The following is a 56,022-nucleotide window of genomic DNA, read 5'->3' on the forward strand; positions in this document are numbered from 1 at the left end:
GGCGCTGAGGCGGTCGTCGAAGAGTTCGCTCTTGATCCCCACTTCATAACCGACGCCTTCCTCGGGCTTGAAGGATTTATCGTTGGCGTCCAGGCCGTTGTTGGGCTTGAACGAGGTCGAGGCGTTGGCAAACACGCCGACTTGCGGGGTCAACTGATACAACAGACCCGCGCGCTGGGTCAGGGCATCATGGGTCTGGCGGCTAGGCAAGGCGGTGCCGGTGAAGTTGTCGATGTGTTGCTCGAAGTGCTCGAAACGCGCGCCAATCATGCCGCGCAGACGGTCCGTGAACACGATCTGGTCCTGCAGGTTCAGCGCCTGGCTTTTCACCTGTTCGAAGAAGTCGGTGCCGGAGCGCTTGCCGTTGGGCTTGGGCTGGCCGTAGATCGGGTCATAGATGTCGATGGGGTAATTGCCGGCAATCGCGGTGACCCGCTCCTTCTTGCGATAGTCCTCGTACTCGGTGCCGATCAGCAGTTCATGCTGCCAACTGCCGATATCGAACAACCCGCGCAATTCCAATTGAGTGATGCTGTCGTGCCAGCCCATGGAACGTTCGCGATAGCGGCGCTCGATGCTGCGCTCGCCGGGGATCAGCGCACGGTTTTCCGAGGCATCACCCCACAGGCTGCCTTGCTTGTAATGGCTGGCGAGACGCAGTTTCCAGGCATCGTTCAGGTGATGCTCAAGGGTCGCTTGCACGCGGTTGTTGTGGTTGCGGATGTCGCCGTCGTTGGGTTCGCCGAGGAACGTCGAGCGCGACATGCCGCCCCAGCCATTGCCGGGGGCCACCAGGCCGCGGTCGAAGGTCGAGCTGTGGCGCACGAATTCGCTTTCCACCAACAGACTGGTATCCGGGTCCAGCTGCCAACTGATGGAAGGGGCGACGAATACCCGTTTGCTCTGCACGTGGTCGCGGAAACTGTGATTGTCCTCCACCGCCAGGTTGACCCGCGTCAGCACCCGGCCTTCGCTGTCCAGCGGAGTGTTGACGTCAAGCGCGGTGCGGTAGCGATCCCAACTGCCGGCGCTGGTCTGCAGCCTGGTGAAGGCTTCGGGCTGCGGTTTCTTGGTGACGATATTGACGGTGCCGCCGGGATCGCCACGCCCATACAGGCTGGCGGCCGGGCCCTTGAGCACTTCGATGCGTTCGAGATTGGCTGCGTCCGGGGTGCTGGGGTAACCACGGTTGGCGCTGAAACCGTCCTGGTAGAACTCCGAAGTGGTGAAGCCGCGCACGCTGTATTCATACAACGTCAGGCCGCCGAAATTATTCTGCTTGGACACGCCGCCGGCGAACTCGAGGGCGCGTTCGACATTGGTACTGCCCAGATCCTTGAGCACCGTGGCGGGAATCACACTGATCGATTGTGGGATATCCCGCAGGGCGGTGTCGGTCTTGGTCGCGCTGGCCGAACGGGTCGCGCGATAACCGGTGACCGGTCCGGTGGCCGACTCATAAGCATCGGCGGTGACGCTGATGGTATCCAGTTCAAGGGCGCCGGTATCCTCGGCGAATACCGGATCCCCCAACAATCCGAGGGCGATACCGGCCAGGGGAGCAAATTTTCGAGACGTCATGGTCTAGCGTTCCAATGTCAATATTGAAACAATATAACATGACCAATGAGAATTTATCTCTTCAGTGCGCTGGGTTTATTCTTCTTCCTTCACCGGGGCCGTGGCGGGTGGTGGGCGCAGGCCGACTTCAGCCAAGAGTTTGATTTCCTTGCCATTGCGCATCACCTGGATGGCAACCTTGTCGGTCGGTTTGATCCGCGCCACCTGATTCATCGAGCGACGACCATCACCCGCGGGCTCCCCGTCGATGCTGAGGATCACATCGCCAACCTGCATCCCGGCTTTTTCCGCCGGGCCGTCGCGCAGGATGCCGGCGATGACGATGCCCGGACGCCCGGTCAGTCCAAAGGATTCGGACAGTTCCTTGGTCAGCGGCTGAACTTCGATGCCCAGCCAGCCACGTATTACCTGGCCGTGTTCGATGATCGACTTCATCACGTCCATCGCCAGTTTCACCGGGATCGCGAAACCGATGCCTTGGGAACCGCCGGATTTCGAGAAAATCGCGGTGTTGATCCCGGTCAGGTTGCCATTCGCGTCCACCAGCGCTCCGCCCGAGTTGCCGGGGTTGATCGCGGCATCGGTCTGGATAAAGTCTTCGTAACTGTTGAGGCCCAATTGATTGCGCCCGGTGGCGCTGATGATGCCCATGGTCACGGTCTGGCCGACTCCGAACGGGTTGCCGATGGCCAGCGCGACGTCACCGACGCGCAGGCTCTCGGAGCGACCGATGGTGATCGCCGGCAGGTTTTTCAGATCGATTTTCAGCACCGCGAGGTCGGTTTCCGGATCGCTGCCGACCACGCGAGCCAGGGTTTCGCGGCCATCACGCAGGGCCACGACAATCTGGTCGGCCCCGGTGCTCACGTGGTTATTGGTCAGGATGTAGCCTTCCGGGCTCATGATCACGCCGGAACCCAGGCTCGACTCCATCCGCCGCTGCTTGGGCGAGTTGTCGCCGAAAAAGCGTCGGAACTGCGGGTCTTCGAACAACGGATGCGCTGGCTTGTTGACGACCTTGGTGGTGTACAGGTTGACCACGGCCGGCGCCGCGACGATCACGGCATCGGCATAGGTGACCGGGCCTTGTTGCACCGCCGTGGTTCGCGGTGCCTGTTGCAGATTGACGTCCAGGCTCGGCAGGCCGACCCATTCGGGGTAACGCTGAATAATCAGCATCGCGATCAGTACGCCGGCCAGTAATGGCCATCCAAAAAAACGCAGCGCCTTGAGCATCAAGTAAATCCTGACAGGTTGCAGGGGGCGGGAGAGCGCCCATAATGTCGCGCATTATACGAGGCCGCGAGCGCCTCTGAACGGGATATTTAGGAGTCTTTTATGGCCGTTGCCCTCAACACCCTCGTCGAAGAGGCTGACCGTTACCTCGCCAGCGCGAAAATCGCCGATTACTGCCCCAATGGGCTGCAGGTCGAAGGCCGGCCGCAGGTGTTGCGTATCGTCAGTGGCGTGACCGCCAGTCAGGCCTTGCTGGACGCGGCGGTGGAGGCCCAGGCCGATCTGGTGCTGGTGCATCACGGGTATTTCTGGAAAGGCGAAAGCCCGTGCATCACCGGGATGAAGCAGCGTCGCCTGAAGACGCTGCTCAAGCACGATATCAGTCTGCTGGCTTATCACTTGCCGCTGGACCTGCATCCGGACGTGGGGAATAACGTGCAGCTTGCGCGCCAACTGGAGATCACCGTCGAAGGCCCGCTGGATCCGCAAAACCTCAAGGTCGTCGGTCTGGTGGGGTCTCTGGCCGAGCCCGTGTCGGCCCGGGATTTTGCCCGCCGCGTCCAGGAATCCATGGGCCGCGAACCCTTGTTGATCGAAGGCAGCGGGATGATCCGCCGTGTGGGCTGGTGCACGGGCGGCGGCCAAGGGTATATCGATCAGGCCGTGGCGGCCGGCGTCGACCTGTACCTCAGCGGTGAGGCTTCGGAGCAGACTTTCCACAGCGCCCGGGAAAACGACATCAGTTTTATCGCTGCCGGTCATCACGCCACCGAACGTTATGGCGTACAGGCGTTGGGGGATTACCTGGCGCGACGTTTCGCCCTCGAACACCTGTTTATCGACTGCCCCAACCCGATCTAAGCCTCACCACGAGACGACTGTGGGAGCTGTCGCGCCCCAGCGAGGTGGCGCTAGAAGCACCGCGGTGTAGCTGCGGGACCGAGGTGCCTGCATCGCAGCCTCGCCGGGGCTCGACAGCTCCCACATTTGATCAGGTCGAGCGGCCTGCACAGCCAAACCTCGGGGCATATTCATATACCGTTTCGATCTAGTTGGGTCCCTGATTAGAAGCAGGTGCTGTGCTAGCATGCCTCGCTCGAACACGGCCCGCTGGCCGTCCATAAGATCGTTTTTCCGTGAGTAGCCATGGTCGACAAACTGACGCATCTGAAACAGCTGGAGGCGGAAAGCATCCACATCATCCGCGAGGTCGCCGCCGAGTTCGACAACCCGGTGATGCTCTACTCGATCGGTAAAGACTCCGCCGTGATGCTGCACTTGGCGCGCAAGGCATTTTTCCCGGGAAAACTGCCATTCCCGGTGATGCACGTCGACACCCGGTGGAAATTCCAGGAAATGTACACGTTCCGCGACCGCATGGTTGAAGAACTGGGTCTGGACTTGATCACTCACATCAACCCGGACGGCGTGGCGCAAGGCATCAACCCGTTTACCCACGGCAGCGCCAAGCACACCGATATCATGAAGACCGAAGGCCTCAAGCAGGCCTTGGACAAACATGGTTTCGATGCCGCTTTCGGCGGCGCCCGTCGCGATGAAGAGAAATCCCGCGCCAAGGAGCGCGTGTACTCGTTCCGCGACAGTAAGCACCGCTGGGACCCGAAGAACCAGCGCCCGGAACTGTGGAATGTGTACAACGGCAACGTCAACAAAGGCGAGTCGATCCGCGTGTTCCCGCTGTCCAACTGGACCGAGCTGGACATCTGGCAGTACATCTATCTGGAAGGCATCCCGATCGTCCCGCTGTACTTCGCCGCCGAGCGCGACGTGATCGAGAAGAACGGCACGTTGATCATGATCGACGACGAGCGGATTCTCGAGCACCTGTCCGAAGAAGACAAAGCCCGAATCGTCAAAAAGAAAGTACGTTTCCGTACCCTTGGTTGCTACCCGTTGACGGGCGCGGTGGAGTCCGAGGCCGAAAGCCTGACGGACATCATTCAGGAAATGCTCCTGACGCGAACTTCCGAGCGCCAGGGCCGGGTCATCGACCACGATGGCGCAGGCTCGATGGAAGATAAAAAACGTCAAGGCTATTTCTAAGGGGCTGTCATGTCGCATCAATCTGATTTGATCAGCGAGGACATCCTCGCCTACCTGGGCCAGCACGAACGCAAGGAAATGCTGCGCTTTCTGACCTGTGGCAATGTCGACGACGGCAAGAGCACGTTGATCGGACGTCTGCTGCACGACTCCAAGATGATCTACGAAGACCATCTGGAAGCTATCACCCGTGACTCGAAGAAAGTCGGCACCACGGGCGACGACATCGACCTGGCGTTGCTGGTCGACGGCCTGCAGGCCGAGCGTGAGCAAGGCATCACCATTGATGTGGCCTACCGCTATTTCTCCACCGCCAAGCGCAAATTCATCATTGCCGACACCCCCGGCCATGAGCAGTACACCCGCAACATGGCCACCGGTGCGTCCACCTGTGACCTGGCGATCATTCTGGTGGACGCCCGCTACGGCGTGCAGACCCAGACCCGTCGCCACAGCTTTATCGCTTCGCTGCTGGGCATCAAGCACATCGTCATCGCGATCAACAAGATGGACCTCAACGGCTTCGACGAAAGCGTGTTCGAGTCGATCAAGGCCGATTACCTGAAGTTTGCCGAAGGCATTGCCTTCAAGCCGAGCACCATGGCCTTTGTGCCGATGTCGGCGCTCAAGGGCGATAACGTGGTGAACAAGAGCGAGCGTTCGCCCTGGTACACCGGGCAGTCGCTGATGGAGATTCTCGAAACCGTCGAGATCGCCAACGACCGCAACTACACCGACCTGCGTTTCCCGGTGCAGTACGTCAACCGTCCGAACCTGAACTTCCGTGGTTTCGCGGGCACGCTGGCCAGTGGCGTCGTGCACAAAGGCGATGAAGTGGTGGTATTGCCGTCGGGCAAGAGCAGCCGCGTCAAATCCATCGTCACCTTTGAAGGTGAGCTGGAGCACGCCGGCCCGGGCCAGGCCGTGACCCTGACCATGGAAGACGAGATTGATATCTCCCGTGGCGACTTGCTGGTACACGCCGACAACGTGCCGCAAGTGAGCGACGCCTTCGACGCCATGCTGGTGTGGATGGCTGAAGAACCGATGCTGCCGGGCAAGAAATACGACATCAAGCGCGCCACCAGCTACGTGCCGGGTTCCATCACCAGCATCGTCCATCGCGTGGACGTCAATACGCTGGAAGAAGGTCCGGCGAGCGCCTTGCAACTGAACGAGATTGGTCGGGTCAAGGTCAGCCTCGACGCGGCTATCGCGCTGGACGGCTATGCCAGCAACCGCACCACCGGCGCGTTCATCGTGATTGATCGCTTGACCAACGGCACCGTGGCGGCGGGTATGATCATCGCTGCGCCGGTCAACCATGGCAGCGCGGCGCAGCACGGCAAACTGGCCCACGTCGCCACCGAAGAACGCGCCCAGCGTTTCGGCCAGCAGCCTGCCACCGTGTTGTTCAGCGGCCTGTCGGGCGCTGGCAAAAGCACGCTGGCCTATGCCGTCGAGCGCAAGCTGTTCGATATGGGCCGTGCGGTGTTTGTGCTGGATGGCCAGAACCTGCGTCACGACTTGAATAAAGGGTTGCCACAGGATCGTGCCGGACGGACCGAGAACTGGCGTCGTGCGGCCCACGTTGCACGTCAGTTCAACGAGGCCGGCCTGCTGACCCTGGCGGCGTTCGTGGCTCCGGATGCCGAAGGCCGTGAACAGGCCAAGGCGCTGATCGGCAGCGAGCGTCTGCTCACGGTCTACGTGCAGGCTTCGCCGCTGGTCTGTGCCGAGCGCGACCCGCAAGGGCTGTATGCGGCGGGAGGGGATAACATCCCTGGCGATTCCTTCCCGTATGACGTGCCGTTGGATGCCGACCTGGTGATCGACACCCAGGCCCTGTCGCTGGACGACAGCGTCAAGCAAGTGCTGGAGCTGTTGCGTCAGCGCGGCGCTATATAGCAATAAAAAGCCCGTCACCGAGTGATCGATGGCGGGCTCGGTCAAAAATGTGGGAGCGGGCTTGCTCGCGAATGCGGTGGATCAGTCAATACATTTGGTGACTGACACTCAGCATTCGCGAGCAAGCCCGCTCCCACATTTTAATCAGCGATTGCCTGGAAAAGTTGTGTGCAGCTTATCCAGAAGGGCGTCCTTTTCTGTCCACAGGCCATTGATCCAGCCCTGAAATGCCACCCGGTACTCACCATCCTGCTCGTAATTCTTGCCGATGAATTCGATCGGGATCTGCACCTCTTCAAAGTGCACCACCACCTCCTTCACATTCCCGCACAGCAAATCCCAATACCCAGGGCGCCCGCCAGGGTAGTGAATGGTCACGTTGACCAGTGATTTCAACTGCTCGCCCATGGCGTCCAGCACGAAGGCAATCCCACCCGCCTTGGGTTTGAGCAGGTGGCGGAACGGTGAATGCTGCTGGGCATGTTTGCCAGGCGTAAACCGTGTGCCCTCGGCAAAGTTGAAAATACCCACCGGATTGGCGCGAAATTTCGCGCAGGTCTTGCGGGTGGTCTCCAGGTCCTTGCCTTTCTTTTCCGGATGCTTTTCCAGGTAGGCCTTGCTGTAGCGCTTCATGAATGGAAAGCCCAGGGCCCACCACGCCAGGCCAATCACCGGGACCCAGATCAGTTCCTGCTTGAGGAAGAACTTCAGCGGGCGGATACGGCGGTTCAGCACGTACTGCAACACCATGATGTCGACCCAGCTCTGGTGGTTGCTGGTCACCAGATACGAGTGCTGGTAGTCCAGGCCTTCCAGGCCGCTCAAGTGCCAGCGAGTGCGCTGTACCAGGTTCATCCAGGCCTTGTTGTTACTGATCCAGGCCTCATGGGTGTGGTTCATCAGTCCTTCGCTCAGCCGCTTGGCAAACGGCAGCGCCTTGAACAGCGCGACGATAAACAAGAACGAACACAGCAGGATCGTGTTCAACGCCAACAGCAGCGAGGCGATTACCCCGCGCAGGGCGGCAGGCAGAAAATCCAGCATTTAGGCGTCCATAGGTCGGTTGGCGGCTTGAATCGCGGTCAGGGCGATGGTGTAGACGATGTCGTCCACCTGCGCCCCTCGCGGCAGATCGTTAACGGGTTTGCGCAGGCCCTGGAGCATCGGCCCCAGGCTGACGCAATCGGCACTGCGTTGCACCGCTTTGTGGGTGGTGTTGCCGGTATTGAGGTCGGGGAATACGAACACGGTGGCCTTGCCCGCCACCAAGCTGTTGGGCGCCAGTTGCCGGGCGACATTTTCGTTGGCGGCGGCGTCGTACTGCAGCGGACCATCGATCAACAGTGAATGCTGTTGTTCGTGGGCAAGCAGCGTGGCCTCGCGGACTTTTTCCACTTCTTCGCCGCTGGCCGAGTCTCCGCTGGAGTAGCTGATCATCGCCACTCGCGGCGTGATGCCGAACGCGGCGGCCGAGTCGGCGCTTTGCAAGGCGATTTCCGCCAGTTCGCTGGCGCTCGGGTGCGGATTCATCACGCAGTCGCCGTACACCAGCACCTGTTCGGGGAACAGCATGAAAAACACCGACGACACCAAGGTGCAGCCCGGCGCGGTCTTAATCAGTTGCAGGGCCGGGCGGATGGTATTGGCGGTGGAGTGGATAACCCCGGACACCAGGCCGTCGACCTCGTCCAGGGCGAGCATCATGGTGGCGATCACCACGGTGTCTTCCAGTTGTTGCTCGGCCATCGGCGCATTCAGGCTTTTGCTCTTGCGCAGCGCCACCATCGGTTCGACATAGCGCTCGCGAATCAGGTCCGGATCGAGAATCTCCAGGCCTTCGGGCAGTTCGATGCCATGGGCGCGGGCCACGGCCTCGACATCGGCAGGCTTGGCCAGCAGCACGCAGCGGGCGATACCGCGCGCCTGGCAGATGGCGGCGGCTTGCACGGTCAACGGCTCGCTGCCTTCGGGCAGGACGATACGCTTGTTGGCGGCCTGGGCGCGCTGGATCAACTGATAACGGAACACCGCCGGCGACAGGCGCATTTCCCGGGGTGTACCGCAACGCTGGTGCAGCCAGCGCGCATCCAGGTGGCTGGCGACGAAATCAGTGATGATCTCCGCGCGTTCGCGGTCATCGATCGGAATTTCCTTGTTCAGGCTGTTGAGCTGGTTGGCGGTGTCGTAGGAGCCGGTGCTCACCGACAGCACCGGCAACCCGGCCTGGAAGGCCCCACGGCACAGCTCCATGATCCGGGGATCGGGCAGGGTGTCGCTGGTCAGCAGCAAGCCGGCCAGGGGCACGCCATTGATGGCAGCGAGGCTGACGGCGAGGATGATGTCGTCGCGATCACCGGGCGTCACCACCAGGACACCCGGCTTGAGCAGCTCCACGGTGTTACGCATGGTGCGCGCGCAAATGATGATTTTGCTCATGCGCCGGGTTTCATAGTCGCCGGCGTTGAGGATCTGTGCACCCATCAGGTCGGCCACGTCGCGGGTGCGTGGGGCGTTGAGTTCGGGCTGGAACGGAATGCACCCCAATAGCCGGAAATCGCCGCTGCGCAACAGCGGAGAATGTTCCTTGAGGCGTGTGGCGAAGGCTTCCATGCTTTCGTCGGTCTGTACCTTGTTGAGAATCACCCCGAGCACTTTCGGGTCTTTCGGACCGCCGAACAATTGCGCCTGTAATTCGACCCGGCCCGAGAGTTCGGTCAATACTTCGTTTTCCGGCGCCGAGACCAGGATCACTTCGGCATCCAGGCTTTTTGCCAGGTGCAGATTGACCCGCGCCGCATAGCTGGCGCTGCGCGTCGGGACCATGCCTTCGACGATCAGCACGTCCTTGCCCACGGCGGCCTGCTGGTAAAGGGTGATGATTTCTTCGAGCAGTTCATCCAGTTGGCCATCGCCGAGCATGCGCTCGACATGGGCCAGGCCCAGGGGACGGGGAGGCTTCAGGCCGTGGGTGCGCGCCACCAGTTCGGTGGAGCGCTCCGGCCCGGTATCGCCGGGATGCGGCTGGGCAATCGGTTTGAAAAAGCCGACTTTCAGTCCGGCCTGTTCCAGGGTACGCACCAGCCCGAGGCTGATGGAGGTCAGGCCCACACCAAAATCGGTGGGCGCGATAAAAAAAGTCTGCATGCGAATTCTCTGGCGTTGCATGGCTTCGGTGGCGTTCCATAAATCAGCGCCTACCGGGAATCAGGTGCCAAGGTTATCGTTATCCGGGCTCTGCGCACACCAGCCACAGGCAAAGGGCTGACCTATTTTTTCAAGGCGCTGCGCAGGATCGGTGACCCACGCCCGGGATTGCCATGGCGGCTGGTGGCGCAGGTGTTGCGTATGCCCGCACGAAAGCTCGACGACCCAATGTTGCTCTTCGTCGCGGTGAAAACCGACGACCGTCGAGTCACTGGATAGACTCCGTCTGTCCGGGTTGTGTTCGCTTTCGGGCAAATCCTTGTTTAGACTTGTCCGTTCTTCATTCTTCTGCAAAAGGTCTCGCCCCATGACGATCGCCGCTAACAAGGCTGTCTCCATCGACTATACCCTGACCAACGACGCTGGTGAGGTCATCGACAGCTCAGCCGGCGGCGCGCCGCTGGTCTACCTGCAAGGCGCAGGTAACATTATCCCGGGCCTGGAAAAGGCGCTGGAAGGCAAAAGCGTTGGTGATGAGCTGACCGTTGCCGTAGAACCTGAAGATGCCTACGGCGAATACTCCGCTGAACTGGTCAGCACCCTGAGCCGCAGCATGTTCGAAGGCGTCGACGAACTGGAAGTGGGGATGCAGTTCCACGCTTCCGCTCCGGACGGCCAGATGCAGATCGTGACCATCCGTGATCTGGACGGCGATGACGTCACCGTTGACGGCAACCATCCGCTGGCTGGCCAGCGCCTGAACTTCCAGGTCAAGATCGTCGCGGTCCGCGACGCTTCCGAGGAAGAAATGGCTCACGGCCACGTGCATGGCGAAGGCGGTCACCAGCATTAATTGATGAGCCAGGCTCGTCAGTTGCAAATAAAGGCGCCTTCGGGCGCCTTTATTGATTGGCGGCTATTCTTGCCGACTTGGCGGTTGTAATCTCGCACGACCGTTACGAAGAACATGGGAAATCTGGAGTTCGTCATGAGTGCTTTCCACGACCTTAAACTCAAAGCCCTGGATGGTCAGGAGCTGCCTTTGGCGCCCTTCAAGGGGCAAGTCGTGCTGGTGGTCAATGTCGCCTCCAAATGTGGCTTGACACCGCAGTACGCGGCGCTGGAAAACCTCTACCAGAAATACAAGGACCAGGGTTTCACCGTGCTCGGGCTGCCATGCAACCAGTTCGCCGGGCAAGAGCCAGGCACCGAGCAGGAAATCCAGGCGTTTTGCAGCCTCAATTACGGCGTGACCTTTCCCTTGGGCAGCAAGCTCGAGGTGAATGGCCCCGAGCGCCATCAGTTGTATCGTTTGCTGGCGGGTGAGGGCGCCGAGTTTCCTGGCGACATCACCTGGAATTTCGAGAAGTTTCTGCTGGGCAAGGACGGCCGGGTACTGGCGCGATTCTCTCCGCGCACACCACCTGAGGATCCTTCTATCGCTCAGGCCATCGAGAAAGCCCTGGCCTGATTTCGGACATTGGCGGAGCGGCCCAGGCTCTCTCCGCACTTTTACCCCTTAATCACGCTGATCAATAGTGCTGTCGCTCGCGTGCGCCGTCCCATATTATCCGCGTCATAAAATCTTTATGCGCGGAGTGCTCGCATGTCTGTCCAAGCGTTGTTCAAACCTTTCCAGCTCGGCGCATTGCAGTTGCCGACCCGTGTCGTCATGGCGCCGATGACCCGCTCGTTTTCCCCGGGGGGCGTGCCCAATTCCAAGGTCATCGAGTACTACCGTCGCCGCGCCGCCGCCGGCGTGGGGCTGATCATCACCGAAGGCACGGTGGTCGATCACCAGGCTTCCAACGGCTATCCGAACGTTCCGCATTTCTACGGTGAGGCCGCGCTGGCGGGCTGGAAGAAAGTCGTTGAGGCGGTGCATGCCGAAGGCGGCAAGATTGTCCCGCAGTTGTGGCACGTCGGCAGTGTGCGGCGTATCGGCACCGAGCCGGACGCCAGTGTGCCGGGCTATGGCCCGATGGAAAAACTCAAGGACGGCAACGTCGTGGTCCATGGCATGACTGCCCAGGACATCAAGGACGTGATCGGTGCCTTTGCCCAGGCTGCCAAAGACGCCCAGAGTATTGGCATGGACGGCGTGGAAATCCACGGCGCGCACGGTTATCTGGTTGACCAGTTCTTCTGGGAAGGCAGTAACCAGCGCACGGATGAATATGGCGGCAGCCTGGCCAAGCGTTCGCGGTTCGCCATTGAGCTGATTCAAGCCGTGCGTGCGGCGGTAGGTCCCGAGTTTCCGATCATTTTGCGCTTCTCTCAATGGAAGCAGCAGGATTACACCGCGCGGCTGGTGCAAACTCCCGAGGCGCTGGCAGAGTTCCTCAAGCCACTGGCTGACGCGGGTGTGGATATTTTCCACTGCTCTACCCGCAGGTTCTGGGAGCCGGAGTTCGACGGTTCCGAGCTGAACCTGGCGGGTTGGACTCGCAAGCTCACGGGTAAACCGACCATCACCGTGGGCAGTGTCGGTCTGGACGGCGAGTTCCTGCAATTTATGGTCAACACCGACAAAGTGGCGCAGCCGGCGAGTCTGGAAAAACTCCTCGAGCGTCTGAACAATGATGAATTCGACCTGGTGGCCGTGGGCCGTGCGCTGTTGGTCGACCCGGACTGGGCGGTGAAGGTCCGTGAAGGGCGCGAAGGCGACATCTTGCCGTTCAGTCGCGAGGCGTTGACCACGCTGGTTTAAATCCGCCGACAGGCATCGCGGGCTCGCCCCGCGATGCTCAGACCAGTCTTGAGCCGTCCGTCACCCCCAATGTCTCACCGCACGCACCGCGCAATTGGTGTTCAAACTGCTCGATAATCGCGGGCCAGCCTTGACGGCTGGCATGCTGCCGGGCATTGAGCCGTACCCGACGCAGACTCTCGCGCCCCTCCAGCAACCAATTGGCCGCATCGCAAAATGCCTCCTCGTCCCCAGGCATCGCCAATACGCCGTTGTAGCCATGACGGATATGCTGGGTCGCGGCGGCCTGGTCGTACGCCACCACGCCGAGGCCCGAAGCCATGGCTTCAAGGACCACGTTGCCAAAGGTTTCGGTAAGACTGGGGAACAGAAACAGATCCCCGGACGCATAATGCCGGGCCAGTTCTTCGCCGCGCTGGGGGCCGCAAAAAATTGCCTCCGGCAGCTCTCTCTCCAGTATTGCCCGTTGCGGGCCGTTGCCGACAATGATCAGCTTCAGAAGCCGCTGTGGATAAGTGGCCTGCAGTGAATCGAAGCAGCGTTTGAGCAGGCCGAGGTTCTTCTCCGGGGCCAGGCGTCCGACATGCAGCACTGCAACGTCGTCAACGCCCAGGCCCCAGCTTTCGCGCAAGGCATTGTCGTGCTTGGCCGGGTGAAACAGCAGGCTGTCGACACCGCGCGCCAGCATGTCCAGGCGCTCGAAGTTACGCCGCTCAAGCTCCATGCGCTGGCTGACGCTGGGCACCAGGGTCAAGGTCGAACGGTTATGAAACCAGCGCAAGTAATGAGTCAGTAACCGGCTCAACATGCCCAGGCCGTACTGGCTGGAATACTGCTGGAAGTTGGTATGAAAACCGCTGACCACGCTGATCCCCAGGCGTCGTGCCGCCCGCAGTGCCGACAGGCCCAGCGGGCCTTCGGTGGCGATGTACAGCACATCCGGCCGCTGGCGCTTCCAGCGTCGCAGCAGTTTGTGCATCGACGACTGGCCCCATTGCAGGCCCGGATAACCTGGCAGCGGCCAGCCCCGGCAAAGCATCAGGCCATCGTCATTGGGCCGGCGTTGATCGCTGCCCTGGCGAGGACGGATCAGTTCCACCTGGTGGCCACGGGCGCGCAGTCCATCACACAAGCGGCCAAGGGTATTGGCCACCCCGTTGATTTCTGGCGGGAAGGTTTCGGTAATCAGCGTGATATGCAGCAAGGCGTTCGTCATGGCCCTAGTGTCGACGTGGGCCATGTCGCCATTGTGTCATCGGGATGATGGATTTGTGACGGCTCAGGCCTTCTTCACGCGCATCGTCTCGGCGCCTTGCTCGCGTACCCAAAACAGCGTCGCCCCGGCCACCGCGGCCGGCATCATCAACAAATTGAGCACCGGCACCAGCAACACCAGATAAACGCTGCCGCCGAAGCTCATGCTCTGCCAGCGCTTCTGGCGCAGCCAGGCAAGCATCTCGTTCCAGCCCAGTTTATGGTTGTCGGCGGGGTAGTCGATGTATTGGATCGCCATCATCCACACGCCGAACAGCAACCACAGCGGCGCCGCCACCATGTTGACCACCGGGATGAACGACAGGATAAACAAGCCTATCGCGCGCGGCAGGAAATAGCCCAGCTTGCGCATTTCCCGCGCCAGGGTGCGCGGGACCATGGCGAACAGTTCGCCCCAACTGAATGCAGGAAAATCATCGGTGCCGCGCACCACCACTTCGACTTTTTCCGCGAGAAAGCCATTGAACGGTGCGGCAATGATGTTGGCGAGCATGGTAAAGGTGAAGAACACCATCAGCACCACCAGCACCACGAACAGTGGCCAGAGGATGTAGTTGAGGAAGCTCAGCCAGTTGGGAAGCGTCGGCATCAGGGTGTCGACCCACAGGCTGAACTGGTGGCCGGCGAAATAGATCAGGCCGACGAACAGGATCAGGTTGATTGCCAATGGCAGCAGGACAAACAGGCGCAGGCCAGGACTGAGTACCAGCTTGAGGCCTTCGCGCAGGTATTGTGGGCCTGAGAGGACAGGGGCGGGCATTGATAACTCCGGACAAAGAAACGAACGCGCCGACGTTACCGGCTTTGCCTGAAGGGCGAAAGCGCGGTCAGCATGTCGACATTAACTGTAACAAAGGTGTCGATTAATAGCGGTCACGAGATAGAGACCACCTATGAGCTGGATTGTTATTCCGTATTTCCTTAATCTTGCCCACCTCGTTACGCTGCACCCATTATTTTCAGGACCTTGCGAGTTAAAGCCTTCCCCAAGTGCTTCGCGGTCCTTTTTTATTCCAGCCGCTGTGTGGTCCAAGCGGTCGATAGGAGTGAGTCATGTCTGATACCCGTCATTCGCGAGTGATTATTCTCGGTTCCGGCCCTGCCGGTTACAGCGCTGCGGTCTACGCGGCGCGGGCCAACCTCAAGCCGCTGCTGATTACCGGCATGCAGGCGGGCGGTCAGTTGACCACCACCACTGAAGTCGACAACTGGCCGGGCGATGTTCACGGCCTGACCGGGCCGGTGCTGATGGAACGCATGAAAGAACACGCCGAGCGTTTCGAAACCGAAATCGTGTTTGATCACATCAACGCGGTCGACTTTTCGAAAAAGCCCTACAGCCTGATCGGCGACAGCGGCGTCTACACCTGTGACGCGCTGATCATCGCCACTGGCGCCAGCGCTCGTTACCTGGGCCTGCCGTCGGAAGAAGCATTCATGGGCAAAGGTGTTTCGGCCTGTGCGACCTGCGACGGTTTCTTCTACCGCAACAAGCCGGTGGCCGTGGTCGGGGGTGGCAACACCGCAGTGGAAGAAGCGCTGTACCTGGCCAATATCGCCAGCACCGTGACCCTGGTTCACCGCCGTGAAACCTTCCGCGCCGAGAAGATCCTGATCGACAAGCTGCACGCGCGGGTTGCCGAAGGCAAGATCATCCTCAAGCTCAACGCGACCCTGGATGAAGTCTTGGGTGACACTATGGGCGTGACCGGTGCCCGCCTGAAAAACAACGACGGCAGCTTCGATGAGCTGAAAGTCGACGGCGTATTCATCGCCATCGGCCACACGCCGAATACCTCGTTGTTCGAAGGCGTGCTGGAAGCCAAAGACGGTTACCTGGTGGTGCAGGGCGGTCGTGAAGGCAATGCCACGGCCACCAACCTTGAGGGTATCTTTGCCGCTGGTGACGTGGCCGACCACGTGTATCGCCAGGCCATCACTTCCGCGGGCGCTGGCTGCATGGCGGCGCTGGATGCCGAGCGTTACCTCGACGGGCTGCAGAACGCTTCGTTCTAAACCGGTTGCACAAAAAAGGCTTGTAGGAGCGAGCTTGCTCGCGAAAAACGTCAACGATAACGCGTTCATTCTGGATAAACGCGGTGCCTTTGAGTTATTCGCGAGCAAGCTCGCTCCTACAAGGGGTTGGCTTGCCCGACCGGCATCAGGCTTTGCGCGTCAGCGGCTGTGCGGCAAACTTGACCCCCGACAGCCCGTGCTCGATCAGCGCACGAATATTCCCATGATCACTGCCCTCGGGCGTGGCCAGCACCGAACGATAATGCTCGCCAAACGCCAACAGTGCTTCCTGGTCGCTCAAGCCTTCCAACAACGCGAGGCCCAGCGTCTTGCACGAGCCTTCGTTCTGCCCGGCAGGGTTTTCCACGGCGCCGTTGCTGAACGCTTGCGGCTGGTAGTGGTAACCAGCGGCGATAAACGCCAGGGTCTCGGCAAACACGTGTTCGCCGCTGTTGAGGCTGGCGCGCAGGGTATTCAGATCACTCATGGGATTTTCCTTTGGCAAACGCCGCCTGTTGTTCGGCGCTGGCTTCTTTCTGGTATTGGGCTTTCCACTCGGCGTACGGCATGCCGTACACCACCTCGCGAGCGTCATCGAGGCTGACCTCGATCTGGCGCTCATCGGCTTCGGCCTTGTACCACTTGGACAGGCAGTTGCGACAGAAACCGGCAAGGTTCATCAGGTCGATGTTCTGCACATCCTTGCGGCTGTCCAGGTGTGCAACCAACCGGCGAAAGGCGGCGGCTTCAAGTTCAAGGCGTTGTTGATCGTTCATGGGGGGCTCTTCGAGACAGCTTCAAGGGGTAGGCTTCAAGCTGCAAGTGGTATGGGCGGCGGCCGTAAGCTTGCGGCTTACAGCTTGCCGCTTGTAGCTGAGCGGCTTGCCGCAAGCGTTATCGACACTGACTCGGCAAATCGCAGCGCATGGGGCTTGTCGACTTCGACTTCGGCGTAGAGCACCGATTCATTGCTCATCACCAGGTCCAGCAGCTCCTGGGTCAAACGCTCCAGCAGGGCAAAGCGATTGCCTTCCACATGGGCGATGATGGCCTTGGTGATGGTGCGGTAGTTCAACGCGTGGTCGATGTCATTGTCGCGCACCGCTTCTTGTGCGGCATACAGGATGCTCACGTTGATCAACACATCCTGTTTGTTGAGGATTTCATCCTCGTTGATCCCGATAAAGGTACGCAGCCGCAGGTCCTTGACCCGGATGCGTGCCATGCCTGGTTGCAGTTGTGGCATTGCTACTTGCTCCGTCCGATCAGTTGCAGGAACTCCATACGGGTGGTGTTCGACTCGCGGAACGCGCCGAGCATCACCGAGGTGTTCATGGTTGAATTCTGTTTTGCCACGCCGCGCATCATCATGCACATGTGGTGGGCTTCGATGACCACCGCCACGCCGGCCGCCTGGGTCACGCCCTGGATGGCCTCGGCGATTTGCTGCGTGAGGTTTTCCTGGATCTGCAGGCGCCGCGCGAACATGTCGACCAGGCGCGCAATCTTCGACAGGCCCAGGACCTTGCCCGTTGGAATATAGGCGACATGGGCCTTGCCAATAAAGGGCAGCAGGTGATGTTCGCACAGCGAATACAGTTCTATGTTGGCGACGATCACCATTTCGTCGCTGTCCGAGGCGAACAGTGCACCATTGACGACGCCCTCGACGCTCTGGCTGTAGCCGTGACACAGGTACTGCATGGCTTTGGTCGCGCGTTTCGGCGTGTCGAGCAAGCCTTCGCGATCCGGGTCTTCACCCAGTCCCTTGAGGATCTCACGGTAATGGTGGGGCAGGGACAACGTCATACAGCATCCTCGCAAACGGCTTACTTGATATGCCGCCCGCCGTTGACGGTCAGCGTGGTACCGGTGACATAAGGGTTATCCAGCAGGTAGCGCAGGCTCTGGTAAATCACTTCTGCGCCGGGTTCGATGCCGAGTGCCGACTTGGCCAGAACCTTGGCGCGATAAGCCGCATCGTCGTCTTGATTGAACATCACCATCGCCGGCGCGATGCCGTTGACCTTGATCTGGGGAGCGTACTTGGCGGCAAACGACAGGGTCAGGTTATCGAGTCCGGCCTTGGTGGCACAGTAGGCAATGTGCTGGCGGCTGCCCTTGCGGGTGACGTCATCGCTGATATGCACAATGTCGGCGGGCGTGGACTGCTGGAGCAAGCTCGCACAATGCAGGTTGATCAGGTACGGCGCAAGCATGTGTACGCTGAACATGTCGATAAAGGCGCGGCTTTCGTCCCCCGGCGTTTCCGCGGTCCAGGTCGAAGCGTTATGAATGATCGCCCGCAGGCGCCCGGTCTGCGTCTTCAGTTCGGCAATAAAGGCCAGGATACCGGCCTCGGAGGAAAAATCGGCAAACACCGCGATTGCACCCCGGTCGCGCAAGCGCTGTACATCGGCACGTTCAGTGCGATAGCTGAAAATCACCGGCTGCTGCGCGTCCAGCAGACGCAACGCGCAGTGCAGGCCGACGCGTTGGCCGGCACCGGTGATCAGGATCGGGGCGAGGGTAGTGGTCATGGCAGGCTCGGGTCGCAGGCAGGCTAAAACTATACCAGCGACCGGCCGTCGAATGGACTCAAACGGTCGCTTCGCAAGGTTTTGCCGGTGCTGGCGCCGGATTCAACCAGCCGGCCAGCAGGGACGTCGACAGGGGAATGAAGAGATAGACCATCAAGGGCGTGAGGGCCAGGGTGCTGACCAGCACACGACTGAACATTCCAAGTTCGGCCAGCAGGGGGTCAAGTCCGAAATTGAACAGCAGCGACACCGGGAAAAACGCCAGCCAGATGGCGACCGCCTGTTTCCAGCGCGGGGGACGCTGGCCCACGCCGCCAAACCAGCCGTCCATGCCGCTGACCCGATGTTCCGAAGGGTTGGCGAACAACTCGCTGCCGCGATCGAGCCAGGCGCTGCGTGAGGCCGAGAACTCCCAGGCATGCAACGTCTGTTCGTCAGCGAAACGGAAGATAATCTGGAATTCGTCGTCATCGGCAGGGGGCGCGAGCACACCGGAGCCCAGATAGCCGGGAAAGTCGGTGGCCAGTTGCTCGCCTTCACGCAACCAGCTCATCAAGTCCTGATAACGCCCTTTAGCCACACGACGTGCAACCATCAAGGTGACGGGTAAGGTAGACATTGTGTATCTCCAGGTAGGTGGCAGCGCCGCACCGGGTAGGGGGCGCGCCTGACGCCGCCACCGGGTTGGGTGGCTGCGTAAAAACAGGCAAGGATTATTCCTGAATCGAGGAAATATGCCAGCGACACTGGTCGGTTGGCCCGGCGCTTGAAAAAGACAGCTGTAAGTGCGTTAAATAGGATTCAAGTTCACGCGTTTATAGGGATGTTTCGCCACCTGATGCCCGTTATTACTGATCCGCTTGTTGGTTCCACGCTCAGCGGTGTATCCGGCTCGGAGGAGCTGTTCCCGATCCGCGAAGTGTCAAGATTGACAGGTATCAATCCGGTCACGTTGCGCGCATGGGAGCGACGCTATGGTTTGATTCAACCCGTGCGCACCGAAAGTGGGCATCGACTGTACTCGCGGGAAGATATCGACACCGTGCACCGTATCCTCGATTGGATCGAACGCGGCGTCGCGGTCAGCAAAGTCGGCAAGATGCTCGCACGTGACCATGCCCAGGCGGCGTTACTGCGCAACGTGGGTGAGGGCGGCGCACAACACGAAAACACCGATTGGCAGCGGCACTTGCAACAGGCGATCGGCGCGTTCGACGATCGCCTGTTGGAGCGCCTGTATGGCCAGATCTTCGCCACCTACCCTGCATCGGTCGCCTTGCAAGACATCCTGATGCCTCTCTGGCTTCAGCTGCTGCGCCATCAAGGGCATTTCGGGCAGGCCAGTGAATGGCTGTTTTTCGACAGCTTTTTGCGCAATCGGATCTCGCAGCGCCTGCAACTGGCCCAGGTTTCCCGCAAACCCCGGATTTTGTTGTCGGCCATCGCCGGAGAGTGCCGTGAACTGGAACTGTTGGTGGCTGGGGTATTGATGAGCGGTGACGAGTTGGCGGTTCGCGTCCTGAGCATGGGGCAACCCTTCAATGAGTTAACGCTGATCTGCGAAAAGACCCAGCCTCAGGCGTTGGTGGTGTTTTCCAATCATTCGCCGACTGCCGAATTGCCACGCCGGTTGACGCGACTTGCGTTGACCCTGGATTGTCCAATCCTGCTGGCGGGAGATGTCTCGGACATGGTCGGCTCGCAACTGGCGGGCACGTCCATTGGCTGCCTGGGTAACGAAGGGCATTTGATGCAGCGACGTTTGCAACAGTTTATCCAGGGAACCCTCGATACCTGATATCAGGCATGCACTTCGGGGTGGGCGAGGCGATGTTGCTGCAGGATGAACTGGCGCAGGCGTTCGGTTTCGTCCACGTCCCCTTGGCTCAAGCGGTAGGCAAACATGCCTCGGGTCGTTTCGCGTTCGAGGGTGCCACGTACTGCAATTCGCTCATAACCCGAAGGACTGAACCACAGGCAAAAGGTCTTGGGCGGATTGCTTCGACCGCGAACTTCCACCAGCGCGCCCTTGAACGAAATCTCATGCACAAATAATGAGCCGGGTTGGCCCTTGATGTTTTCCAGGGCGACCGGTTCTTCAAGCACCAGGCGCCAGGGGCGGATCATAGGCCCGTCTTCGAAAATGCTCGGCACGCCCAGGCGCAGGTGTAGGGCATGGAACTCGTCTTCGACCAATTGCAATGGAAAGGTCATTTGCTGATTGTCGAATTGTGCCTGGATGGTCACGTTCTCATGCGCCGCCAAGCGGGTGAGCAGATCACGGATTTGCGCACCGCCGTTGACCGTCAGGCTCGACGAAGCGTCGCGCGCATTCAGTTGCGGGTTATGGTGCATGGTCTGGATGAAGTCCAGTTCGTCCTGCGTCAAAAGCGCGTCGCGTTGCATGGATGTGGCTCAGGGAAAGGCGGGCAGAAGGCAATTATTACTCTACAGACCCGGTATTCTAAAGTTTGTTAGAACCGCTCGTCGCCTGCAGTGTGTCCAGTTCGGCCTGGAGCTGCGCCACCTGGGCTTCCAACTGGGTGATGCGCTGCTGGGCCTTGACCTGCGCCGTGACATCTTTTTGCACACCGACAAAATAGGTCTGCTTATCGGCCGGGTTATAAACCGTCGATAATGACAGTTCATTCCAGAAGTGCGTGCCATCCTTACGGTAGTTGCGCAGGATCTCCCGGCAACTGCCACCATTGTCCAAGGCCTCGCGAATGGCGCTCAGCGCCGGCTGGTCACGGTCGCCCGACTGCAGGAAGCGGCAGTCCTGGTAAAGAATATCGTCCAGGTGGTAGCCGGTCAGGCGTTCAAAGGCCGGATTCACATAAATCAACGGCTTGTCCTTGCCTTCCCGCTCGGCGACGACAATTCCTTCGTTGGTGGCGTTGATCACCATTTGCATCAGCTTGGCGTTGATCATCGAGCAGTCCATGGCGTGTTTCTGGATCTGGCAGTGTAAGACAAGTCGGTGATCTGTCCACAGGCCAACAGGGAATGTTGCGACCGGATCCCTGAAAGCGATGGCGGCAGCTGTTAATATCCCAGGCTTTCACTCAACTACAGGATGAGATTGATGAAAGTCGCCATTCTTTCCGGCTCGGTGTACGGCACGGCTGAAGAAGTCGCCCGGCATGCCGCTGCTATCCTCAACGACGCCGGTCTTGACGCATGGCACAACCCCCGGGCAACCCTGGCCGATATTCAGGCCTTTGCCCCCGAAGCTTTTCTGGCCGTGACCTCGACCACCGGCATGGGTGAGTTGCCGGACAGCCTGATGCCGCTGTATTCGACGATTCGCGATCAGTTGCCCGCGGCCTGGCGCGGTTTGCCGGGGGCGGTTATCGGCCTGGGCGATGCCAGTTACGGTGATACTTTTTGCGCGGGCGGCGAGCAAATGCGTGAGCTGTTTGGCGAGTTGGGCGTGCGCGAAGTGCTGCCGATGCTACGCCTGGATGCCAGCGAAAGCGTGACCCCGGAAAGCGACGCAGAACCTTGGCTGGCCAAATTGGTTACCGCGTTGCGTGCCTGATCGCAGTGTCACGAGGCGGCGCCTTGATTGGCGCCGTTTGGCTGACGGCACTTAGACAAATCCGAACTATGCTCAGGGTTGACCCGCTCGGTCATAAAGCTGGCTGCCAACGCAACTCCTGCGTCCGCAAGGTCTGACTAGACTGACGCTTTAGCCGAGAAAATAATAAAAACACCACGCCATCGAGGTCATTGCCGTGAGCCTAGCCCCCGTTCAATCGCCACAGAGTGTAAAAGATCAAGTCAGCGCTGCCGAATGGCAAACCCGTATCGACCTGGCAGCCTGCTATCGCCTGGTGGCCATGCATGGCTGGGATGACCTGATTTTCACCCATATTTCGGCCAAGGTGCCGGGCACCGAAGATTTCCTGATCAATCCGTACGGGCTGATGTTTCACGAAATTACCGCCTCCAGCCTGGTCAAGGTCGATCAGGCCGGCCACAAACTGATGGACAGCCCCTACGAGATCAATCCGGCGGGCTACACCATCCACAGTGCAGTGCATGAGGTGCGGCACGACGTGGTATGCGTGTTGCACACGCATACCGCCGCCGGCGTGGCCGTTTCCGCGCAGAAACAGGGTGTGTTGCCGATCAGTCAGCAATCGCTGTTTGTGCTGTCCAGCCTGGCTTATCACGCCTACGAAGGCGTGGCGCTGAACCACGAAGAAAAAGCCCGCTTGCAAGCTGACCTGGGCGAAAAGAACTTTCTGATGCTGCACAACCACGGTCTTTTGACCTGTGGCGGGACTATCGCTGATACGTTCCTGATGATGTTCATCTTCCAGCGCGCCTGTGACATCCAAGTACTGGCACACAATGGCGGGACCGAGTTGATCGCCATCGAGCCACAGGTGCTCGCGGGTGCCAAGGCGATGCTCGCGGGTGTCACCAAGAGCGCTCAAGGCATGGGAGGTGCACTGGCCTGGCCGGCGTTGTTGCGCAAGCTCGACCAACACGACCCGGGATACCAACTTTGATGCCATTGGCCGAGATTCCCCTGAGCGCCTGGCGCAAGCGTGGACAGAGTTTTGTTTTTCGCGGGCAGACTATTCGCTATTGGGTGGCCGGGCAGGGCGAGCCATTGTTGTTGATTCACGGTTTTCCCAGCGCCAGTTGGGACTGGCACTACCTTTGGCAACCGCTGGCCCAGCGCAACCTGGTGATCGCCTGCGACATGTTGGGCTTTGGCGATTCGGCCAAACCCCTGGATCACACTTACTGCCTGCTGGAGCAGGCGGATTTACACCAGGCGCTGCTGGAACACCTGCGAGTGCACGGGGCGGTGCATGTCATGGCTCACGACTATGGCGACAGCGTCGCTCAGGAACTGCTTGCTCGACACTATGAAGGCCGGTTCAAGATGGCCAGTTGTGTGTTTCTCAACGGGGGCCTGTTTCCCGAGACCCACCGCGCAGCGCTGGTGCAGAAACTGCTGCTCAGCCCTGTGGGCTGGATGGTCGGGCGGGCCTTTGGGCGCAATACCCTGGCCGACACGTTCAGGCAGGTTTTCGGTCCCGACACCCGCCCCAGCGAAAGTGCCCTGGATGATTTCTGGAGCCTGATCGAAAACAACGACGGCCAGCGTATTCTGCACAAGCTGATTGCCTACATTCCTCAACGCCGTCAGCAGCGAGAACGCTGGGTCGCCGCCATGCAACGTGGCGAGTTGCCGTTGCGGGTGATCGATGGCGAAGTGGACCCGGTTTCCGGTGCCCACATGGTCGCGCGCTATCGTGAGCTGGTGCCGGACGCCGACACCGTACTGCTGGGCAATATTGGCCATTACCCGCAGATCGAGGCGCCGGTACAGGTGCTCAAGCATTACCTGGCGTTTCGCGAACGCATTATGCAGGCATCGACACAGCTCGCCTGTACCTGACAATCATCCCTCTGCCTTATCGCGCACCATTCAGCCTCGCCCGTATTTATTGTGACCAGAAGCGCGGTGCCTGACACTCGACTCATCGTCCACTGTTGTCGCTGGAGTTCCGTATGAGTGAGTCTGTGCAGTTCCAAGATAAGGTCGTGATCGTTACCGGTGCGGGTGGCGGATTGGGGCGTGCGCATGCGCTGCTGTTCGCCCGGCACGGGGCCAAGGTCCTGGTCAACGATCTGGGGGGGTCAACCCAGGGCGAGGGCGCGAACGCCTCGGCGGCAGACCGCGTAGTCGCCGAGATTCGCGAGGCCGGTGGGATTGCCGAGGCCAACCACGACTCAGTCACCGATGGCGAAAAGATCGTACAGCATGCCCTCGACGCTTTTGGGCGCATCGACGTGGTGGTCAACAATGCCGGGATCCTGCGGGACAAGACGTTCCACAAAATGGACGATGGCGACTGGGATCTGGTTTACCGGGTACACGTCGAGGGCGCTTATAAAGTCACCCGTGCCGCCTGGCCCCATCTGCGCGAGCAAGGTTATGGCCGCGTGATTTTCACCGCGTCCACCTCAGGCATTTACGGCAATTTCGGCCAGTCCAACTACGGCATGGCCAAGCTGGGTTTGTATGGCCTGACCCGGACGCTGGCGTTGGAAGGCCGCAAGAACAACATCCTGGTCAACGCCATCGCACCGACGGGCGGTACGCGTATGACCGAAGGCCTGATCCCGCCGCACGTTTTCGAGCGGCTCAAGCCGGAGTTGGTCAGTCCGCTGGTGGTGTACCTGGGCAGCGAAGCCTGTCAGGAAACCAGCGGCTTGTTCGAAGTGGGCGGTGGTTGGATCGGCAAAACCCGCTGGGAGCGCAGTCTGGGGGTGGGGTTCAACCCTGAAGCCGGGTTTTCGCCGGAGGATGTGGCGGCCCACTGGGAACAGATCTGTGATTTTGAAGGGGCGGCCCATCCCAAAGACAACATCGAAGCGCTGAAAGAAATGATGGACAACCTGCAGAAATACAGCCTTTGATCGTTGCATGAATATTCTTTAATCGCGACGGAGCGCCCCGGCTGATACCGCCTTTTGCGTAGGAGCGAGCGTGCTCGCGAAGAACTCCAAAGCGCCGCGTTTATCCTGAATACACGGGTTAGCGTTGACGTTCTTCACGAGCAAGCGCTAGGCGCCCCCTCGCTCCTACAACGGTAAGGCCGGGATCAGGCGCTACGGCGCCGCGTTTTGTTTCAGGCATAAAAAAGGCCGCTGCATAAGCAGCGGCCGAAGCAAGACGTTGGATCAAGGAGCTACAAATCAACGTCAGTGAACACCGGTAACGGACTGACAAGTACGGATCAATCCATTCAAAACTGGCTTTACTTCCCGAGTGGAAGCGGACGGTTTGTCCTGAAAGTCCGGCAAGAATAGTCCTCGCTACCCAAATGAAAAATACTCTTTCCTGACATTGACTGTTACTGGATCGGCAACAGTCATTGGGTTGACGCTGTTGTCTCATCCATCCTCCTGATGACCCTTTATCCATCCTGTCGATGCCGTCGGTAGAACCCCGACCAGAGCGTCCTGTAATCCTTTCGGGCGACAAAGCGAATACCTCCTTGGTGCGCTTATCGCTCCTGATCCCGGGCAGTAGGGTGGGGCCTTCTGTCACACCACCGGGGAAGACGCATGACAAAAACAACAATGCGCGCCATCTTCAGGCCACAGGCGCTGGCTGCTGCGGTTGCGTTGGGATGCTGCGCACAGGCGCAGGCTGTTTCGTTCAACATCGGCGAGATCGAAGGGCAATTCGATTCGTCACTTTCGGTAGGTGCCAGCTGGGGCACGCGTGATGCCGACAGCAAGCTGGTGGGCACCGTCAATGGTGGCAGTGGCCAGGCTTCTACCGGCGATGACGGGCGTCAGAATTTCAAGAAAGGCGAGACCTTTTCGAAGATCTTCAAGGGGCTGCATGACCTTGAACTCAAGTACGGCGACACCGGTGTCTTTGTCCGTGGCAAGTACTGGTACGACTTCGAGCTCAAGGATGAAAACCGCGAGTTCAAACAGATCAGCGATCACAACCGCAAAGAAGGCTCGAAATCCAGCGGTGCGCAGATCCTCGATGCCTTCGTTTATCACAACTACTCCCTGGGCGGCCTGCCGGGCACCGTGCGTGGCGGTAAGCAGGTGGTCAGTTGGGGCGAGAGTACCTTCATCGGCAACTCCATCAACAGCATCAACCCGGTCGATGTCTCGGCCTTTCGCCGTCCGGGCGCCGAGATCAAGGAAGGACTGATTCCGGTCAACATGCTCTTTGCTTCACAGGGATTGACCAACCAACTGACGGTGGAAGGGTTTTACCAGTTGGAGTGGGACCAGACGGTGCTGGATAACTGCGGAACCTTCTTTGGGGGGGACGTGGCCGCGGATGGCTGCACCGACAACTACACCGTCGGCAGCCCGGCGATCAGTCCTTTGCAACCGGTGGCCGCCGCGTTTGGCCAGGGTTTTGGCGTGACCGATGAAGGCGTGATCGTGCGCCGCGCCGGTGACCGCGATGCGCGGGATTCCGGGCAATTTGGCATGGCGTTGCGCTGGCTGGGCGACGATACCGAGTACGGCCTGTACTTCATGAACTACCACAGCCGTACACCGACCGTGGGCACCCTCACCGCCAACACCAACCTGGCGACGATTGGCGGCATCATCAACGCGGCCAATGGGATTGCGCCGGGTTCCGGCGCCGGGCTGGCCCAGAGCGTCATGCTTGGGCGGGGTCAGTACTACCTTGAATATCCGGAAGACATTCGCCTGTACGGCGCCAGCTTTGCCACGACCTTGCCCACCGGCACTGCCTGGACCGGAGAAATCAGCTATCGCCCCAACGCGCCCGTGCAACTCAACACCACGGACCTGACGCTGGCGCTGCTCAACCCGATTGCCGGCAACGCCGCTTCGCCGATCAGCAGCTCATTCGGCGCCGACAACACCGGCTACCGTCGCAAGGAAATCACTCAGTTCCAAACCACCATGACCCAGTTCTTCGATCAGGTCCTGGGCGCCGAACGCCTGACCCTGGTGGGTGAAGCGGCCATCGTGCGGGTCGGCGGGCTGGAGGCGAAGACCAAACTGCGCTACGGCCGCGATTCGGTCTACGGCCAATACGGTTTTGGTGGAGACACCGACGGCTTCGTGACCGCCACTTCCTGGGGGTATCGCGCCAGGGCCATCCTCGATTACAGCAACGTGATCGCCGGGATCAACCTCAAGCCCAACCTGTCCTGGTCTCATGACGTCAAGGGTTATGGCCCCAACGGTCTGTTCAACGAAGGCGCCAAGGCCCTCAGCGTCGGTGTCGATGCGGACTACCGCAACACCTACACCGCAAGCCTGAGCTACACCGACTTTTTCGGTGGGGACTACAACACCCTGACCGACCGTGACTTCCTCGCCCTCAGCTTCGGCGTGAACTTCTGATTTGGCTTAAAGAAGGACAAGAGATTATGCGTAAGATGATTTTGCAGTGCGGCGTGCTGGCCTTCAGCCTGTTGGCTGCCAACGTGATGGCCGCGGTGTCACCGGAAGAAGCCGCCAAGCTGGGTACCAGCCTCACGCCGGTGGGCGCAGAGAAAGCCGGTAACGCGGATGGCTCGATTCCGGCCTGGACCGGAGGCATCCCGAAAAACGCCGGCGCGGTGGACAGCAAGGGTTTTCTGGCCGACCCGTTTGCCAATGAAAAACCGCTGTTCGTGATCACCGCCGCCACCGTCGATCAGTACAAGGACAAGCTGTCCGACGGTCAGGTGGCAATGTTCAAGCGTTATCCCGAAACCTACAAGATTCCGGTGTACCCGAGCCACCGCACGGTCAATCTGCCGGACGACATCTATGAGTCGATCAAGCGCAGTGCGCTGAACGTCAAGTCGATCAACGATGGCAACGGCCTGGAGAACTTCACCGGCAACCGTTACTACGCTTTTCCGATTCCGAAGAACGGTGTCGAAGTGTTGTGGAACCACATCACCCGTTACCACGGCGGCAACCTGCGGCGCATCATCACCCAGGCCACCCCGCAGACCAACGGCAGCTACACGCCGATCCGCTTTGAAGAGGAAGTGGCGGTACCGCAGCTGATCCCGGACATGGACCCGGCCAAGGGCGCCAACGTGCTGACCTTCTTCAAGCAATCGGTAACGGCGCCGGCGCGCCTGGCGGGCAACGTGCTGCTGGTACATGAAACCCTCGATCAGGTGAAAGAGCCACGTCTGGCCTGGATCTACAACGCCGGCCAGCGTCGGGTACGGCGTGCGCCGCAAGTTGCCTACGACGGGCCGGGTACCGCTTCGGACGGTCTGCGCACCTCGGACAACTTCGATATGTTCTCCGGTGCGCCAGACCGTTACGATTGGAAACTGGTGGGCAAGAAGGAAATGTACATCCCCTACAACAGCTACAAGCTCGATTCGCCGTCCCTCAAATACGACGACATCATCAAGGCCGGGCACATCAATCAGGACCTGACCCGCTACGAGCTGCACCGGGTCTGGGAAGTCGTCGGCACGGTCAAGCCCAGCGAGCGGCATATCTACGCCAAGCGTCATATGTACATCGACGAAGACAGCTGGCAGGTCGCGCTGGTGGATCACTATGACGGCCGCGGCCAACTGTGGCGCGTCGCCGAGGGGCATGCGCAGTTCTACTACAACCATCAGACACCGGCCTATACCGTCGAAACGCTGTACGACATCATCGCCGGCCGCTACCTCGCGCTTGGTATGAAAAACGAGGAGAAAAGCAGCTTTGTGTTTGGCTTTGACGCCAGGGCGGCGGACTACACACCCGCAGCGCTGCGCACCTCGGGCGTGCGCTGAGACTGGAGGTCGGACATTTAACTGTGGAGAGGGGGCTTTTCCCAATGCTGTTCAGCTAAGCAAGTGAAGCGCCTGTACCGCTTTTGTGGCGAGGGGGCTTGTCCCCCGTTGGGCTGCGCAGCAGCCCCAAATCCAGGCGCCGAGGAGTACCTGAAGCACCGCACTTGTCATTATCGGGGCTGCTGCGCAGCCCAACGGGGGACAAGCCCCCTCGCCACAAAAGCGGAATCAGGTCTTTCAGATCTCCCACCGGGCGCCTTTTGGCGCCCGGCTTTTTTATGTCGAGCAATCAGCCTGCTGAATACTTCTTCAACAACCGGTCACCACAGGACTACGGTAGGCCGCAGGCCGCATAAAAATAATAAAGGGACGCTGTAATGACCGCCATGACCCGTTGTCTGGATCGTCCTGGATTCATGCCACGTTTGTCTTCCCATCATCTGTCGCGCCCGCGCCTGAGCGAGCCACTGCTGGCGGCCGAGGCGCGGGTGAAATTGCTCTGCGCCCCGGCCGGCAGCGGCAAGAGCGCGTTGCTGGCCGAATGCGCATTGCAGGCGCCGGCCAGTGTCCAGGTCTATTGGTTGCCCCTGAATGGGCTCGCCCTCGATCCCCTCGACTTTTGTCAGCGCCTGGCCCAAAGCCTGGGCCTGGTGTTTGTCGATGAGAGCACGTTGGCAATGGACCTGAGCCGCTGGCAGTCTGCGGCCTGGCTGTTTCTTGATGATTATTGCCGGGTTCCCGCGCCCGCGCTGGACGCTTTGCTGGATCGTCTCCTGGTGGCCAGCAGCCCGGCGCTGACCTGGTGGTTGGGCGCGCGGCGCCGGCCGGCCTGCAATTGGCCGCGGTTGCTGCTCGATGATGAGTTGTGGGAGTGCACTGGCGCGGAACTGGCCTTTGACCGAGATGACGTCCAACGGCTCATCAGCCACCATGCGAATGCCGGGCAAACCGCTGACAAGGTGCTGCAGTTCAGCGCGGGCTGGTGCGCTGGCGTGCGTGTCGCCCTGCTGGAGGGTGATCATCCACCGGATAGCTGCGCCTGGCATGGACGATCCCAGACGCTGCTCGATTATCTGCAACACGAACTGTTCAGCACGTTGCCCGAAGAGTTGGAGGAGGCCTGGCGCGTGCTGGCGCACTTGCCACGGTTCAACCCGGCTTTGTGTGAGCACCTGTTCGGATGTGGTGACGGCGCCAGTCACCTGCGCAACTTGCAGGCGTTGGGCGCGTTTATCGAGCCCTGGGAAGACTCGCCGGACTGGTTGCAGGTGTTCGCGCCCTTGGCCCAATTGCTACGGGACGAACCCTGGCCGGCCAAGCGCTCCTGGCATCGGCGCGCCTGCCAATGGTTCACCGCCGCGGAGGACTGGCAGGCCGCTTTTGAACAGGCGTTGCTGGCGCAGGAATACGAAATGGCGGTCAGCTTGTTGCAACACTTCAGTTTTGAAGATCTGTTCCGCCAGCAAAATGCGGTGCTGTTGTTGCGCTTGCATGAGCAGCATGGGGATGAACTGCTGCTCGGCTCGGCGCAACTGGTGGGCCTGGTCACGGCCGCCCTGTTATTCGCCGGACGCTTCGATCGGGCGGCGCAATGCATCAACCAATTGGCGCGTTTCACCCCGCAACCCTCGGCTTCCTTGCAACGTCATCTGCTGGCGCGTTGGCAGGCGCAATGGGGTTGGTTGTTGCATCTGGATGGTGAAGCGACACGCGCCCGCGAGCACTTTCTCGAAGCCCTGGAGGATTTGCCGGACAGCGCCTGGACATCGCGCCTGATGTGTTTGTCCGGGCTGACCCAGCAAGCGCTGTTACGCGGCGAACTGGATGTCGCCCAAACGCTGAATCGCCAGGCGCTGTGCCTGGCGCGCGCCCATGGCTCCCTGCTGCTCGAAGCCGTGCTTGAATTGGATCACGCGCAATTGCTGGAACAGCGTGGTGCACCGTACCGGGCCCAGAGTCTGTTGGAAAATGTCCAGACCATGCTGGGTCAGCAACACCTCAAGGCGGGTCCATTGATGGGGCGGATCGCCCTGCGGCGTGGGCACCTGGCCTTGCGCCAAGGGCAGGATGAGCTGGCCGCTCAATGCCTCGCGTCAGGTTTGCAGATCTGTCAGCAGAGCCAGGACAAACGTGCGCTTTATGGCTTCCTCGGGCTCGCGATGCTGGCGGCCAACCAGGGTGATTACGCCCAGGCGTTTATCCAGTTGCGTGACGCCGAACGCCTGATGCAGCAGCGGCAAGTACCCGACACCGTGTACCGGGCCGTGTTGCTGTTGCTCAGTGGGCATTTCTGGCTGCAACAAGGGCGGGCCGAACTGACCCTGGAGGCGGTCAGCCGGGTGCTGCGCCACTTTCAAGGACCGAATGCCAAGCAGGCGCCGCCCGCTACCCTGGAGCTGATCCCCAGGCTTGAATACCTGTTGGTGCTGGCCCAGGTAAAACTGCGCTGCGCCGATCAACCCATACCTCGCCTTACGACCTTGCTGGAGGCCGCCCGCCAGCGCGGCATGCAGTGCCTGGAAGTGGAGTTGCATCTGGTCTTGGGGGAGGTGGCCTGGCAACAGGGCGATCGAGCCCTGGCGGTACGCTCATTGCAAACCGGCCTGGAACTGGCGGGGCGGTGTCAGGTGCAGCAGGCGATTCGCGAACTGCGCTTGCGTCAGCCGGGCTTGTTGAGCGAATTGGGGCTGGAGCCCCAGGAGCAGGTGGCGGTGACGGGAGATAATCCCCTCAGCCAACGCGAGCTGGAGGTGCTGCAACTGATTGCGTTGGGTAACTCCAACCTGGAAATCGCCGACCAGTTGTTCATCTCTCTGCACACGGTGAAAACCCATGCGCGCAGGATTCACAGCAAGTTGGGGGTGGAGCGACGCACCCAGGCCGTGGCCAAGGCCAAGACGCTGGGTCTGATGGGCTAAGGCTGGTAGCCCATGCGCCAACTCACCGCTTGGCTCGCGGCCAACAACTGCCTGGCCGCCGGCCCGTCTTCATCGGCGTGAAATAACGAGGTCGGCCCAACCACCGTCAGCACCGCCGCCACTTGCCCCATGGCGTTGAACACCGGGGCCGACAATGCGTCGACTCCAGGCATCAGCAAACCATGCACACAGTGCAGGCCGCGCTGGCGAATCTGTTCGCAGGTTTGCGCGTAAGCCTGATCGTCCGCCAGCGTATGCGCGATGCCGGCCTGGATCTCCTGGGCACGCAACTCCACGGTTTCCCGAGGCGCCAGGAACGCGCTGAATACCAGCCCTGTGGAAGAACTGAGCAGTGGCAGCACCGAGCCCAATTGTGTGACCACCGTGACTGCGCGCACGGCCGGTTCGATATGCACCACGGTCGGCCCCTGGTTGCCCCATACCGCCAGAAAGCAGGTCTCATTCAACTCATCGCGCAACTCCGCCAGCGGCAGGGCGGCGACTTTCAGCACGTCCATGCTGCCCAGCGCGGCGAGCCCCACGCGCAAGGCTTCGCGTCCCAGGCCGTAATGGTTGGTGGCGGCGTTCTGTTCGGCAAAGCCCGACGCAATCAACGCCTGCAAGTAGCGATGGACCTTACTGGCGGGCATCTGCACATGTTCGGCAAGGCGCGAGAGGGACGTGGCGGGCGACAGTTCGGCCAGGGCCTTGAGGATGTCGGTGCCGACCTCGGCCGAGCGGACTTTCTGTTTACCGGTGTCGCGGGTAGCGAGCGGCTTTTCCATGGAGGGCATGTATCTCAGGGACGAATGGCGGTCTTTATAGCTTGACGCTCCATACCAATCAAATTACGTTATGCGTAATTGGATTACGATAAAAATAACAACAGCCTGCGCAGGCTTCTTCAAGAGGGCGGCGCGGTGCTGTTCACTCCACTTGAGGAGGCGTCATGTCCCTTGATTCCTTGGCCTACCAATCGGGCTTTGGCAATGAGTTCGCCAGTGAGGCCTTGCCCGGCGCCTTGCCGGTCGGCCAGAACTCACCGCAAAAAACGCCCTACGGGCTGTACACCGAATTGCTCTCCGGCACCGCCTTCACCATGCTCCGCAGCGAGGCGCGACGCACCTGGTTGTACCGCATTCAGCCGTCGGCCAATCATCCGCCATTCGTCAAACTTGAGCGGCAACTGGCCGGAGGCCCATTGGGGGCCGTGACGCCCAATCGCCTGCGCTGGAACCCGCTGGAGATTCCCGGTGACGCGACCGACTTTATCGACGGCCTGGTCGGCATGGTCGCCAACACAGGCTCGGAAACCCCTACCGGCATCAGCATCTACCATTACCGCGCCACCCGTTCCATGGAACGGGTGTTCTTTAATGCCGACGGCGAGCTGTTGATCGTTCCCGAACAAGGCCGTCTGCGCATCGTCACTGAGTTGGGTGTGCTTGACGTCGAACCGCTGGAAATCGTGGTCGTGCCACGGGGCATGAAATTTCGCGTCGAGTTGCTGGACGGCGTGGCGCGCGGCTATGTCGCCGAAAACCATGGCGCACCGCTGCGCCTGCCCGACCTTGGGCCGATCGGCAGCAATGGCCTGGCCAACCCGCGGGACTTCCTCACGCCCGTGGCGCACTACGAAGACCTGTCGCAGCCGACGCCGTTGGTGCAGAAATTCCTCGGTGAACTCTGGGGTTGCACGCTGGACCATTCGCCGCTGAACGTCGTGGCCTGGCACGGCAACAATGTGCCTTACAAGTACGATCTGCGTCGTTTCAACACCATTGGCACGGTGAGTTTCGACCACCCGGACCCTTCGATCTTCACCGTGTTGACCTCGCCCACCAGCGTCCACGGTTTGGCCAACCTCGACTTCGTGATCTTCCCGCCGCGCTGGATGGTCGCCGAGAACACCTTCCGGCCACCGTGGTTCCATCGCAACCTGATGAACGAATACATGGGCCTGATCCAGGGCGCCTACGACGCCAAGGCTGAAGGCTTCCTGCCCGGCGGCGCGTCACTGCACAGTTGCATGAGCGCCCACGGCCCGGATGGCGAGACCTGTACCAAGGCGATCGCTGTCGACCTCGCACCCCACAAAATCGAGAACACCATGGCCTTCATGTTCGAGACCAGCCAAGTGCTGCGTCCGACCCAGTACGCCCTGGAGTGCTCGCAATTGCAAAGCAATTACGACGCTTGCTGGTCCTCGTTGCCGGCAACCTTCAATCCGAATCGGAGATAACCATGACTCAGTCCACCATCACCCGCAGTTGGGTGGCCTCCGCCAATGGTCACGCGGATTTCCCTCTGCAAAACCTGCCGCTCGGTGTGTTCAGCCTAGACGGCTCGGTGCCGCGTTGTGGCGTGGCCATCGGTGAGCATATCTTTGACCTGCAGGCCGCCCGGGACTGCTTTGACGGCGAGGCGCGACGCGCCGTCGACGCGACGGCCAGCGGCCGGTTGAATGAGTTTTTCGAGCTGGGACGCGGCCCTCGAGTGGCTTTGCGCGAGCGCTTGCTTGAATTGCTGGGCGAAGGCAGCAACCTGCAGGACCAACTGCAAGCACTGGGCGCCAAGGTGCTGCCGCTGGCTGCTGACTGCCAGATGCACATGCCGGCGAAAATCAACGATTACACTGACTTTTACGTCGGCATCGAGCATGCGCAAAACGTCGGCAAACTGTTCCGCCCAGACAACCCATTGCTGCCCAACTACAAGTATGTGCCGATCGGCTATCACGGCCGTGCATCGACAATCCGCCTGTCTGGCACCGAGGTGCGTCGGCCCAAGGGCCAAACCCTGCCCGCCGGGCAGACCGAGCCTGCGTTTGGCCCTTGTGCGCGACTCGATTACGAGCTGGAGCTGGGCATCTGGATCGGCCAGGGCAATGCCATGGGCGATTCGATTGCTATTGGCGACGCTGCCGATCACATCGCCGGTTTCTGCCTGCTCAACGATTGGTCGGCACGGGATATCCAGGCGTGGGAATACCAGCCGCTGGGGCCGTTCCTGTCGAAAAGCTTCATCACCAGTATTTCGCCGTGGGTGGTGACGGCCGAAGCCCTGGAACCCTTCCGCAAGGCACAACCGGCGCGTCCTGAAGGCGATCCACAACCGCTGTCTTACTTGCTGGACAAACGCGATCAAGCGGGCGGAGCGTTTGACATTGAACTGGAGGTATTGCTGACCACCGCCTCGATGCGCGAGCAGAACCTGCCGGCCCATCGCTTGACCTTGAGCAACACTCGGCATATGTACTGGACCGTCGCGCAAATGGTTGCGCACCACAGCGTCAACGGTTGCCAGTTGCAGGCCGGTGATCTGTTCGGTTCGGGCACCTTGTCAGGGCCGCAGGCCGGGCAGTTCGGCAGCCTGCTGGAAATCACCGAAGGCGGTAAAAAACCGATTGAACTGGCCTCGGGCGAGGTGCGCAAGTTCCTCGAGGACGGCGACGAAATCATCCTGCGCGCCCGTTGCAGCCGCGACGGTTTTGCTTCCATCGGTTTCGGCGAATGCCGCGGCACCGTGGTCGCGGCGCGCTAACCAGAGGTCAAGGGCATGCAACTCTATACTTACTACCGCTCCACTGCGTCCTATCGGGTACGGATCGCCCTGGCGCTCAAGGGCCTGGATTTCACCGCGGTGCCGATCAACCTGTTGGTGCCGGCCGGCGGTGCCAATCGCCAGCCGGAATATCTGGCGATCAACCCGCAAGGCCGTGTTCCGGCCTTGCGCACGCATGACGGCAAGCTATTGATTCAGTCGTCGGCGATCATCGAATACCTGGACGAACGGTATCCACAGCCACCGCTGCTCTCCAAAGATCTCGTGGCCCGTGCGCATGAACGGGCAGTGGCGTCGATCATCGGCTGTGACGTTCATCCGTTGCACAACTCCAGTACGCAGAACCTGTTGCGCCAGTGGGGGCATGACGAAACGCAACTGCTGGAATGGATCGGGCACTGGATCAGTCAGGGGTTGAGCACGGTGGAGCAGTTGATCGGCGATCAAGGGTTTTGCTTTGGCGAGCGCCCGGGGCTGGCCGATGCGTTTCTGATTCCGCAGCTGTATGCGGCCGAGCGCTTCAAGGTGTCGTTGGATGCCTACCCACGGATTCAGCGAGTGGCCGCTTTGGCGGCACAGCACCCAGCGTTTGTCCAGGCTCATCCGGCGAACCAGCCTGACACCCCATAACTCAAGGGCTACGCAGTCTGTTCCGTAGCCAGCGCGTGGAGTCACACCGAGTCGGCGCAAGTGCCGGGCATCCGGAATGCTGCGTCACAGGTGCTGCACGGTGTCGCTCCAGCTTACGCCAAGAGGCTCAGTGCACCACTGAATTGGGCGGCAGATGGCCCAGTCGCTCAGTCAAGCGCAAGCGTTGGACCGGGTCTTCGCTGAGCATCAGCGCATGTTCAAGATCGAAGCGCTCGGCATTCGGGCAGTCCAGGTGCTTATACAGACTGGCCCGCGCCAGGTAGTCGGCGGCGCTGGCATTTCCCAGTTCCAGCACCCGCTCGGCATCCACCAGGGCGGCGAGGTAGTTGTCGTTGGATAAGTGCAACTGACGCAGGTTACGTGACAGTCGTTGCAGGATAAGCCTGGGCTCGGCGGTGTGCAGGTGATCGGCTTGCAGCTTGAGGTTGGGGCCGTATTGGCGCTGTAGCAGCTCACGGCAGTCGTTGGGATACAGGCGTCGACCGCCGCAGGGATCAAGCAGATGATCGGCGCCGCTCACCCGCAGCAGGAAGTGTCCCGGAAAGTTGACGCCGACCATCGGAATGTCCAGGCGTTGCGCCAGCTCCAGTGCAATCAGCGCCAAGGCCAACGGCTGTCCGCGTCGGCGTTGCAGGACCTTGTCCAGCAGCGCGGCGGCGGGGCGCAACGGGGTGAAGTCATCCTGAGCGAAACCCAGGTCGTTCATCCGCCGCAGCAGTGGTTGCCCCAGTTCATCGGGGGCAAGCAAGGGCATGTCCAGGCTGACCTGTTGTTGTAACCCTTTGATCTCGGCCAGCAGCTTGTGCGGCTCGACGGCCGGATCATGTTCGGCAGCTATCCACAGCGCGGCCTCGAACAGCGCGGGAGGGGAGCAATCCAGACAGGCGAAAAAGGCTTGGCGGGGATTCATTGGGTTCTCCGGCAGATGCTTCGTTTTAGCCTTACTGCGAATATTCGTCCAGTGCCAGGGGCAGCGACCTCTTTGTTTATGTCGCAAACCCTGAAAAAACGGCGGGCTTATTCCTGCGTGTTTCGGCAGGTTTCCAGCGTCAGTTCTATACTTGGCGCCTACAATAGGTGATTCGGGAGCTTGACGATGTTTGCTCTCATGCACAGCAACCGCCTTGAATCGTTGCACCTGAGCGTCGACCCGGTGACCGGGTTGAGGGCGATCATTGCCATCCACAGCAGCCGCCGGGGTCCCGCCCTGGGTGGTTGCCGCTACCTCGCTTACCCCGATGACGAAAGTGCCGTGGCGGATGCTGCGCGCCTGGCCCAGGGCATGAGCTACAAGGCCGCCCTGGCTGGTCTGCCGGTGGGCGGCGGCAATGCGGTGATCATTCGTCCCGCGCATGTGGAAAGTCGGGCGGCCCTGTTCGAAGCGTTCGGTCGTTGTATCGAGCAGTTGGACGGTCGCTACGTCACCGCCATTGATAGCGGTACCTCCGTCGCCGACATGGATTGTATTGCCCAGCAAACCCGTTTCGTCACCAGCACTTCCGCAGCGGGTGATCCCTCGCCTCACGCGGCCATGGGCGTATTTGCCGGCATCCGCACCACCGCCATGGCTCGCCTCGGCAGCGATAATCTGGAAGGTTTGCGCGTGGCGATCCAAGGCCTGGGGAATGTCGGTTTTGCCCTGGCCGAACAACTGCACGCCGCAGGCGCCGAGTTGCTGGTGAGTGACATCGACCACGGTAAAGTGCAGTTGGCCATGGAACAGTTGGGCGCCCATCCGATTGCCAACGATGCCTTGCTCAGCACCCCCTGCGACATTCTCGCGCCTTGCGGCCTCGGCGCGGTGCTCAATCGCCAAAGTGTCGGGCAGTTACGTTGCGCAGCGGTGGCCGGTTCTGCCAGCGCGCAACTGACTCACCTGCAAGTGGCCGATCAGTTGGAAGGGCGGGGCATCCTCTACGCGCCGGACTACGTCATCAATTCCGGCGGCTTGATCTACGTCGCCCTCAAGCACGGCGGCGCGGAACTCGCCACCATCACTGCTCACCTGTCGAATATCGGCGCGCGTCTGACTGAGATTTTTGCCCACGCCCAGGCTGAAAAACGCTCACCCGCCCGGGTTGCCGATGAATTGGCGGAACGCTTGTTGTATCCGCCGTCAGGCAGCGTGTAAATCCCATGGTTTGGGGCGCCGTTGAACCAGGCCAAAGACACTCGGACGAGTGAATGATGGCGTCACTGATGCATTCAAATAAATACTTTTGCCGTGGGTTGGCTTTGGATGTTAAGCGCATGGGGCGGTGGTTGGACTCTCACTTCGCCAGTATCCCCGACAGGCGCAGATTCAGATTCATTAGGCCACTATCCCGGCTGTCTTTTTCCGTTTGCTATTACGTTCATTGTCCACCATACCCAAGGTGTACTGATGGCGCGTGAGCGCGCTCGTCCTGCCGCGACAATGCAGAAGAAGGGTCAATATGAGATGAACAGTAGTTTCGGCGGACGATTAAAAGAAATACGCCGCACGTTTCGGCTTTCTCAGCATGACTTTGGTGCACTCGGTGGCGTTGCAACGAATGCGCAAGGGAAGTATGAGAACGATAGCAGGCAGCCAAGGTCTGGTTACCTTGTGGCCATTTGGCGGCGAGGCGTCGATGTGCTGTATGTGCTTACCGGAGAGCGAACGGCTTCGAGCGCATACCCGCTGGGCGAGAGCGAAATTGCGCTGGTCGAAAACTACCGCAGATTGAATCCAACCGATCAGCGTACCGTCTGCATGATCCTCTCATCACTTCTGATCGATTCACAGTAACCGCCCCTCTAAAGGTATAGCCGGCAACCTATCGGTTAAAGCCATTCTCGCAGCATTCAAATGTTCACCTCCAGCATGCATCTGTTTGCTTGTGGGCTTACTCCATTAAGGATTAATAGCCGTGCGTCTTTCCAGTTTCCTGATCAGTAATATCGAGCCGATCCTTCAAGAGTGGGAGGACTTCGCGCGAACAATCCGTACGGATTGCTCACCGTTAGACTCCCTTGGATTGCGCGATCATGCCGAACTCATGTTGCGGGCGATTGCCGAGGATCTTCAAAGCTATCAGTCGGTGCACCAGCAGCTCGAAAAGTCCAAGGGACTGGTTGCCACCCAAGACGAATCGGCAGCACACCTGCATGCGATTACGCGACTGATGGCGGGTTTTACGGTAGAACAACTGGCCTCCGAATTCCGTGCGTTGCGTGCCAGCGTGATCAACCACTGGATGAAGCAAGTCAAGGCGGGCGAGGAATTTGAAGTGGATGACATGATCCGTTTCAACGAAGCGATTGATCAGGTGCTTGCGGAGTCGATAAGCAGCTACGCAGCCGCCGTGCAGGCTTCCCGGGATGTGTTCCTGGGCGTGCTGGGGCACGATTTGCGCACGCCGTTGAGCGCGATCCTGATGGGGGCGGATGTTCTTCTGCGCACTGATGAGTTGGGTTCCAGGACGACAAAAATTGCGTCGCGGATCTATACCAGCGTCAAACGCGCTTCACGCATTGTGGGAGACCTGCTGGATTTCACTCGATCACACTTGGGGCGCGGGATTCCCGTCAACCTTGTATCAATCGACATCGCACCGGTCTTTGAACGGATCGTCGAGGAGTCACGCGCTGTCTATCCAGATGCCAACATTGTGGTGATGAAGACTGAATATGCCGAAGGCGAGTTCGACAGTGCGCGCATGGAGCAGGTTTTCTCAAACCTGATCGGTAACGCACTGCAGCATGGCGCGGGTCATACGCCGGTCACCGTCAAGCTGGATGTATCGGATGAGCACCTTGTATTCAGTGTCCACAACTTCGGGAAAGCCATTCCCACAGACGTTCTACCGTTCATTTTCAGCCCGATGGGGCGCTATTCCCCCGAAGCGTTAGAGGAAAACGGACCTTACGCCAGTCTGGGCCTGGGCCTGTTTATCGTTGATCAAATAGTGAGCGCTCACGAAGGCCGCATCGAGGTCGCATCCGACCCTGAGCGGGGAACGACATTCAGGGTCGAAATTGCACTGAAAGTCTCTTCGGCCATGTGACACCGGGAGGTCTCGGGCCGAATTTGACCGGAGGCTCGCAAGCCACAGTGTTCCTGAAGGATCACTGTGGCTGATCCGAACGTGATTATCGGGCGCCCACGGGCGCACTGCTGCGGCGCAGGACCAGGACACCGCCAATCGCGGCGAGGATCGAACCGATCAACACCCCGACTTTGACTTCATCAATCAAATGAGCGGAACCGGCGAAGGCCAGGTTGCCAATGAACAAGCTCATGGTGAAGCCAATCCCGCACAGCAGGGCGACGCCGTAAAGCTGTAGCCAGCTGCTTCCTTCCGGCAACTTGGCCATGCCGAGGCGAATGGCCAAGGCCGCCAATAGAAAAATACCGATCTGTTTGCCGAGCAACAGGCCCAGCGCTACGCCCAGCGGAACCGGATCGACCAGGTTCGCCAAGGAGATACCGGACAGTGAAACACCGGCGTTGGCGAAGCCAAAAATCGGTACCACCGCGAACGCTACCCAAAAATGCAGTTTTTCTTCGAGGAAGAGCAAGGGCGAACGCGCCTCTTCCTCAGGTCGGCCCATCGGCACGCATAAGGCTACGGCGACTCCCGCCAGCGTGGCGTGCACACCCGATTGCAGCACGAAAAACCACAACACGCCCCCGACCAGGAGATAGGGAAAGAGACGTTTTACACCCAGTCGATTCATTGCAATCAGAACCAGCAGTGTCGCTAGCGAGGCCAGCAACATCGGCATGGAGAGTCCCGATGTGTAGAAAAAGGCGATGATCACCACCGCGCCAAGGTCGTCAATGATTGCCAGGGCCGCGAGGAATACCTTCAGCGAAGTCGGGACCCGTTTGCCCAGCAATGACAGCACGCCCAGTGCGAACGCGATGTCGGTAGCGGCTGGAATCGCCCATCCACCCAATGTCTCGGGATTACCCCAGTTGATGGCGACGTAGATCAACGCCGGGACCACCATGCCGCCCAAGGCACCGAACCCCGGCAAGGCACGTTGACCCCAGGTGGAAAGTCCGCCCGCAAGCACTTCTCTCTTGATTTCGAGGCCGACCATCAGGAAGAAGATCGCCATCAGGCCATCATTCACCCAATGTTCGACAGACATGCCCAGCCAGACAACACGCAAGGCATCGAAGTAAGTCTGGGAGAGCGGCGAGTTAGCCACAATCAACGCCGCCAGCGCTGCGCCCATCAGCACCAGTCCACCCGCGGATTCCGACGACAGGAAGCGGGCCAGAATGGCGGCAGCTCTAGGGGTTTCGGCTTTAGCTTGATGCTTGCTCATCAGCGTCCTTAGTGGAGTCCAAAAGGTAATATATTAACATCTGACCGCCCGATTGAGCGGCTTGAAACAATTGGTATTCAAGCCGCCAGCCACTCAATTACCTGCGGGACTTACGGCTCTGGAGTCGACTCCAGGCACACTCCATATGTCGCGTATCGGCTGTTTTCCGCAGATTTTTATCGAATATCCCGGCCAGACTTCTCGCTGCTTGGTACCATCCAGCACACTTGTATGAAGATTTAATGTCAGAAAGGGATTTTTCGTGAGCGTTATCCGTCACTGGTTACGACAGCCTTGTGCGCGCCTCATCGCGCTGACCGGACTGGTTCTGATCGTGCCTGTTGGCTTGCGGGCAGCTTTGGGTTGGTCGAATCCTCTCGGGTTCCTTTCAGATGTGGGCATGGCGAGCCTGCTCATCGTATTGCTGCATCGTCGTCCGTGGTGGTTAGCGCTTCCCGTGTTAGTGGCCTGGAGCCTTATGACGCTGGCGACTGCCGAGCTGGTCAGTGCGGTCGGCAGGCTGCCTACCCCTGCGGATTTGCACTACCTGATCGATCCCCAGTTTATGGAAAACTCCACCGGTGCTGGTTTCGCCCATCCGTGGCTGGCCGTCAGCCTTTGCCTTGGACTGGTGGTCTGGCTGATGACGCTGTGGCTGGGGCGTTCCACCTCGGCGCCAAGCTTGCCGGGGCGTGCGCTGGCGGTGCCGCTCGTGTTGTTGATCGCCCATTGGGGGGCTCAGCACCTGGCGCCCTCCGATGAAGATGAATGGCGTTTGTTCAATCTCCCGCATCAACTGCTGTCCGCCAGCGTCGGCAGCGTGCAATTGCGCGCGCAAGAGTGGTTGGAGGGCGATGTGGTCGATGTTCCTCCGCGCATGGCGGGGCTTACTCGACTCGACCTGGACGGCGAGAAATTGCTCCCGGCACCGGGAACGGCGCGCAATGTGTTGATCATCGCGTTGGAGGGCATCCCTGGCGCCTACGTGGGGGTCAACCGGCAGGCCCTGAACAAGCGCTATCAGGAAAACCTCATGCCCAATCTCAGTCGTTGGGCCGAACGCGGAATGAATACCCCGGACTATGTGCTGCACAGCCATCAGACCATTCGTGGTTTGTACGCAATGCTTTGCGGCGATTACGACAAGTTGGACAACGGTACGCCCAAGGGGGTCGAAATGCTGACCCAGAGCGAGCGTAACCAGGCATGCCTGCCGGCCCAATTGCGCAAAAACGGGTTCGCCACTCACTACCTTCAAGGTGCGGGCCTGCGCTTCATGGCCAAAGACAAAATCATGCCGCACATCGGCTTCGACGCCACCCATGGCCTGGAATGGTTCACCAACAGTAACTATCTGGAATTTCCCTGGGGCAAAGACGACAAGGCGTTCTTCGAAGGGGCGCTGGATTACGTCGGCCAGCTGAAAAAACAGAAAAAACCCTGGATGCTGACGCTGCTGACCGTGGGTACCCACCAACCCTATTCGGCCCCTGAAGATTACTTGCAACGCTACGACAACCCCAAGCAGGCGGCGGTCGCTTATCTGGATGACGCTCTTGGGCAATTCCTCGACGGCCTGGAGCGCAAGGGCGTTTTGAACGATACCCTCGTCGTGATCACCTCGGACGAATCCCACGGCATAGAGGATGTGCGCCTGGCGTCCTCCTGGGGCTTCAACCTGATGCTGGCACCCGAGCAGCGTCAGTTGCCCAGGCTCAAGTCCGGGGTCTACGGTCATGTTGATCTGAGTGCTTCGATACTCGACTATCTTGCCTTGCCCGTTCCTTCAGCCTTGAGTGGCCGCTCGCTGTTCCGCGACTATGAAAAGGGACGCGAGATCATGTCGTTCACCAACGGCAAGCTTCGCTATCACGATGGCAAGGGCACGTTCACCGAGTGCGACTTTCAACAGCGCTGCCGGTATTACGCCAGCGAAGGTTTCATCGCCGAGCGCGCCACATGGCTTGGCCAGTACGCTGGTAAACGCGCCCGGGAAATCACCGCCAGGGCGACGGCGCTGGATCATTCGTTGCTCCGGACACCGTTGAATCAGCACTTCCAGTTCGGCAGCCCGGCGATTATCCCACTGCAGGCGCAGATCAAGGATGACTGGGCCGATAATCTTATCGGTGCCCAGTATCTGGAAATGCCCAAGGGTTCGCACACTCGCGTACGCCTGACGGTGCGCTCGGTAGATCCACTGCGCGACGCGCATGTGCAGCTCAAGGCCAAGGAAATGGAGCAGGATGTCCAGTTGGGCCTACCCGATGAAATGATCGTTACCGCCGACCGGCCGCTGGAAATGGAATTCAGCTTTGCCAATCCGCAGCCCCGCAAGGCGTTCTCGTTCCACCTGCTGGGCTACGGCTCGGGAGCCGTGGAAGTGAGCGATTTCAGCGTGATAACCGAGTTGTCGGAAGCGCCCGAGGTGCACGAAGAAAACCTGGTCGACATCAGTGCCCATTCCGGCTAGACGGAATGTACGGGTTTCACCCGGCCATACCCCAGGCGAAGAGTGCTCGACGAGCATCTTCATGTACCAAGGCTCGAACTTAGGGGCGCACCCGAGCAGTGTTCAAAGCACATGAGTCCCCTTGGGCTATGTGCGCCCTCCTATGCAGAGAGACTGCAGACTACTCGGCGCTCGACTCGGTGAGTTCCGCCAAGGCACCGACGTTATTCTTGAACGCTGCGGCGAATACCGCGCGGTTTTTTGCCATATAGATACTGGCATCTTCAGCCTGCTTTTCTGTCAGGCCTGCAACGTTTTTCAGCAAGACGTCGGTCAATGACTCTGCCAATTCGAGCATCTGGTCATGCGCATCCGCTAGCTTACGATCCACGAATGTAGTCTCCAGGTCGCGGGTACTGCGATACAGGGTTTCAACAGCCATTTTTGGCCTCGTCATCAGGTGCAGTATTGAGGGGCGTCATCCCCGTTTTTACGTGTGAAAACACATCATCGATTTTCGATTACTGTATTTATATACAGCTAAAAGCATAAGCCAATCCACGGCCTTTGGGTAGCAGCTTTTTAATGTAGCCGGAAAATCGGGTTTGTCGCCTGTCCGGTTGCCGCAGCCATGAAGCCCCCGACGCAGAAAAGTGTCTCATATCACCCAGCCATCATCTTAGTCTGCAATCCCTGGCCTTTTTTCTGCATGCACAGATATCGTCACGCCGAACGGGCACTATCCGCTCGGGGCGCAGGCACCGATTAGAAGTTGGTTGATATTTATACAATGGTGGTGAGTGATGACAGAAATGAGATGGGCTGAAAAGCTGCGCAGGAGTTTGCACGCGAACGCGGATTCGCTGGGTAACCTGGCGGTGGAGGCGTTTCACTACTTGGCGCTTTTTGGCATTGGAGCGATCACCGCCTATGCGGCGGTCCTGACTTTTATTGAAATGCTCCAGAAAGGCGGGATCAGCGTTGACGATATCCTGCTGTTGTTTATCTACCTGGAATTGGGGGCAATGGTCGGTATCTATTTCAAGACCAACCACATGCCTATCCGCTTCCTGCTCTATGTCGCCATCACCGCGTTGACCCGTTTGCTGATCGGTGACGTGTCCCACCACAATGCCCCGGACCTGGGGATCATTTACCTGTGTGGCGGGATCCTGTTGCTGGCGTTCGCGATCCTGGTGGTGCGATTCGCTTCTTCACGCTATCCGTCCGTCAAGGAAAAGTCGGAATAGTGAGTCAGGCTCTGGCGCTCGCCTGTGGCGGGCTGCCGGGAGAGCGCCGCAAAAGTTTGTGGTTATCGCCATCGGTCATCATTGCCAGGATCTCCATGGCGCTGTGCCCTTGTTCGATCGCAATGCCGAATTGCACGCTTTGCACCAGGCGCTTGAGGCGTTGCGGATCGTTGCGTTGTTCGGCGCTGATCATGCGCTTGGCGACGACGCCGCTGTCGTCGGAGAGGGTCAGCATGATGCTGCCGTCCAGCCGCTGGATGCTCAGGTTGACCCGATATTTGGGTGTGAACGTGTCAGTGATGGTCTGAAAAGGATTGTCCATGGTGCGTTACCGCCTGATATGAGCATGCAGTCATTGACGACCGGTGTCGGAATTAGTTCGTGTTGCCCGATCACCGGCCATCCCCCGCTGAGGTTTTCACAAAGTCCGTTTTCCTCATCAGTGGTAGAGCAAGGGGCGTGCCGTATAACGCGTGGCCCTGTGGTTGCGGGGGCAAAAAAGGCGGACGCCGAGGTCCGCCTTTTTCCGGATGATCCGTTTCAGGGCGCAAGCGAGAAAATGCTCGCACACAGCGCAGCCCGCCCGATCAGCACTCCACCCAGCTGACCGCCAGGCCGCCCCGTGAAGTTTCTTTGTATTTGTCATGCATGTCGGCACCGGTATCGCGCATGGTGCGGATCACCCGGTCGAGGGAAATGAAGTGTTTGCCGTCTCCGCGCAGGGCCATTTGCGTGGCGTTGATGGCTTTGACGGCGGCGATCGCATTGCGCTCGATGCACGGCACCTGAACCAGGCCGCCCACGGGGTCACAGGTCAGGCCGAGGTTGTGCTCGAGGCCGATTTCGGCGGCGTTTTCCAGTTGCTCCGGGGTGGCCCCGAGGATGTCGGCCAGGCCGGCGGCAGCCATCGCGCAGGCGGAGCCGACTTCACCCTGGCAACCGACTTCGGCACCGGAAATCGAAGCGTTTTTCTTGCATAAAATACCGACGGCCGCCGCAGCGAGGAAGAAATTGACCACGTCGTCGTCAGACGCGTCTGTGTTGAACTTCATGTAGTAATGCAGCACGGCCGGAATGATGCCCGCTGCGCCATTGGTTGGAGCGGTGACCATCCGTCCCCCGGCGGCGTTTTCTTCGTTGACGGCGAGGGCGAACAGGTTGACCCATTCCATGGCGGAGAGGGTTGAGGTGATCACATTCGGCTTGCCGATTTCCAGCAGGCTTCGGTGCAACTTTGCCGCACGGCGCGGTACATCCAGCCCACCTGGCAAGATGCCTTCGTCTCGCAGGCCTTGCTCGACGCATTCGCGCATCACCGACCAGATATGCAGCAGGCCGCTGCGAATCTCTTCGTCACTGCGCCAGGCCCGCTCGTTGGCCATCATTAACGCCGAAACCCGCAGGCCGTGCGTGTTGCACAAGGCCAGCAGTTCGGCGGCGCTGGAAAAGTCATAAGGCAATTCGACATCGCTTGCCGTGGCGGTACCCGCGGCGGCTTCGGCGGCGTTGATGATGAACCCACCGCCCACCGAATAGTAGGTTTGCTCGCTCAGCAGGCCGTTTTCGCCGTAGGCGTGCAAGGACATGGCGTTGGGGTGGTAGGACAGGCTCTCGTCCAGCAGCAGGAGATCTTGTTGCCAGTTGAAGGCAATTTCTACTTTGCCCGCGAGCAGTAACAGGCCGGACTCGCGCACTCGTTGGATGCGCGGCCCTATCGAGGACGGGTCCAGCCGATCTGGCCATTCGCCCATCAACCCCATCACGCACGCACGGTCGGTCGCATGACCCACCCCGGTGGCGGAAAGCGAGCCGTACAAGCGGATTTCCACTCGTCGGGTGTGTTCCAGCAGTTGCTGGGCGGCCAGGGCCTCGGCGAAGGTTGCCGCAGCCCGCATGGGACCCACGGTATGGGAGCTGGATGGGCCGATGCCCACCTTGAATAGATCAAAAACACTGATAGCCATGCTAAAGCCTTGCAAGCAATGGAGTAGGAATCGCTGCCATTTTTTGTAGGACCAGCGCAATTGGCGCGATACTGACCTGCTCGTTCGGCACTGACCAACGAATTATCCTAAGACACCCTTTAGCAGGACTAAACGCTATGGCCCGTCCGCTTCACGCCCAGACCTACGTCTGGCTGCACGTATTTGCCTGCGCCGCCCGGCATTTATCTTTCACCCGTTGCGCGGAGGAGTTGCATATCACTCCGGGAGCGGTCAGCCAGCAGATCCGTCAATTGGAGGAGCGCCTGGGCTTCCGCCTGTTTCATCGGCGCGCGCGTGGGGTCGAGCTGAGTGCCGAGGGGCAGCGGTTGGCCACCACCGTGAGTGAGGCCTACGGTAGCATTGATGCCGAGCTGCGGCGGCTGGATGCCGGGATGATCAGCGGCACCTTGCGTCTGCGTTCCATTCCTTCATTTCTGGGGAAATGGCTGACGCCGCGACTGCCGCGCCTGCAGCAACGCTTTCCGGATATCCAACTGCGGCTGGTGGCGGAAGACAGCAGCATTGCCCTGCACGAGGGCGACTTCGACCTGGCGATTGATCTTAACGATGGCAGCTATCCCGGTCTGTTATCCACAGCATTGTTGGATGAGCAGATTTTTCCGGTTTGCGCGCCGAGCCTGTTGCGTGGGCGTCCGCCGCTCCACGGTCCGGCGGACCTGGTGCATTTCCCACTGCTGCACGACATTACCGCCTGGCGCGGGAGTTATGAATACGCAGAGTGGGAGTTTTACCTGAATGCCATTGGCTACCATGGCGCGGATGTCCGGCGCGGGCACACCTTCAATCGCAATCACCTCACTATCGAGGCGGCCATCGCCGGCATGGGCGTGGCGATTGCCAGGCGCACCTTGCTCAATGACGAACTGGAACGCGGGACCTTGATCGTGCCGTTCGGCCTGGCGGTCCCCAATCACAAGCGCTACGTGCTGCTGTATGCGCCGGGCGCGCTGAGTCATCCTGGCGTGCGGGCGGTGCACGACTGGCTGGTGGAGGAGGCAGGGATTTTTCGCGGATTGCACCCGTTGGGAGAGGGCAATTGTAAGGAGTCTTGTACGTGAGAGCCTGTAGGTAACTCCCGACGATAACAGTGCTTTTGACCGTTGTCAGGCTTAATTTGCGATGTGCGATTTATCTTTGCAAGGGGCTTGAATTGTTTGGCTGTCTGCCCAATTGTGTAATCAAGAGGTCATGGTTTCACCGTACCGGTGATGCAGTTGTGACTTCTCGCGAGCTAGCTGAAATAAGGGAAGAACTATGCAAATCCAAGTCAATAGCGATAACCATATTGAAAGCAGCATCCGACTGGAGGAGTGGGTACGTACTACCATTGAGAGCACGCTCGAACATTATGAGGAAGACCTGACCCGCGTTGAGGTTTACCTGCGGGATGAGAACGGCGACAAGCCAGGCCCCCACGATTTAAGTTGCCGACTGGAAGCACGGCCAAAGGGCCATCAACCGATTTCGGTCATTCATAAAGCCGACACCCTGGAACAGGCCATCGACGGGGCGGCCACCAAGCTGGATAACGCGCTGGATCATCTGTTTGGCAAACTGCAAGGCAAGCCCCGCGCTGCCAAAAGCACGCCAAACAATAAAGTCGATGATGCCGGCCTTGAAGAGGAATTTCTGGAAAACGAGCAGGCTGCGCTTAACAGCTGACAGCTGATCCTTTTTTCAACCCCCAAGAAACGGGCCTGCTGATGCAGGCCCGTTTTGGTTTATAGGTGTCGCTGCGGCTTCGTGTCGGTTAGGACCAGGAGCAAACGGCGGTCCGTAGCGCAATCCCTCCTCATTCGTTCTCTTTTGCTTATGAGAATATTTATCATTAAACTCGCGCCCCTGATGAACCTGGCGCCGCGGGCATGAAAAACAAACCATCACTTCCACTTTCCTATCGCCTTGCCGTGGCTTCGCGGGTACTGGCGGCTGTTGTCGGCGGTTATCTGCTGGCGTCTCTGGCCAGTGTCTGCATGACCTTATGGTTGCCGTTGTCCCGTGCCGATGCGGTGATCAGCGGCATGTTGAGTTCGTTCGTGGTCTATCTGCTGGCCGTGATCTGGTGCTTTGCCTGCCGCACTGCCACGCTCGCCTGGTTCGGGGTACTGGTGCCGAGTGCCGTATTGGCCACCCTGGCAGGATTGGCCTATTGGATGGCTCGAGCATGAAAGAAGGTTTCCGCCAGGCGATGGCCTGGTTACACACGTGGGCCGGGTTGATTTTCGGCTGGCTGTTGTTCGCGATTTTCCTGACCGGCACCCTGGCCTATTTCAACGATGAAATTACCCACTGGATGCAACCGGAAGTGCCGGTCCGTACGGTCGACGATGCCCGCAGCCTGGGCATGGCCCAGGCTTATTTGCAGCAACACGCACCCACCGCCGCCCGCTGGTTCATTAACTTGCCCACGCCTCGCGATCCCGGTTTGTCGGTGATGTGGCAAGACAAAATCGATCCCGGCAAGCGTGGCAATTTCAGCGAAAAGCTGATCGACCCGCTTACCGGCGAGCACGTCCAGGCCCGGGAAAGCCGTGGCGGCGATTTCTTCTACCGCTTCCACTTCCAGTTGCAGATGCCGTATCCCTGGGGCCGCTGGCTGTCGACGATTGCAGCGATGGTGATGTTTGTCGCGTTGATCAGCGGGATCATTACCCACAAGAAAATCTTCAAGGACTTCTTCACCTTCCGCCCGCGCAAGGGCCAGCGTTCCTGGCTCGACGGGCATAACGCGGTGGGTGTGCTGGTGTTGCCGTTTCACCTGATGATCACCTACAGCAGTCTGGTGATCTTCATGACGCTGGTCATGCCCGCCAGCATTCTCGCCTCCTACGACGGCGATACCCGGGCCTTTTTCAATGATGTGGTGCCATCCAGCAACAACGCGCCGGCGCTTGGCCAACCGGGGAAGTTGTTGCCCCTGGGGCCGCTGGTTGAGCAGGCGAAAGCGCAGTGGAACGGAGGGCAGATCGGCCGGCTGGCGGTGAATAATCCCGGCGACGTGAATGCTTCGGTCAATGTGTTTCGCGCCGGCTCTGATCGGGTGGTGCATGACTTTGGCAGCACCGTGTCGTTCAATGGCACCACCGGGGAGATGCTCAGTGTCAGCAGCGGGCAATCCCTGCCGATGGTCATCAGCGGCAGTTTCTATGGCCTGCACATGGGCCATTTCGCCGGTCCGGTGTTGCGCTGGTTGTACTTCATCTGTGGCTTGGCAAGCACCGCGATGATCGGCACGGGACTGGTGATCTGGTTGGGCAAGCGTCAGCTCAAACATGCGAAAGCCGGCGTGCTGCCGTTTGAACTGCGGTTGGTGGAAGTGTTGAATATTGCCAGCATGTCCGGGCTGGTGATCGCGATTGCGGCGTTTTTCTGGGCCAATCGCCTGCTGCCCACACACTTCGCCGAGCGTTCTGGCTGGGAAGTACAGAGCTTCTTTATTGCTTGGGGGCTGACGTTGCTGCACGCCATGCTGCGTCGCGGCCGTCGGGCCTGGATCGAGCAGTTGGGGCTTGGCGCCTTGCTGTTTGCGGGGGTGCCGTTGCTCAACGCACTGACCACCTCGGAGCACCTGGGCGTGACCCTGGCCAAAGGTGATTGGAGCATGGCCGGGTTTGACCTGACATGCCTTGGCAGCGGGGCATTTCTCGCCTGGGCTGCCTGGAAAATGCGCCAGCGCCGCGTCGCCCAGTCCAAGACCGAGCGCCCCCGGGCGTTGGCCCTCAAAGGCGAGGTGCACTGATGCTGTTGGCCCTGTTGCTGTGTTACGCCGGTTTCACCGCCTTGTGTTTATCCATGGACCGTCACCACGGCGAGTTGCTGCACAGCAAGCCTTCACCCCGTCGGCGCCTGGGTTTGCGCGTGGGGGGCTGGGTGCTGTTGCTGGTGTCGATCTGGCCGGCGGTGCACATGGCCGGTTGGAGCAGGGGGCTGGTGGATTGGTGTGCGGTGCTGATGCTCAGCGCGTTGTTGCTGGTGTGGCTGTTGCCCTATCGGCCGAGGCTGGCCTTGATCCTGGCCGGTGTCGGCCTGCTGGCCAGCCCGGTTGCGGCCTTCGCGGTAATCTGAGCGGACCTTGATGATCAACACGCCTCCCGAATCCCCGGATCCACGTCACGCCGAAGTGTCGGGCGAGCGTGCGCATTTCCTGCAAGTGTTCTTGTCCCAGCGTTCGCAGATGGAGGCGTTGGTCAGTCGGCGTGTGGGTTGCCGGGCGACGGCGGCGGATCTGGTGCAAGATCTGTTTTTACGGTTTTGGCGCCGGCCACTGGTACAAGTCGAAGAACTCAGCACCTACCTGTTGCGCTGCGCCGGGAATATCGCCATCGATCACTTGCGCAGCGAAGGCGCGCGGGTGCGAGGCACTGAAAGCTGGTTGCCCGAGCAGCAGCATCATTACGGTTCAGAACCCCAGGCGGCGCTGGAGGCCGGTAACGATTTGCGGCACGTCGAAGCCGCCTTGCGCAGCTTGCCCGAGCGCACGCGGCAGATTTTTTTGCTCAACCGCATTCACGGTCGCAAATACGCAGAGATCGCCAAGGCCATGGGCCTGTCCCAAAGCGCCGTGGAAAAACATATGATGCGCGCCCTTGAAGCCTGCAAAGCCAGCCTTCGTGAACCCTGCGCGCCGCGCTCGCCAGGGAAAGCACCGTGATCAACACTGACCGCGTCACCCCGACGCCCGCTCAGGAGCAGACCGCCTTGGCCTGGCTCAGCCTGCTCCACGATCAGCCCAGCAGTGGCGACCAGGCCACCTTCAGTCGCTGGCTGCGCGCCGACCCCGCGCATGTCGAGGCGTACGCACAGGCCCAAGTGCTATGGGAATTGAGCGAAGTGCCAGCGAGCAAACTGGCGGATGAAGACGCCTTGGCCCTGCAGGGTTACTTGAACGCCATGCACGCGGCGAAACGTACCCGTGCGCGCCGCTGGCCTGCCGCCATGGCCATGGCCGCGTGTCTGTTGCTGATGGTTTCGGTGGGGGCGGGCTGGCAGCCGCAGCGCTGGCTCGATGACCTGGGCGCTGATTACGTCACTGCGCCGGGGGAAATCAGAACCGTGACCCTGGCGGATCAAAGCCAAGTCACCCTGGATGCCGACAGCGCCATTGCGGTGGATTTCCGTCACGGTGAGCGCCATATCCAACTGCGCCGTGGCGCGGGTTTTTTCAATGTGACGCATACCGGCGCGTCCTTTGTGGTGCAAGCTGGCAGTGGTGAGGCGCGGGTGCTGGGCACGCAATTTGAAGTGCGTCTGCAGCCAGCTGGCGCTGAGGTGACGGTGTTGTCCGGGCGGGTCGGCGTCACGCCATCCAAGCAGGGTGCTCGACAAATCCTCGGCGCCGGCCAGCAGGTGGCCTACGCCGACGGTCGTGCCGAGACCCTGCAGGCTGTGGACAGCGAGTCGCGGTTGGCCTGGCGCGACGGCTGGCTCAACTATTACAAAACGCCGTTGGTCGACGTGATCAATGACCTGGGACGCTATTACCCCGGTCGCATCCTGCTGCTCAATGATGAACTCGGCGCCCGTCGGGTCAGCGGCAGCTTCCCGAGCAAAGACCCGCAGGCGGTACTCAACGCACTGCAAGCGGTGCTCGGGTTTGAACAGCACAGTGTGCTGGGCCGGCTGATCGTGGTGCGCTAAGGCTTAGTCTGAACAGCACGCGTTAAAATAATTTGAAGAGTGTGCTGAGGTAAACCCAAGGCCCAACCGTGTAGTGCTTGAAACTGCGATCAATTCGCATTAACAGTGTTCTCCACACGGGTTCTCAAGCATGAAGTCCAGGGTAAAGTCAGCGACAGGCGGTTCGGTTAAACAGTGGCTGGGGGCTTCTTTCCTGAGCATGTGCGCGCCCGTGTTGTTGCCCCTCAGCGTGGCGCAGGCGGCAGAGACGCAACAGCAAAGCGCGCTATTCAGCTTCGCACTCCAGGCCAAACCGTTGCCGCAGGCATTGAGTGACTTCAGCCGCGTGACCGGTATCAGCGTGGTCTACACCGACGAAACGCCCTACGACCTCAAGGCCCCGGCGGTCAGCGGGCGAATGAGCGCGACCCAGGCCATGCAGCGGTTACTGGGCAACTCCGGCTTTACCTTCCGCCAGATCGACGCCCGCACCCTGGCCCTCGAACCGCTACCCAGCGCTGGCGCGCTGAACCTTGGCGCCACCACCATCAGCGCGGTCAACCCGCAGCAGGACAGCACCAGCTATCAGCCGCCGCCAACCAGTTCGGTGATGCGCTCCCAGGGCCTGCTGCTGGAAACGCCGCAGAGCGTCAATGTGGTGCCGGCCCAAGTGATGCGTGACCAACTGCCGCGTAACCTGGATGACGCCTTGAACAATATCAGTGGCATTACCCAGTCCAATACCCTGGGCAGCACCCAGGACGCGGTAATGTTGCGCGGATTTGGTGGCAACCGTAACGGCTCGGTCATGCGTGACGGCATGCCGGTGGTGCAGGGCCGGGCGCTGAACGAAAGCGCCGAACGGGTCGAAGTGCTCAAGGGCCCGGCCTCGCTGCTGTACGGCATCCAGGACCCAGGCGGGGTGATCAACATTGTCAGCAAAAAGCCCGAGCTGACCCAGTCCACCGCGCTCACCGTGCGCGGTTCTACCTTTGGCGAGGGCAAGCACGGCAGTGGCGGCAACCTCGACACCACCGGCCCGATGGGCGACAGCGGCCTGGCCTATCGTTTGATCCTCGATCACGCCGATGAAGATTACTGGCGCAACTTCGGCACTTACCGTGAAAGCCTGATCGCACCGTCCATTGCCTGGTACGGCGACAACACGCAATTGCTCTTTGCCTACGAACATCGCGAATTTCTCTCGCCGTTCGACCGTGGCACGGCCATCGATCCGAAGACCAATCATCCCCTCGACATCCCGGCCACACGTCGTCTGGACGAGCCGTTCAATAACATGGAAGGGCGTTCCGATCTGTATCGCGTGGAAGCCGATCATGCGCTGAATGACGACTGGAAAGCCCACTTCGGCTACAGCTGGAACCGCGAAACCTACGATGCCAGCCAGGTGCGGGTGAGCAAGGTCAACAACGACGGCACCCTGACGCGCAGCATGGATGGCACCCAGGGCGCCCTGACCACCGACCGCTTCACCACGGTCAGTCTTGAGGGCAAGGTGGACGTGGCTGGCATGCGCCATGACCTGGTGTTCGGCGTGGATGACGAGTACCGCAAGATCCACCGTGCCGACCTGATCCGCCAGGCCAGCCGCAGTACTTTCAGCTACACCGATCCGGTCTATGGCCGCGAAGTGGCGGGTAGCAACGTCAGCGCACCGGACAGCAACCAGACTGATCTGTTGCGCAGTGATTCGGTGTTCTTCCAGGACGCTATTCACCTCACCGATCAGTGGATTCTGGTGGGCGGCGCGCGTTTCCAGATGTACGACCAATACGCAGGCAAGGGCCGCCCGTTCACCGCCAACACCGACAGCAATGGCCAGAAATGGGTGCCCCGCGCCGGCCTGGTGTATCGCTATACCGAGGCGTTGTCGTTCTACGGCAGCTACACCGAGTCCTTCAAGCCCAACTCCACCATCGCCCCGCTGGACAACAAAACGGTGATCGACGGCAGCATCGACCCGGAGGAGTCCAAGTCCTGGGAACTGGGGGCCAAGTTCGATCTGCCGGGTCGCATCACCGCCAGCGCGGCCTTGTTCGATATCCACAAGCGCAATGTGCTGGTGTCTATCGGTGAAGGCGCGACATCGGTCTACAGCGTGGCCGGCAAGGTGCGCTCGCGTGGACTGGAGATGGACCTGAGCGGGCAATTGAGCGACCAGTGGAGCCTGATCGGCAGCTACGCCTACACCGATGCCGAAGTGACCGAGGACCCGGCCTATAAGGGCAAGCGTCTGCAGAATGTGGCGAAAAATTCCGGCTCGGTGTCGGCGGTGTATGACTTCGGCACGATAGTCGGCGGCGACCAGTTGCGGATCGGCGCCGGCGCCCGTTATGTCGGCGAACGTGCCGGCGATGCCCTCAACAGCTTCGACTTGCCGGGCTACACCGTGGCCGATGCCTTCGCCACCTATGACACGCGGATCGAAGGACAGAAGGTCAAGTTTCAGCTCAACGTGAAAAATCTCTTCGATCGCACCTACTACACCTCGGCCGTCAGCCGCCTGTTTGTGTCCATGGGCGATGCGCGACAGGTCTCGCTCTCGAGCACTCTTGAGTTCTGATGGGGCTTGAATGGCGAAACCCGGCAATGACGCTGGCGGCCAGAGCTGCTAGCGTTGCGGTTTTTGATGATTGCCAGGGAACACCGATGCGGTTGGGACAATGGATACACACCGGCGCACTGCTGGTGGGCTTGGGGCTGTTGTTGGGTGGTTGCGCCACGACGTCGAACACCACCGAACAGGCGTTGGACCAGTTGCTGGCAGACCCGGCCCTGGCTGGCGCCAGCGTGTCGCTGATGGTGCGCGATGCCCGCAGTGGCAGCACCTTGTACCAGCACAATCCACGCACGCGGCTGATTCCGGCCTCCAGCCTGAAACTGCTGACCACCGCCGCGGCGATGGATGTGCTGGGGCCGCAGTATCGGTTTTCCACGCAACTGTTGAGTAACGGCAGCCGTCAGGGCGAGCGGTTGGTGGGTAACCTGTACTTGCGCGGCCTGGGTGATCCGACCATTCAGTGGGCGGATTACCAGGCGCTGGCGGCGAACCTGGCGGGGCAGGGCATCCAGCAGATCCAGGGCGACCTGGTGTTCGATGACACATTTTTCGATGCCGAGCGCCTGGGCCTCGACTGGGCCCATGACGACGAGGACAAGTACTACGGCGCGCAGATTTCGGCGCTGACCGTGTCGCCCAATACGGATTTTGATGCGGGCACCCTGACCGTTACGGCGAGGGCACCGCTAGCGGTCGGTCAACCCGTGAGTGTCACCATCAGCCCCGCTACCGATTACGTGCAGGTCAATAGCCGGGCGGTCAGCGGTGCGGGCAACAGCTTCGGACTCAATCGCCAGCACGGCACTAACCTGTTACGCCTCAGTGGCACGCTGAAGCCGGGCACGCAAAGTCGCCAATGGGTCAGCGTGTGGGAGCCGACGCAACTGGTGGCCAATCTGTTTGAACGGGCATTGGCCGAGCAAGGC

53 protein-coding genes (2 of these 53 running past the window's edge) are annotated in these 56,022 nt (G+C 60.1%); 32 read left to right on the forward strand and 21 right to left on the reverse strand.

Translation table 11 applies throughout. The annotated features are described in order from the left end of the window. Both AC6CIA_RS18810 and algW read right to left on the reverse strand, forming a co-directional pair. A protein-coding gene (locus tag AC6CIA_RS18810; RefSeq protein WP_498314125.1) for a TonB-dependent siderophore receptor crosses the window boundary here: on the reverse strand, positions 1-1,581 show its 5' portion. Its footprint begins 528 nt before the window's first position; 1,581 of the gene's 2,109 nt are visible here — the first part of the coding sequence; its start codon is at positions 1,579-1,581; the stop codon falls past the left edge of the window. A gap of 75 nt (positions 1,582-1,656) precedes the next feature. Further along, on the reverse strand, positions 1,657-2,817 hold the full coding sequence (gene algW, locus AC6CIA_RS18815) for a Do family serine endopeptidase AlgW (RefSeq protein ID WP_339532549.1): 1,161 nt from the start codon (positions 2,815-2,817) through the stop codon (positions 1,657-1,659). Positions 2,818-2,919: 102 nt separating this feature from the next. Here algW and AC6CIA_RS18820 point away from each other — a divergent pair, with 102 nt between their 5' ends. From AC6CIA_RS18820 to cysN, 3 genes are all read left to right on the forward strand, one after another. Next, positions 2,920-3,678, forward strand: coding sequence for a Nif3-like dinuclear metal center hexameric protein (locus AC6CIA_RS18820; RefSeq protein ID WP_498314127.1), 759 nt, complete (start codon positions 2,920-2,922; stop codon positions 3,676-3,678). Between the two features lie 285 nt (positions 3,679-3,963). Further along, entirely contained in the window at positions 3,964-4,881 is a 918-nt protein-coding gene (cysD, locus tag AC6CIA_RS18825; RefSeq protein WP_498314129.1) for a sulfate adenylyltransferase subunit CysD, read from the forward strand. A gap of 9 nt (positions 4,882-4,890) precedes the next feature. Further along, the gene (cysN, locus tag AC6CIA_RS18830) at positions 4,891-6,789 is read left to right on the forward strand and encodes a sulfate adenylyltransferase subunit CysN (protein ID WP_498314131.1); all 1,899 of its coding nucleotides are present in this window, start codon (positions 4,891-4,893) and stop codon (positions 6,787-6,789) included. 144 nt (positions 6,790-6,933) lie between these two features. Here cysN and yihG read toward each other — a convergent pair whose 3' ends face one another. The 3 genes from yihG to AC6CIA_RS18845 are packed head-to-tail and all read right to left on the reverse strand — an operon-like array spanning position 6,934 to position 10,332. After that, complete coding sequence (gene yihG / locus AC6CIA_RS18835; RefSeq protein ID WP_498314133.1) at positions 6,934-7,833, reverse strand: 1-acylglycerol-3-phosphate O-acyltransferase, YihG family; 900 nt, start codon at positions 7,831-7,833, stop codon at positions 6,934-6,936. Next, positions 7,834-9,933, reverse strand: a complete 2,100-nt coding sequence (gene pta / locus AC6CIA_RS18840) for a phosphate acetyltransferase (RefSeq protein WP_498314135.1) — start codon at positions 9,931-9,933, stop codon at positions 7,834-7,836. It abuts the gene before it with no gap. Positions 9,934-9,993: 60 nt separating this feature from the next. Further along, positions 9,994-10,332: a DUF3565 domain-containing protein gene (locus AC6CIA_RS18845; protein WP_498314136.1), complete on the reverse strand. Its 339-nt coding sequence runs from the start codon at positions 10,330-10,332 to the stop codon at positions 9,994-9,996. Between AC6CIA_RS18845 and AC6CIA_RS18850 the strand changes: the two genes are divergently transcribed. From AC6CIA_RS18850 to AC6CIA_RS18860, 3 genes are all read left to right on the forward strand, one after another. Next, complete coding sequence (locus AC6CIA_RS18850; RefSeq protein ID WP_339532542.1) at positions 10,301-10,786, forward strand: FKBP-type peptidyl-prolyl cis-trans isomerase; 486 nt, start codon at positions 10,301-10,303, stop codon at positions 10,784-10,786. The genes AC6CIA_RS18845 and AC6CIA_RS18850 overlap by 32 nt on opposite strands. A 135-nt stretch (positions 10,787-10,921) precedes the next feature. Continuing rightward, positions 10,922-11,404 (forward strand): glutathione peroxidase, encoded by a 483-nt coding sequence (locus AC6CIA_RS18855; protein ID WP_498314138.1) that lies wholly within the window; start codon positions 10,922-10,924, stop codon positions 11,402-11,404. 135 nt (positions 11,405-11,539) lie between these two features. Further along, positions 11,540-12,643: an NADH:flavin oxidoreductase gene (locus tag AC6CIA_RS18860; RefSeq protein WP_498314140.1), complete on the forward strand. Its 1,104-nt coding sequence runs from the start codon at positions 11,540-11,542 to the stop codon at positions 12,641-12,643. Positions 12,644-12,680: 37 nt separating this feature from the next. On the opposite strand, the gene AC6CIA_RS18865 is transcribed toward AC6CIA_RS18860, so the two are convergent. Together AC6CIA_RS18865 and cysZ are read right to left on the reverse strand one after the other, a co-directional pair. After that, positions 12,681-13,859, reverse strand: a complete 1,179-nt coding sequence (locus tag AC6CIA_RS18865) for a glycosyltransferase family 4 protein (RefSeq protein ID WP_498314141.1) — start codon at positions 13,857-13,859, stop codon at positions 12,681-12,683. A 63-nt stretch (positions 13,860-13,922) separates the two neighbouring features. Continuing rightward, a complete protein-coding gene (cysZ, locus tag AC6CIA_RS18870) occupies positions 13,923-14,678 on the reverse strand; it encodes a sulfate transporter CysZ (RefSeq protein ID WP_498314143.1) in 756 nt (251 codons plus the stop codon). A 293-nt stretch (positions 14,679-14,971) separates the two neighbouring features. Here cysZ and trxB point away from each other — a divergent pair, with 293 nt between their 5' ends. After that, positions 14,972-15,934, forward strand: coding sequence for a thioredoxin-disulfide reductase (gene trxB, locus AC6CIA_RS18875; protein ID WP_498314145.1), 963 nt, complete (start codon positions 14,972-14,974; stop codon positions 15,932-15,934). 145 nt (positions 15,935-16,079) lie between these two features. Here the strand turns inward: trxB and AC6CIA_RS18880 are convergent, their stop codons facing one another. From AC6CIA_RS18880 to AC6CIA_RS18905, 6 genes are all read right to left on the reverse strand, one after another. Further along, a complete protein-coding gene (locus tag AC6CIA_RS18880; protein ID WP_498314147.1) occupies positions 16,080-16,421 on the reverse strand; it encodes a HopJ type III effector protein in 342 nt (113 codons plus the stop codon). After that, a complete protein-coding gene (locus AC6CIA_RS18885) occupies positions 16,414-16,710 on the reverse strand; it encodes a DUF1244 domain-containing protein (RefSeq protein ID WP_498314149.1) in 297 nt (98 codons plus the stop codon). The genes AC6CIA_RS18880 and AC6CIA_RS18885 overlap by 8 nt, the downstream gene beginning before the upstream one ends. 77 nt (positions 16,711-16,787) lie before the next feature. Next, positions 16,788-17,180 carry a dihydroneopterin triphosphate 2'-epimerase gene (folX, locus tag AC6CIA_RS18890; RefSeq protein WP_498314151.1) on the reverse strand — a complete coding sequence of 131 codons (393 nt, stop codon included), beginning with the start codon at positions 17,178-17,180 and terminating at the stop codon, positions 16,788-16,790. Positions 17,181-17,182: 2 nt separating this feature from the next. Then, a complete protein-coding gene (gene folE, locus AC6CIA_RS18895; RefSeq protein WP_498314153.1) occupies positions 17,183-17,743 on the reverse strand; it encodes a GTP cyclohydrolase I FolE in 561 nt (186 codons plus the stop codon). 20 nt (positions 17,744-17,763) lie between these two features. Continuing rightward, a complete protein-coding gene (folM, locus tag AC6CIA_RS18900; RefSeq protein WP_498314155.1) occupies positions 17,764-18,474 on the reverse strand; it encodes a dihydromonapterin reductase in 711 nt (236 codons plus the stop codon). 58 nt (positions 18,475-18,532) lie between these two features. Further along, a complete protein-coding gene (locus AC6CIA_RS18905) occupies positions 18,533-19,093 on the reverse strand; it encodes an antibiotic biosynthesis monooxygenase (RefSeq protein WP_498314157.1) in 561 nt (186 codons plus the stop codon). A gap of 219 nt (positions 19,094-19,312) precedes the next feature. Here AC6CIA_RS18905 and AC6CIA_RS18910 point away from each other — a divergent pair, with 219 nt between their 5' ends. Next, positions 19,313-20,272, forward strand: a complete 960-nt coding sequence (locus AC6CIA_RS18910) for a MerR family transcriptional regulator (protein ID WP_498314159.1) — start codon at positions 19,313-19,315, stop codon at positions 20,270-20,272. 2 nt (positions 20,273-20,274) lie between these two features. On the opposite strand, the gene AC6CIA_RS18915 is transcribed toward AC6CIA_RS18910, so the two are convergent. Both AC6CIA_RS18915 and AC6CIA_RS18920 read right to left on the reverse strand, forming a co-directional pair. Then, complete coding sequence (locus AC6CIA_RS18915) at positions 20,275-20,880, reverse strand: hypothetical protein (protein ID WP_498314160.1); 606 nt, start codon at positions 20,878-20,880, stop codon at positions 20,275-20,277. A gap of 58 nt (positions 20,881-20,938) precedes the next feature. Continuing rightward, positions 20,939-21,406: a PAS domain-containing protein gene (locus tag AC6CIA_RS18920; RefSeq protein WP_339533093.1), complete on the reverse strand. Its 468-nt coding sequence runs from the start codon at positions 21,404-21,406 to the stop codon at positions 20,939-20,941. A gap of 153 nt (positions 21,407-21,559) precedes the next feature. Between AC6CIA_RS18920 and AC6CIA_RS18925 the strand changes: the two genes are divergently transcribed. From AC6CIA_RS18925 to AC6CIA_RS18955, 7 genes are all read left to right on the forward strand, one after another. Further along, on the forward strand, positions 21,560-22,015 hold the full coding sequence (locus tag AC6CIA_RS18925; RefSeq protein ID WP_498314162.1) for a flavodoxin: 456 nt from the start codon (positions 21,560-21,562) through the stop codon (positions 22,013-22,015). 196 nt (positions 22,016-22,211) lie between these two features. Beyond that, positions 22,212-22,994: a class II aldolase/adducin family protein gene (locus tag AC6CIA_RS18930; RefSeq protein ID WP_498314164.1), complete on the forward strand. Its 783-nt coding sequence runs from the start codon at positions 22,212-22,214 to the stop codon at positions 22,992-22,994. Next, entirely contained in the window at positions 22,994-23,896 is a 903-nt protein-coding gene (locus AC6CIA_RS18935; RefSeq protein ID WP_498314166.1) for an alpha/beta fold hydrolase, read from the forward strand. The genes AC6CIA_RS18930 and AC6CIA_RS18935 overlap by 1 nt, the downstream gene beginning before the upstream one ends. Before the next feature lie 113 nt (positions 23,897-24,009). Continuing rightward, positions 24,010-24,921 (forward strand): SDR family oxidoreductase, encoded by a 912-nt coding sequence (locus tag AC6CIA_RS18940; RefSeq protein WP_498314168.1) that lies wholly within the window; start codon positions 24,010-24,012, stop codon positions 24,919-24,921. A 651-nt stretch (positions 24,922-25,572) separates the two neighbouring features. Next, positions 25,573-27,363, forward strand: a complete 1,791-nt coding sequence (locus AC6CIA_RS18945; protein ID WP_498314170.1) for a DUF1302 domain-containing protein — start codon at positions 25,573-25,575, stop codon at positions 27,361-27,363. Between the two features lie 26 nt (positions 27,364-27,389). Beyond that, the gene (locus AC6CIA_RS18950; protein ID WP_498314172.1) at positions 27,390-28,757 is read left to right on the forward strand and encodes a DUF1329 domain-containing protein; all 1,368 of its coding nucleotides are present in this window, start codon (positions 27,390-27,392) and stop codon (positions 28,755-28,757) included. A gap of 377 nt (positions 28,758-29,134) precedes the next feature. Further along, positions 29,135-31,675, forward strand: a complete 2,541-nt coding sequence (locus tag AC6CIA_RS18955) for a LuxR C-terminal-related transcriptional regulator (RefSeq protein ID WP_498314174.1) — start codon at positions 29,135-29,137, stop codon at positions 31,673-31,675. Here AC6CIA_RS18955 and AC6CIA_RS18960 read toward each other — a convergent pair. Beyond that, the gene (locus AC6CIA_RS18960) at positions 31,672-32,460 is read right to left on the reverse strand and encodes an IclR family transcriptional regulator (protein ID WP_498314176.1); all 789 of its coding nucleotides are present in this window, start codon (positions 32,458-32,460) and stop codon (positions 31,672-31,674) included. The genes AC6CIA_RS18955 and AC6CIA_RS18960 overlap by 4 nt on opposite strands. Positions 32,461-32,624: 164 nt before the next feature. Between AC6CIA_RS18960 and hmgA the strand changes: the two genes are divergently transcribed. The 3 genes from hmgA to maiA are packed head-to-tail and all read left to right on the forward strand — an operon-like array spanning position 32,625 to position 35,869. Next, the gene (hmgA, locus tag AC6CIA_RS18965; protein ID WP_498314177.1) at positions 32,625-33,917 is read left to right on the forward strand and encodes a homogentisate 1,2-dioxygenase; all 1,293 of its coding nucleotides are present in this window, start codon (positions 32,625-32,627) and stop codon (positions 33,915-33,917) included. A 2-nt stretch (positions 33,918-33,919) separates the two neighbouring features. After that, the gene (gene fahA / locus AC6CIA_RS18970) at positions 33,920-35,218 is read left to right on the forward strand and encodes a fumarylacetoacetase (protein ID WP_498314179.1); all 1,299 of its coding nucleotides are present in this window, start codon (positions 33,920-33,922) and stop codon (positions 35,216-35,218) included. 15 nt (positions 35,219-35,233) lie between these two features. Further along, complete coding sequence (gene maiA / locus AC6CIA_RS18975; protein ID WP_498314181.1) at positions 35,234-35,869, forward strand: maleylacetoacetate isomerase; 636 nt, start codon at positions 35,234-35,236, stop codon at positions 35,867-35,869. A gap of 127 nt (positions 35,870-35,996) precedes the next feature. Here maiA and AC6CIA_RS18980 read toward each other — a convergent pair whose 3' ends face one another. After that, positions 35,997-36,800: a SirB1 family protein gene (locus tag AC6CIA_RS18980; protein WP_498314183.1), complete on the reverse strand. Its 804-nt coding sequence runs from the start codon at positions 36,798-36,800 to the stop codon at positions 35,997-35,999. A gap of 186 nt (positions 36,801-36,986) precedes the next feature. On the opposite strand from AC6CIA_RS18980, the gene AC6CIA_RS18985 reads away from it, so the two are divergent. The 3 genes from AC6CIA_RS18985 to AC6CIA_RS18995 all read left to right on the forward strand — a co-directional run bounded on the left by AC6CIA_RS18985 (position 36,987) and on the right by AC6CIA_RS18995 (position 39,918). Next, positions 36,987-38,021: a Leu/Phe/Val dehydrogenase gene (locus tag AC6CIA_RS18985; protein ID WP_498314185.1), complete on the forward strand. Its 1,035-nt coding sequence runs from the start codon at positions 36,987-36,989 to the stop codon at positions 38,019-38,021. A 252-nt stretch (positions 38,022-38,273) separates the two neighbouring features. Next, positions 38,274-38,660, forward strand: a complete 387-nt coding sequence (locus tag AC6CIA_RS18990; RefSeq protein WP_498314187.1) for a helix-turn-helix domain-containing protein — start codon at positions 38,274-38,276, stop codon at positions 38,658-38,660. Between the two features lie 121 nt (positions 38,661-38,781). Continuing rightward, complete coding sequence (locus AC6CIA_RS18995; protein ID WP_498314189.1) at positions 38,782-39,918, forward strand: ATP-binding protein; 1,137 nt, start codon at positions 38,782-38,784, stop codon at positions 39,916-39,918. An 85-nt stretch (positions 39,919-40,003) separates the two neighbouring features. On the opposite strand, the gene nhaA is transcribed toward AC6CIA_RS18995, so the two are convergent. Beyond that, on the reverse strand, positions 40,004-41,191 hold the full coding sequence (gene nhaA, locus AC6CIA_RS19000) for a Na+/H+ antiporter NhaA (protein WP_498314190.1): 1,188 nt from the start codon (positions 41,189-41,191) through the stop codon (positions 40,004-40,006). Positions 41,192-41,453: 262 nt separating this feature from the next. Here nhaA and AC6CIA_RS19005 point away from each other — a divergent pair, with 262 nt between their 5' ends. After that, positions 41,454-43,664 (forward strand): LTA synthase family protein, encoded by a 2,211-nt coding sequence (locus AC6CIA_RS19005; RefSeq protein WP_498314192.1) that lies wholly within the window; start codon positions 41,454-41,456, stop codon positions 43,662-43,664. Between the two features lie 160 nt (positions 43,665-43,824). Here AC6CIA_RS19005 and AC6CIA_RS19010 read toward each other — a convergent pair whose 3' ends face one another. Beyond that, a complete protein-coding gene (locus tag AC6CIA_RS19010) occupies positions 43,825-44,085 on the reverse strand; it encodes a YebG family protein (RefSeq protein WP_090221518.1) in 261 nt (86 codons plus the stop codon). Between the two features lie 361 nt (positions 44,086-44,446). Here AC6CIA_RS19010 and AC6CIA_RS19015 point away from each other — a divergent pair, with 361 nt between their 5' ends. Then, a complete protein-coding gene (locus tag AC6CIA_RS19015; RefSeq protein WP_084379922.1) occupies positions 44,447-44,893 on the forward strand; it encodes a phosphate-starvation-inducible protein PsiE in 447 nt (148 codons plus the stop codon). 4 nt (positions 44,894-44,897) lie between these two features. On the opposite strand, the gene AC6CIA_RS19020 is transcribed toward AC6CIA_RS19015, so the two are convergent. Both AC6CIA_RS19020 and AC6CIA_RS19025 read right to left on the reverse strand, forming a co-directional pair. After that, entirely contained in the window at positions 44,898-45,215 is a 318-nt protein-coding gene (locus AC6CIA_RS19020) for a DUF3509 domain-containing protein (RefSeq protein WP_498314194.1), read from the reverse strand. A 265-nt stretch (positions 45,216-45,480) separates the two neighbouring features. After that, the gene (locus AC6CIA_RS19025; protein ID WP_498314196.1) at positions 45,481-46,857 is read right to left on the reverse strand and encodes an L-serine ammonia-lyase; all 1,377 of its coding nucleotides are present in this window, start codon (positions 46,855-46,857) and stop codon (positions 45,481-45,483) included. Positions 46,858-46,994: 137 nt separating this feature from the next. On the opposite strand from AC6CIA_RS19025, the gene AC6CIA_RS19030 reads away from it, so the two are divergent. From AC6CIA_RS19030 to dacB, 9 genes are all read left to right on the forward strand, one after another. Next, on the forward strand, positions 46,995-47,957 hold the full coding sequence (locus AC6CIA_RS19030; RefSeq protein WP_498314198.1) for a LysR substrate-binding domain-containing protein: 963 nt from the start codon (positions 46,995-46,997) through the stop codon (positions 47,955-47,957). 196 nt (positions 47,958-48,153) lie between these two features. Continuing rightward, positions 48,154-48,561 (forward strand): HPF/RaiA family ribosome-associated protein, encoded by a 408-nt coding sequence (locus tag AC6CIA_RS19035; protein WP_498314200.1) that lies wholly within the window; start codon positions 48,154-48,156, stop codon positions 48,559-48,561. Between the two features lie 203 nt (positions 48,562-48,764). Further along, positions 48,765-49,067 carry a DUF3649 domain-containing protein gene (locus AC6CIA_RS19040; protein WP_498314202.1) on the forward strand — a complete coding sequence of 101 codons (303 nt, stop codon included), beginning with the start codon at positions 48,765-48,767 and terminating at the stop codon, positions 49,065-49,067. Next, on the forward strand, positions 49,064-50,638 hold the full coding sequence (locus AC6CIA_RS19045; protein ID WP_498314204.1) for a PepSY-associated TM helix domain-containing protein: 1,575 nt from the start codon (positions 49,064-49,066) through the stop codon (positions 50,636-50,638). The genes AC6CIA_RS19040 and AC6CIA_RS19045 overlap by 4 nt, the downstream gene beginning before the upstream one ends. Next, positions 50,638-50,964 (forward strand): DUF3325 domain-containing protein, encoded by a 327-nt coding sequence (locus AC6CIA_RS19050; RefSeq protein ID WP_498314206.1) that lies wholly within the window; start codon positions 50,638-50,640, stop codon positions 50,962-50,964. The genes AC6CIA_RS19045 and AC6CIA_RS19050 overlap by 1 nt, the downstream gene beginning before the upstream one ends. A 10-nt stretch (positions 50,965-50,974) precedes the next feature. After that, positions 50,975-51,550, forward strand: coding sequence for an RNA polymerase sigma factor (locus AC6CIA_RS19055; RefSeq protein WP_498314207.1), 576 nt, complete (start codon positions 50,975-50,977; stop codon positions 51,548-51,550). Then, on the forward strand, positions 51,547-52,536 hold the full coding sequence (locus AC6CIA_RS19060; protein ID WP_498314209.1) for a FecR family protein: 990 nt from the start codon (positions 51,547-51,549) through the stop codon (positions 52,534-52,536). The genes AC6CIA_RS19055 and AC6CIA_RS19060 overlap by 4 nt, the downstream gene beginning before the upstream one ends. Positions 52,537-52,666: 130 nt before the next feature. After that, the gene (locus AC6CIA_RS19065; RefSeq protein ID WP_498314211.1) at positions 52,667-55,099 is read left to right on the forward strand and encodes a TonB-dependent siderophore receptor; all 2,433 of its coding nucleotides are present in this window, start codon (positions 52,667-52,669) and stop codon (positions 55,097-55,099) included. 86 nt (positions 55,100-55,185) lie between these two features. Further along, positions 55,186-56,022, forward strand: the 5' portion of a protein-coding gene (gene dacB / locus AC6CIA_RS19070) for a D-alanyl-D-alanine carboxypeptidase/D-alanyl-D-alanine endopeptidase (protein WP_498314213.1). It continues 624 nt past the right edge of the window; 837 of the gene's 1,461 nt are visible here — the first part of the coding sequence; its start codon is at positions 55,186-55,188; the stop codon falls past the right edge of the window.

It is taken from the genome of Pseudomonas sp. GQ91 (assembly GCF_059758795.1).

What these genes read in the sequence shown, in the direction of transcription:
- algW (WP_339532549.1), bottom strand. Translation starts at nt 2,817, where the DNA reads ATGCTCAAGGCGCTGCGTTTTTTTGGATGGCCATTACTGGCCGGCGTA.
- AC6CIA_RS18820 (WP_498314127.1), top strand. Translation starts at nt 2,920, where the DNA reads ATGGCCGTTGCCCTCAACACCCTCGTCGAAGAGGCTGACCGTTACCTC.
- cysD (WP_498314129.1), top strand. Translation starts at nt 3,964, where the DNA reads ATGGTCGACAAACTGACGCATCTGAAACAGCTGGAGGCGGAAAGCATC.
- cysN (WP_498314131.1), top strand. Translation starts at nt 4,891, where the DNA reads ATGTCGCATCAATCTGATTTGATCAGCGAGGACATCCTCGCCTACCTG.
- yihG (WP_498314133.1), bottom strand. Translation starts at nt 7,833, where the DNA reads ATGCTGGATTTTCTGCCTGCCGCCCTGCGCGGGGTAATCGCCTCGCTG.
- pta (WP_498314135.1), bottom strand. Translation starts at nt 9,933, where the DNA reads ATGCAGACTTTTTTTATCGCGCCCACCGATTTTGGTGTGGGCCTGACC.
- AC6CIA_RS18850 (WP_339532542.1), top strand. Translation starts at nt 10,301, where the DNA reads ATGACGATCGCCGCTAACAAGGCTGTCTCCATCGACTATACCCTGACC.
- AC6CIA_RS18845 (WP_498314136.1), bottom strand. Translation starts at nt 10,332, where the DNA reads ATGGAGACAGCCTTGTTAGCGGCGATCGTCATGGGGCGAGACCTTTTG.
- AC6CIA_RS18855 (WP_498314138.1), top strand. Translation starts at nt 10,922, where the DNA reads ATGAGTGCTTTCCACGACCTTAAACTCAAAGCCCTGGATGGTCAGGAG.
- AC6CIA_RS18860 (WP_498314140.1), top strand. Translation starts at nt 11,540, where the DNA reads ATGTCTGTCCAAGCGTTGTTCAAACCTTTCCAGCTCGGCGCATTGCAG.
- AC6CIA_RS18865 (WP_498314141.1), bottom strand. Translation starts at nt 13,859, where the DNA reads ATGACGAACGCCTTGCTGCATATCACGCTGATTACCGAAACCTTCCCG.
- cysZ (WP_498314143.1), bottom strand. Translation starts at nt 14,678, where the DNA reads ATGCCCGCCCCTGTCCTCTCAGGCCCACAATACCTGCGCGAAGGCCTC.
- trxB (WP_498314145.1), top strand. Translation starts at nt 14,972, where the DNA reads ATGTCTGATACCCGTCATTCGCGAGTGATTATTCTCGGTTCCGGCCCT.
- AC6CIA_RS18880 (WP_498314147.1), bottom strand. Translation starts at nt 16,421, where the DNA reads ATGAGTGATCTGAATACCCTGCGCGCCAGCCTCAACAGCGGCGAACAC.
- AC6CIA_RS18885 (WP_498314149.1), bottom strand. Translation starts at nt 16,710, where the DNA reads ATGAACGATCAACAACGCCTTGAACTTGAAGCCGCCGCCTTTCGCCGG.
- folX (WP_498314151.1), bottom strand. Translation starts at nt 17,180, where the DNA reads ATGCCACAACTGCAACCAGGCATGGCACGCATCCGGGTCAAGGACCTG.
- folE (WP_498314153.1), bottom strand. Translation starts at nt 17,743, where the DNA reads ATGACGTTGTCCCTGCCCCACCATTACCGTGAGATCCTCAAGGGACTG.
- folM (WP_498314155.1), bottom strand. Translation starts at nt 18,474, where the DNA reads ATGACCACTACCCTCGCCCCGATCCTGATCACCGGTGCCGGCCAACGC.
- AC6CIA_RS18905 (WP_498314157.1), bottom strand. Translation starts at nt 19,093, where the DNA reads ATGTCTACCTTACCCGTCACCTTGATGGTTGCACGTCGTGTGGCTAAA.
- AC6CIA_RS18910 (WP_498314159.1), top strand. Translation starts at nt 19,313, where the DNA reads ATGCCCGTTATTACTGATCCGCTTGTTGGTTCCACGCTCAGCGGTGTA.
- AC6CIA_RS18915 (WP_498314160.1), bottom strand. Translation starts at nt 20,880, where the DNA reads ATGCAACGCGACGCGCTTTTGACGCAGGACGAACTGGACTTCATCCAG.
- AC6CIA_RS18920 (WP_339533093.1), bottom strand. Translation starts at nt 21,406, where the DNA reads ATGATCAACGCCAAGCTGATGCAAATGGTGATCAACGCCACCAACGAA.
- AC6CIA_RS18925 (WP_498314162.1), top strand. Translation starts at nt 21,560, where the DNA reads ATGAAAGTCGCCATTCTTTCCGGCTCGGTGTACGGCACGGCTGAAGAA.
- AC6CIA_RS18935 (WP_498314166.1), top strand. Translation starts at nt 22,994, where the DNA reads ATGCCATTGGCCGAGATTCCCCTGAGCGCCTGGCGCAAGCGTGGACAG.
- AC6CIA_RS18940 (WP_498314168.1), top strand. Translation starts at nt 24,010, where the DNA reads ATGAGTGAGTCTGTGCAGTTCCAAGATAAGGTCGTGATCGTTACCGGT.
- AC6CIA_RS18945 (WP_498314170.1), top strand. Translation starts at nt 25,573, where the DNA reads ATGACAAAAACAACAATGCGCGCCATCTTCAGGCCACAGGCGCTGGCT.
- AC6CIA_RS18950 (WP_498314172.1), top strand. Translation starts at nt 27,390, where the DNA reads ATGCGTAAGATGATTTTGCAGTGCGGCGTGCTGGCCTTCAGCCTGTTG.
- AC6CIA_RS18955 (WP_498314174.1), top strand. Translation starts at nt 29,135, where the DNA reads ATGACCGCCATGACCCGTTGTCTGGATCGTCCTGGATTCATGCCACGT.
- AC6CIA_RS18960 (WP_498314176.1), bottom strand. Translation starts at nt 32,460, where the DNA reads ATGGAAAAGCCGCTCGCTACCCGCGACACCGGTAAACAGAAAGTCCGC.
- hmgA (WP_498314177.1), top strand. Translation starts at nt 32,625, where the DNA reads ATGTCCCTTGATTCCTTGGCCTACCAATCGGGCTTTGGCAATGAGTTC.
- fahA (WP_498314179.1), top strand. Translation starts at nt 33,920, where the DNA reads ATGACTCAGTCCACCATCACCCGCAGTTGGGTGGCCTCCGCCAATGGT.
- maiA (WP_498314181.1), top strand. Translation starts at nt 35,234, where the DNA reads ATGCAACTCTATACTTACTACCGCTCCACTGCGTCCTATCGGGTACGG.
- AC6CIA_RS18980 (WP_498314183.1), bottom strand. Translation starts at nt 36,800, where the DNA reads ATGAATCCCCGCCAAGCCTTTTTCGCCTGTCTGGATTGCTCCCCTCCC.
- AC6CIA_RS18985 (WP_498314185.1), top strand. Translation starts at nt 36,987, where the DNA reads ATGTTTGCTCTCATGCACAGCAACCGCCTTGAATCGTTGCACCTGAGC.
- AC6CIA_RS18990 (WP_498314187.1), top strand. Translation starts at nt 38,274, where the DNA reads ATGGCGCGTGAGCGCGCTCGTCCTGCCGCGACAATGCAGAAGAAGGGT.
- nhaA (WP_498314190.1), bottom strand. Translation starts at nt 41,191, where the DNA reads ATGAGCAAGCATCAAGCTAAAGCCGAAACCCCTAGAGCTGCCGCCATT.
- AC6CIA_RS19010 (WP_090221518.1), bottom strand. Translation starts at nt 44,085, where the DNA reads ATGGCTGTTGAAACCCTGTATCGCAGTACCCGCGACCTGGAGACTACA.
- AC6CIA_RS19015 (WP_084379922.1), top strand. Translation starts at nt 44,447, where the DNA reads ATGACAGAAATGAGATGGGCTGAAAAGCTGCGCAGGAGTTTGCACGCG.
- AC6CIA_RS19020 (WP_498314194.1), bottom strand. Translation starts at nt 45,215, where the DNA reads ATGGACAATCCTTTTCAGACCATCACTGACACGTTCACACCCAAATAT.
- AC6CIA_RS19025 (WP_498314196.1), bottom strand. Translation starts at nt 46,857, where the DNA reads ATGGCTATCAGTGTTTTTGATCTATTCAAGGTGGGCATCGGCCCATCC.
- AC6CIA_RS19030 (WP_498314198.1), top strand. Translation starts at nt 46,995, where the DNA reads ATGGCCCGTCCGCTTCACGCCCAGACCTACGTCTGGCTGCACGTATTT.
- AC6CIA_RS19035 (WP_498314200.1), top strand. Translation starts at nt 48,154, where the DNA reads ATGCAAATCCAAGTCAATAGCGATAACCATATTGAAAGCAGCATCCGA.
- AC6CIA_RS19040 (WP_498314202.1), top strand. Translation starts at nt 48,765, where the DNA reads ATGAAAAACAAACCATCACTTCCACTTTCCTATCGCCTTGCCGTGGCT.
- AC6CIA_RS19045 (WP_498314204.1), top strand. Translation starts at nt 49,064, where the DNA reads ATGAAAGAAGGTTTCCGCCAGGCGATGGCCTGGTTACACACGTGGGCC.
- AC6CIA_RS19050 (WP_498314206.1), top strand. Translation starts at nt 50,638, where the DNA reads ATGCTGTTGGCCCTGTTGCTGTGTTACGCCGGTTTCACCGCCTTGTGT.
- AC6CIA_RS19055 (WP_498314207.1), top strand. Translation starts at nt 50,975, where the DNA reads ATGATCAACACGCCTCCCGAATCCCCGGATCCACGTCACGCCGAAGTG.
- AC6CIA_RS19065 (WP_498314211.1), top strand. Translation starts at nt 52,667, where the DNA reads ATGAAGTCCAGGGTAAAGTCAGCGACAGGCGGTTCGGTTAAACAGTGG.